General features: G+C 65.8%; 62 protein-coding genes, 3 tRNA genes and 1 pseudogene (2 of these 66 only partly in view). 24 read left to right on the forward strand and 42 right to left on the reverse strand.

Translation table 11 applies throughout. From position 1 onward, the window contains the following. The 8 genes and pseudogenes from CFB34_RS15545 to CFB34_RS39200 all read right to left on the reverse strand — a co-directional run. Positions 1-70, reverse strand: partial view of a sugar ABC transporter substrate-binding protein gene (locus tag CFB34_RS15545; RefSeq protein ID WP_089440027.1) — the 5' portion only. The gene continues 881 nt to the left of window position 1, outside the view; only the first 70 of its 951 coding nucleotides appear in the window; it begins with the start codon at positions 68-70; the stop codon falls past the left edge of the window. A 275-nt stretch (positions 71-345) separates the two neighbouring features. Next, the gene (locus CFB34_RS15550; protein WP_089440026.1) at positions 346-732 is read right to left on the reverse strand and encodes a DUF805 domain-containing protein; all 387 of its coding nucleotides are present in this window, start codon (positions 730-732) and stop codon (positions 346-348) included. A gap of 510 nt (positions 733-1,242) precedes the next feature. Further along, positions 1,243-2,169: a CysB family HTH-type transcriptional regulator gene (locus CFB34_RS15555; protein ID WP_006484201.1), complete on the reverse strand. Its 927-nt coding sequence runs from the start codon at positions 2,167-2,169 to the stop codon at positions 1,243-1,245. A 75-nt stretch (positions 2,170-2,244) separates the two neighbouring features. Further along, a complete protein-coding gene (locus CFB34_RS15560; protein ID WP_039358749.1) occupies positions 2,245-3,306 on the reverse strand; it encodes a sulfate ABC transporter ATP-binding protein in 1,062 nt (353 codons plus the stop codon). A gap of 13 nt (positions 3,307-3,319) precedes the next feature. After that, the gene (gene cysW / locus CFB34_RS15565; RefSeq protein ID WP_089440025.1) at positions 3,320-4,264 is read right to left on the reverse strand and encodes a sulfate ABC transporter permease subunit CysW; all 945 of its coding nucleotides are present in this window, start codon (positions 4,262-4,264) and stop codon (positions 3,320-3,322) included. Beyond that, entirely contained in the window at positions 4,261-5,154 is an 894-nt protein-coding gene (gene cysT, locus CFB34_RS15570; RefSeq protein ID WP_089440024.1) for a sulfate ABC transporter permease subunit CysT, read from the reverse strand. The genes cysW and cysT overlap by 4 nt, the downstream gene beginning before the upstream one ends. Before the next feature lie 123 nt (positions 5,155-5,277). Beyond that, entirely contained in the window at positions 5,278-6,315 is a 1,038-nt protein-coding gene (locus CFB34_RS15575; protein WP_089440023.1) for a sulfate ABC transporter substrate-binding protein, read from the reverse strand. A gap of 183 nt (positions 6,316-6,498) precedes the next feature. Beyond that, positions 6,499-6,609, reverse strand: a pseudogene (locus tag CFB34_RS39200) (sodium:proton symporter); the annotation flags it as partial. On the opposite strand from CFB34_RS39200, the gene lexA reads away from it, so the two are divergent. The 3 genes from lexA to CFB34_RS15590 are packed head-to-tail and all read left to right on the forward strand — an operon-like array spanning position 6,580 to position 8,325. Further along, entirely contained in the window at positions 6,580-7,227 is a 648-nt protein-coding gene (gene lexA / locus CFB34_RS15580) for a transcriptional repressor LexA (RefSeq protein WP_009689103.1), read from the forward strand. The pseudogene CFB34_RS39200 and the gene lexA overlap by 30 nt on opposite strands. A gap of 26 nt (positions 7,228-7,253) precedes the next feature. Further along, complete coding sequence (locus tag CFB34_RS15585; protein ID WP_006476078.1) at positions 7,254-7,589, forward strand: hypothetical protein; 336 nt, start codon at positions 7,254-7,256, stop codon at positions 7,587-7,589. 28 nt (positions 7,590-7,617) lie between these two features. Then, positions 7,618-8,325: a DUF2939 domain-containing protein gene (locus CFB34_RS15590; RefSeq protein WP_089440022.1), complete on the forward strand. Its 708-nt coding sequence runs from the start codon at positions 7,618-7,620 to the stop codon at positions 8,323-8,325. A 97-nt stretch (positions 8,326-8,422) separates the two neighbouring features. On the opposite strand, the gene CFB34_RS15595 is transcribed toward CFB34_RS15590, so the two are convergent. Next, the gene (locus CFB34_RS15595; protein ID WP_089440021.1) at positions 8,423-8,920 is read right to left on the reverse strand and encodes a universal stress protein; all 498 of its coding nucleotides are present in this window, start codon (positions 8,918-8,920) and stop codon (positions 8,423-8,425) included. 340 nt (positions 8,921-9,260) lie between these two features. Here CFB34_RS15595 and nodI point away from each other — a divergent pair, with 340 nt between their 5' ends. Together nodI and CFB34_RS15605 are read left to right on the forward strand one after the other, a co-directional pair. Then, positions 9,261-10,175 (forward strand): nodulation factor ABC transporter ATP-binding protein NodI, encoded by a 915-nt coding sequence (nodI, locus tag CFB34_RS15600; protein ID WP_089440020.1) that lies wholly within the window; start codon positions 9,261-9,263, stop codon positions 10,173-10,175. A gap of 6 nt (positions 10,176-10,181) precedes the next feature. Continuing rightward, positions 10,182-11,015, forward strand: coding sequence for an ABC transporter permease (locus CFB34_RS15605; RefSeq protein WP_089440019.1), 834 nt, complete (start codon positions 10,182-10,184; stop codon positions 11,013-11,015). A 36-nt stretch (positions 11,016-11,051) separates the two neighbouring features. Here CFB34_RS15605 and CFB34_RS15610 read toward each other — a convergent pair whose 3' ends face one another. The 4 genes from CFB34_RS15610 to CFB34_RS15625 all read right to left on the reverse strand — a co-directional run bounded on the left by CFB34_RS15610 (position 11,052) and on the right by CFB34_RS15625 (position 14,775). Then, positions 11,052-11,474, reverse strand: a complete 423-nt coding sequence (locus CFB34_RS15610; RefSeq protein WP_021157006.1) for a hypothetical protein — start codon at positions 11,472-11,474, stop codon at positions 11,052-11,054. Between the two features lie 100 nt (positions 11,475-11,574). After that, positions 11,575-12,633, reverse strand: coding sequence for a permease (locus CFB34_RS15615; protein ID WP_089440018.1), 1,059 nt, complete (start codon positions 12,631-12,633; stop codon positions 11,575-11,577). Beyond that, positions 12,630-13,757, reverse strand: a complete 1,128-nt coding sequence (gene mnmH, locus CFB34_RS15620; protein WP_089440017.1) for a tRNA 2-selenouridine(34) synthase MnmH — start codon at positions 13,755-13,757, stop codon at positions 12,630-12,632. Before mnmH ends, CFB34_RS15615 begins: the two co-directional genes overlap by 4 nt. Before the next feature lie 64 nt (positions 13,758-13,821). Then, a complete protein-coding gene (locus tag CFB34_RS15625) occupies positions 13,822-14,775 on the reverse strand; it encodes a LysR family transcriptional regulator (protein WP_089440016.1) in 954 nt (317 codons plus the stop codon). Positions 14,776-14,940: 165 nt separating this feature from the next. Between CFB34_RS15625 and CFB34_RS15630 the strand changes: the two genes are divergently transcribed. Together CFB34_RS15630 and CFB34_RS15635 are read left to right on the forward strand one after the other, a co-directional pair. Next, a complete protein-coding gene (locus CFB34_RS15630) occupies positions 14,941-16,362 on the forward strand; it encodes a M20 family metallopeptidase (protein WP_089440015.1) in 1,422 nt (473 codons plus the stop codon). Positions 16,363-16,397: 35 nt separating this feature from the next. Beyond that, positions 16,398-17,684 (forward strand): MFS transporter, encoded by a 1,287-nt coding sequence (locus CFB34_RS15635; RefSeq protein WP_089440014.1) that lies wholly within the window; start codon positions 16,398-16,400, stop codon positions 17,682-17,684. Between the two features lie 84 nt (positions 17,685-17,768). On the opposite strand, the gene CFB34_RS15640 is transcribed toward CFB34_RS15635, so the two are convergent. Next, a complete protein-coding gene (locus tag CFB34_RS15640; protein ID WP_089440013.1) occupies positions 17,769-18,821 on the reverse strand; it encodes an NADP(H)-dependent aldo-keto reductase in 1,053 nt (350 codons plus the stop codon). Positions 18,822-18,968: 147 nt separating this feature from the next. Continuing rightward, positions 18,969-19,406 carry a PaaI family thioesterase gene (locus CFB34_RS15645; protein ID WP_069247883.1) on the reverse strand — a complete coding sequence of 146 codons (438 nt, stop codon included), beginning with the start codon at positions 19,404-19,406 and terminating at the stop codon, positions 18,969-18,971. A 178-nt stretch (positions 19,407-19,584) separates the two neighbouring features. On the opposite strand from CFB34_RS15645, the gene CFB34_RS15650 reads away from it, so the two are divergent. Beyond that, on the forward strand, positions 19,585-20,073 hold the full coding sequence (locus tag CFB34_RS15650; RefSeq protein ID WP_089440012.1) for a helix-turn-helix domain-containing protein: 489 nt from the start codon (positions 19,585-19,587) through the stop codon (positions 20,071-20,073). A gap of 338 nt (positions 20,074-20,411) precedes the next feature. Further along, positions 20,412-21,035 (forward strand): phospholipase D family protein, encoded by a 624-nt coding sequence (locus CFB34_RS15655; RefSeq protein WP_089440011.1) that lies wholly within the window; start codon positions 20,412-20,414, stop codon positions 21,033-21,035. Positions 21,036-21,141: 106 nt separating this feature from the next. Here the strand turns inward: CFB34_RS15655 and CFB34_RS15660 are convergent, their stop codons facing one another. After that, positions 21,142-21,360, reverse strand: coding sequence for a hypothetical protein (locus CFB34_RS15660; protein ID WP_089440010.1), 219 nt, complete (start codon positions 21,358-21,360; stop codon positions 21,142-21,144). A gap of 265 nt (positions 21,361-21,625) precedes the next feature. Between CFB34_RS15660 and CFB34_RS15665 the strand changes: the two genes are divergently transcribed. Next, positions 21,626-22,597 carry a sensor domain-containing diguanylate cyclase gene (locus tag CFB34_RS15665; protein WP_089440009.1) on the forward strand — a complete coding sequence of 324 codons (972 nt, stop codon included), beginning with the start codon at positions 21,626-21,628 and terminating at the stop codon, positions 22,595-22,597. A gap of 66 nt (positions 22,598-22,663) precedes the next feature. Here the strand turns inward: CFB34_RS15665 and CFB34_RS15670 are convergent, their stop codons facing one another. The 5 genes from CFB34_RS15670 to CFB34_RS15690 all read right to left on the reverse strand — a co-directional run bounded on the left by CFB34_RS15670 (position 22,664) and on the right by CFB34_RS15690 (position 25,209). Then, positions 22,664-23,137, reverse strand: a complete 474-nt coding sequence (locus CFB34_RS15670) for a VOC family protein (protein WP_089440008.1) — start codon at positions 23,135-23,137, stop codon at positions 22,664-22,666. Positions 23,138-23,298: 161 nt separating this feature from the next. Beyond that, positions 23,299-23,841 carry an aspartyl-tRNA synthetase gene (locus CFB34_RS15675; RefSeq protein WP_089440007.1) on the reverse strand — a complete coding sequence of 181 codons (543 nt, stop codon included), beginning with the start codon at positions 23,839-23,841 and terminating at the stop codon, positions 23,299-23,301. A gap of 178 nt (positions 23,842-24,019) precedes the next feature. After that, on the reverse strand, positions 24,020-24,262 hold the full coding sequence (locus CFB34_RS15680; protein WP_089440396.1) for a hypothetical protein: 243 nt from the start codon (positions 24,260-24,262) through the stop codon (positions 24,020-24,022). A 208-nt stretch (positions 24,263-24,470) separates the two neighbouring features. Beyond that, positions 24,471-24,779, reverse strand: coding sequence for a phosphatidylserine/phosphatidylglycerophosphate/cardiolipin synthase (locus tag CFB34_RS15685; RefSeq protein WP_089440395.1), 309 nt, complete (start codon positions 24,777-24,779; stop codon positions 24,471-24,473). A gap of 46 nt (positions 24,780-24,825) precedes the next feature. Further along, the gene (locus tag CFB34_RS15690; protein WP_089440006.1) at positions 24,826-25,209 is read right to left on the reverse strand and encodes a VOC family protein; all 384 of its coding nucleotides are present in this window, start codon (positions 25,207-25,209) and stop codon (positions 24,826-24,828) included. Between the two features lie 86 nt (positions 25,210-25,295). Here CFB34_RS15690 and CFB34_RS15695 point away from each other — a divergent pair, with 86 nt between their 5' ends. Further along, positions 25,296-26,039, forward strand: a complete 744-nt coding sequence (locus tag CFB34_RS15695; protein ID WP_089440005.1) for a DUF695 domain-containing protein — start codon at positions 25,296-25,298, stop codon at positions 26,037-26,039. A gap of 430 nt (positions 26,040-26,469) precedes the next feature. On the opposite strand, the gene CFB34_RS15700 is transcribed toward CFB34_RS15695, so the two are convergent. Continuing rightward, positions 26,470-27,096 (reverse strand): hypothetical protein, encoded by a 627-nt coding sequence (locus CFB34_RS15700; protein ID WP_089440004.1) that lies wholly within the window; start codon positions 27,094-27,096, stop codon positions 26,470-26,472. A gap of 209 nt (positions 27,097-27,305) precedes the next feature. Further along, a complete protein-coding gene (locus CFB34_RS15705; protein ID WP_089440003.1) occupies positions 27,306-27,707 on the reverse strand; it encodes a hypothetical protein in 402 nt (133 codons plus the stop codon). A 324-nt stretch (positions 27,708-28,031) separates the two neighbouring features. Between CFB34_RS15705 and CFB34_RS15710 the strand changes: the two genes are divergently transcribed. Then, a complete protein-coding gene (locus CFB34_RS15710; protein WP_089440002.1) occupies positions 28,032-28,496 on the forward strand; it encodes a hypothetical protein in 465 nt (154 codons plus the stop codon). Between the two features lie 75 nt (positions 28,497-28,571). Here the strand turns inward: CFB34_RS15710 and CFB34_RS15715 are convergent, their stop codons facing one another. Further along, positions 28,572-29,087, reverse strand: a complete 516-nt coding sequence (locus CFB34_RS15715) for a GNAT family N-acetyltransferase (protein ID WP_089440001.1) — start codon at positions 29,085-29,087, stop codon at positions 28,572-28,574. Between the two features lie 240 nt (positions 29,088-29,327). Then, entirely contained in the window at positions 29,328-29,735 is a 408-nt protein-coding gene (locus tag CFB34_RS15720) for a hypothetical protein (RefSeq protein ID WP_143329442.1), read from the reverse strand. Between the two features lie 2 nt (positions 29,736-29,737). Here CFB34_RS15720 and CFB34_RS15725 point away from each other — a divergent pair, with 2 nt between their 5' ends. Further along, positions 29,738-30,430 (forward strand): VUT family protein, encoded by a 693-nt coding sequence (locus tag CFB34_RS15725; protein WP_242808664.1) that lies wholly within the window; start codon positions 29,738-29,740, stop codon positions 30,428-30,430. Between the two features lie 267 nt (positions 30,431-30,697). Here the strand turns inward: CFB34_RS15725 and CFB34_RS15730 are convergent. From CFB34_RS15730 to ssuD, 8 genes are all read right to left on the reverse strand, one after another. After that, positions 30,698-30,773 (reverse strand) — tRNA-His (locus CFB34_RS15730). A 57-nt stretch (positions 30,774-30,830) separates the two neighbouring features. Further along, entirely contained in the window at positions 30,831-31,817 is a 987-nt protein-coding gene (gene dusA, locus CFB34_RS15735; RefSeq protein ID WP_071334403.1) for a tRNA dihydrouridine(20/20a) synthase DusA, read from the reverse strand. Positions 31,818-31,947: 130 nt separating this feature from the next. Then, a complete protein-coding gene (locus CFB34_RS15740) occupies positions 31,948-32,193 on the reverse strand; it encodes a hypothetical protein (protein WP_089439999.1) in 246 nt (81 codons plus the stop codon). Between the two features lie 55 nt (positions 32,194-32,248). Further along, positions 32,249-32,446: a hypothetical protein gene (locus CFB34_RS15745; RefSeq protein ID WP_027787628.1), complete on the reverse strand. Its 198-nt coding sequence runs from the start codon at positions 32,444-32,446 to the stop codon at positions 32,249-32,251. A gap of 142 nt (positions 32,447-32,588) precedes the next feature. Continuing rightward, positions 32,589-32,804, reverse strand: coding sequence for a TOBE domain-containing protein (locus CFB34_RS15750; RefSeq protein WP_006476104.1), 216 nt, complete (start codon positions 32,802-32,804; stop codon positions 32,589-32,591). A 57-nt stretch (positions 32,805-32,861) separates the two neighbouring features. Continuing rightward, positions 32,862-33,821, reverse strand: coding sequence for an ATP-binding cassette domain-containing protein (locus CFB34_RS15755; RefSeq protein WP_089439998.1), 960 nt, complete (start codon positions 33,819-33,821; stop codon positions 32,862-32,864). After that, a complete protein-coding gene (ssuC, locus tag CFB34_RS15760; RefSeq protein WP_089439997.1) occupies positions 33,818-34,630 on the reverse strand; it encodes an aliphatic sulfonate ABC transporter permease SsuC in 813 nt (270 codons plus the stop codon). Before ssuC ends, CFB34_RS15755 begins: the two co-directional genes overlap by 4 nt. Positions 34,631-34,647: 17 nt before the next feature. Next, positions 34,648-35,805, reverse strand: a complete 1,158-nt coding sequence (gene ssuD / locus CFB34_RS15765) for an FMNH2-dependent alkanesulfonate monooxygenase (protein ID WP_089439996.1) — start codon at positions 35,803-35,805, stop codon at positions 34,648-34,650. 341 nt (positions 35,806-36,146) lie between these two features. Between ssuD and CFB34_RS15770 the strand changes: the two genes are divergently transcribed. After that, on the forward strand, positions 36,147-36,575 hold the full coding sequence (locus tag CFB34_RS15770; protein ID WP_006484223.1) for a hypothetical protein: 429 nt from the start codon (positions 36,147-36,149) through the stop codon (positions 36,573-36,575). 116 nt (positions 36,576-36,691) lie between these two features. Here CFB34_RS15770 and CFB34_RS15775 read toward each other — a convergent pair whose 3' ends face one another. Genes CFB34_RS15775 through CFB34_RS15785 form a run of 3 tightly spaced genes read right to left on the reverse strand, consistent with a single transcriptional unit; the run spans position 36,692 to position 38,717 of the window. Beyond that, entirely contained in the window at positions 36,692-37,846 is a 1,155-nt protein-coding gene (locus CFB34_RS15775; protein ID WP_089439995.1) for an enoyl-CoA hydratase/isomerase family protein, read from the reverse strand. Positions 37,847-37,877: 31 nt separating this feature from the next. After that, positions 37,878-38,216 (reverse strand): multidrug efflux SMR transporter, encoded by a 339-nt coding sequence (locus CFB34_RS15780; protein ID WP_039358831.1) that lies wholly within the window; start codon positions 38,214-38,216, stop codon positions 37,878-37,880. 3 nt (positions 38,217-38,219) lie between these two features. Continuing rightward, positions 38,220-38,717 carry a heme-degrading domain-containing protein gene (locus tag CFB34_RS15785; protein WP_011351856.1) on the reverse strand — a complete coding sequence of 166 codons (498 nt, stop codon included), beginning with the start codon at positions 38,715-38,717 and terminating at the stop codon, positions 38,220-38,222. Positions 38,718-38,914: 197 nt separating this feature from the next. On the opposite strand from CFB34_RS15785, the gene CFB34_RS15790 reads away from it, so the two are divergent. The 7 genes from CFB34_RS15790 to CFB34_RS15820 all read left to right on the forward strand — a co-directional run bounded on the left by CFB34_RS15790 (position 38,915) and on the right by CFB34_RS15820 (position 44,209). After that, positions 38,915-38,991: transfer RNA gene (locus CFB34_RS15790), tRNA-Met, on the forward strand. Positions 38,992-39,177: 186 nt separating this feature from the next. Then, positions 39,178-39,723: an NUDIX hydrolase gene (locus tag CFB34_RS15795; RefSeq protein WP_089425269.1), complete on the forward strand. Its 546-nt coding sequence runs from the start codon at positions 39,178-39,180 to the stop codon at positions 39,721-39,723. Positions 39,724-39,734: 11 nt separating this feature from the next. Continuing rightward, positions 39,735-40,499 (forward strand): leucyl/phenylalanyl-tRNA--protein transferase, encoded by a 765-nt coding sequence (gene aat, locus CFB34_RS15800; protein ID WP_089439994.1) that lies wholly within the window; start codon positions 39,735-39,737, stop codon positions 40,497-40,499. Between the two features lie 33 nt (positions 40,500-40,532). Next, positions 40,533-41,381: an arginyltransferase gene (locus CFB34_RS15805; RefSeq protein ID WP_089439993.1), complete on the forward strand. Its 849-nt coding sequence runs from the start codon at positions 40,533-40,535 to the stop codon at positions 41,379-41,381. An 80-nt stretch (positions 41,382-41,461) separates the two neighbouring features. After that, positions 41,462-42,499, forward strand: coding sequence for a quinone-dependent dihydroorotate dehydrogenase (locus CFB34_RS15810; RefSeq protein WP_021161559.1), 1,038 nt, complete (start codon positions 41,462-41,464; stop codon positions 42,497-42,499). Between the two features lie 100 nt (positions 42,500-42,599). Continuing rightward, positions 42,600-43,394, forward strand: coding sequence for a cystine ABC transporter substrate-binding protein (locus tag CFB34_RS15815; RefSeq protein ID WP_039358847.1), 795 nt, complete (start codon positions 42,600-42,602; stop codon positions 43,392-43,394). 122 nt (positions 43,395-43,516) lie between these two features. Then, positions 43,517-44,209, forward strand: a complete 693-nt coding sequence (locus CFB34_RS15820) for an amino acid ABC transporter permease (RefSeq protein WP_006484207.1) — start codon at positions 43,517-43,519, stop codon at positions 44,207-44,209. A gap of 44 nt (positions 44,210-44,253) precedes the next feature. Here CFB34_RS15820 and CFB34_RS15825 read toward each other — a convergent pair whose 3' ends face one another. Continuing rightward, positions 44,254-45,240: a Gfo/Idh/MocA family oxidoreductase gene (locus CFB34_RS15825; RefSeq protein WP_089439992.1), complete on the reverse strand. Its 987-nt coding sequence runs from the start codon at positions 45,238-45,240 to the stop codon at positions 44,254-44,256. Positions 45,241-45,340: 100 nt separating this feature from the next. Continuing rightward, entirely contained in the window at positions 45,341-46,057 is a 717-nt protein-coding gene (locus CFB34_RS15830) for an FCD domain-containing protein (RefSeq protein WP_046545537.1), read from the reverse strand. 254 nt (positions 46,058-46,311) lie between these two features. On the opposite strand from CFB34_RS15830, the gene CFB34_RS15835 reads away from it, so the two are divergent. Next, positions 46,312-47,532, forward strand: coding sequence for an ISL3 family transposase (locus CFB34_RS15835; RefSeq protein ID WP_089439991.1), 1,221 nt, complete (start codon positions 46,312-46,314; stop codon positions 47,530-47,532). A gap of 117 nt (positions 47,533-47,649) precedes the next feature. Here the strand turns inward: CFB34_RS15835 and rpiA are convergent, their stop codons facing one another. The 4 genes from rpiA to rnr all read right to left on the reverse strand — a co-directional run bounded on the left by rpiA (position 47,650) and on the right by rnr (position 52,767). After that, positions 47,650-48,345, reverse strand: coding sequence for a ribose-5-phosphate isomerase RpiA (gene rpiA, locus CFB34_RS15840; protein ID WP_089439990.1), 696 nt, complete (start codon positions 48,343-48,345; stop codon positions 47,650-47,652). 91 nt (positions 48,346-48,436) lie between these two features. Further along, positions 48,437-49,309 (reverse strand): N-acetylmuramoyl-L-alanine amidase, encoded by an 873-nt coding sequence (locus CFB34_RS15845; protein ID WP_089439989.1) that lies wholly within the window; start codon positions 49,307-49,309, stop codon positions 48,437-48,439. Between the two features lie 97 nt (positions 49,310-49,406). Then, entirely contained in the window at positions 49,407-50,150 is a 744-nt protein-coding gene (gene rlmB / locus CFB34_RS15850) for a 23S rRNA (guanosine(2251)-2'-O)-methyltransferase RlmB (protein ID WP_059234599.1), read from the reverse strand. Between the two features lie 148 nt (positions 50,151-50,298). After that, on the reverse strand, positions 50,299-52,767 hold the full coding sequence (rnr, locus tag CFB34_RS15855; protein ID WP_089439988.1) for a ribonuclease R: 2,469 nt from the start codon (positions 52,765-52,767) through the stop codon (positions 50,299-50,301). A gap of 249 nt (positions 52,768-53,016) precedes the next feature. Between rnr and CFB34_RS15860 the strand changes: the two genes are divergently transcribed. Together CFB34_RS15860 and CFB34_RS15865 are read left to right on the forward strand one after the other, a co-directional pair. Beyond that, a tRNA-Leu gene (locus tag CFB34_RS15860) sits at positions 53,017-53,103 on the forward strand. Between the two features lie 207 nt (positions 53,104-53,310). Beyond that, on the forward strand, positions 53,311-53,626 hold the 5' portion of the coding sequence (locus CFB34_RS15865) for an aliphatic sulfonate ABC transporter substrate-binding protein (protein ID WP_071334395.1). The gene runs 674 nt beyond the window's last position; the window shows 316 of its 990 coding nt (coding positions 1-316); it begins with the start codon at positions 53,311-53,313; the stop codon falls past the right edge of the window.

Genomic DNA, 53,626 nt, shown 5'->3' on the forward strand with positions numbered 1-53,626 from the left:
CCGGTGCGGCGGCGACCGCGACGGCGGCGAGCGCGGCGGTCAGGAAGCGACGGCGAAAGCGAACATTCATACTCATCTCCTGGCGACTGGCCCCAAGGGCCGGACGATTATTTGACTGTTGTTTTAATGTGAGCAAACGTTTGCGCCACACTACCCGGGCAATGGCCATCGATGCTGCTGTCGGTACCACGGAATGGAAGCGAGGCAGACGGCCGACTGCCTGGCGCGCTGTCGTTTACGCGCCGCCGCCGGCGGGACGCCGGCGGAGTGAAGGCTATGCTGTACCGATTCGCGTCGGCGTGCAACCTGTCTGATCAATATTTAAGGGTTTATTCGGAGCGCGTGTCACGCCGGGCCCCGCGGCGCCGGTTCGTCTTCATCGGCCGACGGCGGCTCGCCGAAGCGGTTCGCATGCGGCGTGCCGGCGATGAAGCCGTTCATCACGAACAACGCGAGCGCGCCGACGATCGGCACGAACAGCAGCAGCATCCACCATCCCGACTTGTCGATGTCGTGCAGCCGCTTCACACCGACCGCAATCGACGACCACACCGCGACGACTGCGATGACGACGGCCACCAGCATCACCAGCGGCGGCAGATCGTCTTCCGGCGCACCGCGGGAACTCGCATCGAAAATCGCGCTGAGCACCGTGGAAACCAGCGCGTAGATCCACCACGGCAGGCGCCCGATCCGGCCTTCGAAGGAAAAGAGAAGCCATTTCAGATTCATTGTTTACCTCTTCGTCACGCGTGTTGCGTGCTGCGCGATAGGTCTGCGGGCATGCCGGAGCCGGCGATCCACGTGCGTGGTTTCTTGAAGGCGGACGGCCTGCCAGCGTTGCCTTTCGCACTTCGTTCCGGTGTTGCGCGTTGCGTCACTGGCGCGATCCGGCCGGCAAGATCGCGACCAACGGACGGCCCGAGCGCACGTCACCCGGCATTCACGCGCATTGAATCACATTTACGGGCCAATGGATCGCTCGATAGGGCAGATGGCCTAACCCGCAACGAGGCGTGCACGCGACGCTCTTGTTCTTGTCGTTGGGCCGGCAAGCGAATACATGTGGTTCGCCGCGTGCGGCGAAGAATCGGACGGAAACCGCGATGGCGGTCGATGATACGGTGAGTCGATCGACCCAGGCAGCGGCAAATCGCCTGCCACTGCCCAATACATGACAACCCGCGCCGGTATGTCGCGCCATCCGCGCCGAGCGCGCGGATGACGCACGACGCGCTGCCGTCAAACGGCTTCGCGCAACAGCCCCGCGATTTCCGCTTCGTTCAGATGCGGCGCGAACATCTCGATCAGCCGGTACGCATACGCGCGCAGGAACGCACCCTTGCGCAGCCCCACCCGCGTCGTGCTCGCTTCGAACAGATGCTGCGTATCGAGCGCGACGAGCCCCGTGTCGCGCTGCGGATCGTAGGCCATTGCCGCGACCACGCCGATCCCCATGCCGAGCTCGACATAGGTCTTGATCACGTCCGCGTCGATCGCGGTGAGCACGACGTCGGGCACGGCGCCCGCCTGCGTGAACGCCTGGTCGATGTGCGAGCGGCCCGTGAAGTCCTGGTCGTACGTGATGATCGGGTACTCGGCGATTTCCTCGAGCGTCAGGTTCTCGCGGCCGACGAGCGGATGGCCCTTCGGCACGACGACCGTGTGGTGCCACGAATAGCACGGGAACGTGACGATGTCCGGATAGCGGTCGAGCGCCTCGGTCGAGATGCCGAGATCGGCCTCGCCATTCAGGATCATCTGCGCGATCTGCTGCGGGCTGCCCTGGCGCAGCGCGAGATGCACCTTCGGGAACACGTCGGTGAACTGGCGGATCACCTTCGGCAGCGCGTAGCGCGCCTGCGTGTGCGTCGTTGCGACGACGAGATGGCCGCTGTCCTGGTCGGCGAACTGGCGCGCGACGCGGCGCAGGTTCTCGGCGTCGAGCAGCATCCGCTCGATCAGCTGGTGCACGGCCTTGCCGGGCTCCGTGAGCCCCGTCAGCCGCTTGCCGCGCCGGATGAAGATGTCGACGCCCAGCTCATCCTCGAGATCCTTGATCTGCTTCGACACGCCCGACTGCGACGTGTACAGCACGTTCGCGACTTCCGTCAGGTTCATGTTCTGGCGCACCGCTTCGCGCACGAACCGCAATTGCTGAAAATTCATGGGTATGCCTCTTAGGCTGTCGTTGTTTGATTGTCGATTCCGAGCGTATCCCGCCCCCTGCCCTGCATTTTCTCGTCAACGCGCGGGAAACACACGCACCGCGCGCGGCACCGCCGTCGCACCGTCGCCGACCTGCAGCGACAGCGCCCGCCATGCGTCGCGATCGAGTTCCGCCTCGAGCGCGCCGCCTGCACGTGCCTCGAGCTCCACGCGTACCGAGCCGCCCAGCGGGATCACGCGACGCACGTCCACCGCGATACCGTCGCGGTGCCCTTCTTCGCCGACCGGCCACAGCTGCAGGTCGTGCGGCCGCACATAAGCGTTCGCAGGGCCTGCGAAATCGGCGTCGACCTCGATCGGCGCGGCCGCCCCCTCGGCGACGAAGCCACGCCCGGCGACCGTGCCCGGCAGCCGGTTCGCCGCGCCGAGGAACTCGTAGACGAATGCGCTCTGCGGATGATCGTAGACGTCCTGCGGGCTGCCGACCTGCTCGACGTGGCCGCGGTTCAGCACGACGATGCGATCGGCGACTTCCAGCGCCTCCTCCTGGTCGTGCGTGACGAAGATCGTCGAGATGTGCAGGTCGTCGTGCAGACGACGCAGCCAGCCGCGCAGCTCCTTGCGGACCTTCGCGTCGAGCGCGCCGAACGGCTCGTCGAGCAGCAGCACCTTCGGCTCGACCGCGAGCGCGCGGGCGAGCGCGATACGCTGGCGCTGGCCGCCCGACAGCTCGGACGGATAGCGCTGCGCGAGCCAGTCGAGCTGCACGAGCTTCAGCAGTTCGTGCACCTTCTCGCGGATCGCGGCTTCCGACGGCCGCTCGCGGCGCGGCTTCACCCGCAGCCCGAACGCGACGTTCTCGAACACGGTCATGTGGCGGAACAGCGCGTAGTGCTGGAACACGAAGCCGACCTGGCGGTCGCGTGCGCCGACCGATGCCACGTCGAGCCCCTGCAGCACGACCTGGCCCGCATCCGCGTGCTCGAGGCCCGCGATCACGCGCAGCAGCGTGGTCTTGCCGCAGCCGGACGGCCCGAGCAGCGCGACCAGCTCGCCGGGCGGGAAGTCGAGCGATACGTTGTCGAGCGCCGTGAAATCGCCGAAGCGCTTCTGAAGGTTACGGACGGTGATACCCATTCTGGTTGCCTCTTTACGATTTCGACGAAACGGCGCCGACGGGGCCGGCATGTGCGGGAACGGTGTCGTGCGCGTCGGCCAGTTCGGCCGCAAGATGACGCTCGGCGATCAGCTTCAGCGCGAGCGTGACGAGCGCGAGCAGCGCCAGCACCGACGCCACCGCGAACGCCGCCGCGAAGTTGTATTCGTTGTACAGGATCTCCACGTGCAGCGGCATCGTGTCGGTCACGCCGCGGATGTGGCCGGACACGACCGACACCGCGCCGAACTCGCCCATCGCGCGCGCATTGCACAGGATCACGCCGTACAGCAGGCCCCACCTCACGTTCGGCAGCGTCACGCGGCGGAAGATCTGCCAGCCCGACGCGCCGAGCACGCGCGCGGCTTCTTCCTCGTCGGTGCCTTGCGCCTGCATCAGCGGAATCAGCTCGCGCGCGACGAACGGGAACGTGACGAAGATCGTCGCGAGCACGATGCCCGGCACCGCGAAGATGATCTGCACGTCGTGATCCTGCAGCCACGGCCCGAACCAGCCCTGCGCGCCGAACAGCAGCACGTACACGAGGCCCGAGATCACCGGCGACACCGAGAACGGCAGGTCGATCAGCGTCGTCAGCAGCGCCTTGCCGCGGAATTCGAACTTCGCGATCGCCCACGATGCGCACACGCCGAACACGAGGTTCAGCGGCACCGCGATCACGGCGACGGTCAGTGTCAGCTTGATCGCCGACCACGCATCGGGATCGGCCAGCGATTCGAAATAGAAGCCGACGCCCTTGCGCAGCGCCTCGACGAACACCGCCGCGAGCGGCACGACGAGGAAAAACGCGAGGAACGCCAGCGCGATGCCCGTGAGCAGCCAGCGCACGACGCGCGACTCGCTGACGGGGTCGAGCCGCTTCGTGGCACGCGCGGCCGGCGACGGGGTTTTCAGCACGACGGTGGCCTCCTGGCTCATTGCTGGCCTCCTGCGGCGGCGGCGGTGACGGCGGCGGGCGCCGGACCGCTCGCGCCCTTGCTCGTACGGCGCTGCAGATACCACTGCAGCGTGTTGATCAGCAGCAGCATCAGGAACGACACGACGAGCATCACGACTGCCAGCGCGGTCGCGCCCGCGTAGTCGTACTGCTCGAGCTTCGTGATGATGAGCAGCGACGTGATCTCGGATTTCATCGGCACGTTGCCGGCGATGAAGATCACCGAGCCGTATTCGCCGAGGGCGCGTGCGAACGCGAGCGCGAAACCGGTGAGGAGCGCCGGCAGCACGGCCGGCAGCACGACGCGGCGGAACGTCAGCCAGCGCGACGCGCCGAGGCACGCGGCGGCCTCTTCCTGCTCGCGCTCGAAATCCTCGAGCACCGGCTGCACCGTGCGCACGACGAACGGCAGCCCGATGAAGGTCAGCGCGACCAGCACGCCGGCCGGCGTGAACGCGATCTTGATGCCGAGCGGCGCGAGATACTGGCCGACCCAGCCGTTGGTCGCGTAAACGGCCGCGAGCGAAATGCCGGCGACCGACGTCGGGAGGGCAAACGGCAAGTCGACGACCGCATCGACGAGGCGCTTGAACGGGAACGTGTAGCGCACCAGAACCCACGCGACGAGAAAGCCGAACACGGCGTTGATCAGCGCGCCGCCGAGCGCGGCCGAGAACGTCAGCCGGTACGACGCGAGCACGCGCGGCGACGTGACGGCGGTGACGAACTGGTCCCACGACAGCGTCGCGGTCTTCAGGAACGTGGCGGCGAGCGGTATCAGCACCACGAGGCTCAAATAGGCCACCGTGATGCCTAGCGTCACGCCGAAACCGGGCAGCGCGCTCGGCTTGCGAAAGGTGTACGTCGTCATCGGATGCTCTTGCTGGGTCGATGCTGCTCATGGGTCCGACGCAAACGCCGGCGCAGTGAATCGCGCCGGCGGCCCCGTCGGGGATGCGGCGCGCTATCGTGGCGCGCCGCCGTTGTTATGGCGTTACTGCGGCTTGTAGATCGAATCGAACACGCCGCCGTCCGCGAAATGCGTCTTCTGCGCATTCGTCCAGCCGCCGAAGGTATCGTCGACCGTGTACAGCTTCAGCTTCGGGAACTGCTTCGTCAGCTCCGCCGGCACGTTCTTCGAACGCGGCCGGTAGTAGTTGCGTGCCGCGATCTCCTGGCCCTGCGGGCTGTACAGGAAGTTCAGGTACGCCTCGGCCAGCTTGCGCGTGCCCTTCTTGTCGACCACCTTGTCGACCACCGCGACGGGCGGCTCGGCCAGGATGCTCACCGACGGCACGACGATCTCGAACTTGTCGGTGCCGAATTCCTTGACCGACAGGAATGCCTCGTTTTCCCATGCGATCAGCACGTCGCCGATCCCGCGCTGCACGAAGCTCGTCGTCGCGCCGCGCGCGCCCGAATCGAGCACGCCGGCGTTCTTGTAGAGCTTCGTGATGAATTCCTTCGCCGTCTGCTCGTTGCCGCCCGGCTTGTGCAGCGCGTACGCCCACGCGGCCAGGTAGTTCCAGCGCGCGCCGCCCGACGTCTTCGGGTTCGGCGTGACGATCGAGATGCCCGGCTTGGTTAGGTCGTCCCAGTCCTTGATCCCCTTCGGATTGCCCTTGCGCACCAGGAACACGATCGTCGACGTGTACGGCGACGCGTTGTCGGGCAGGCGCTTCTGCCAGTCCTTGTTGACGAGCCCCTTGTTCGCGAGCGCATCGATGTCGTACGCGAGCGCCAGCGTGACGACGTCCGCCTGCAGGCCGTCGAGCACCGAGCGCGCCTGCGCCCCCGAGCCGCCGTGCGACTGCTTGAAGTTGACGGTCTCGCCCGTCTTCGCCTTCCACTCCTTGCCAAACGCCTGGTTGAAGTCCTGATACAGCTCGCGCGTCGGGTCGTACGACACGTTCAGGAAGGTCGTATCGGCCTGTGCGTGCGTCGCGACGCCCAGCGCCGCCGCCGCGCCCAGCGCGAGTGTTGCGATCAGGCGGCCCACTCCGCCCACCAGCCCCGTATTGCGCTTGCCCATCCTTGGTTCTCCAGTGTTGTCGGTATTGCGATGTCGGGCCAGTCTAACGAACGGGTTACATGATTAAAAATAATCGTTCCTTATTTTTTAATACTCAAAAGTGCTAACGCAGACGGGATGGACGGTTGCGGCGGATGAATCGACGTCCGGGCGTCGTGAAATCGCGTCGGAACCGGCGTGATCGCGTCGAACCTCAAGTAACACTTGAAATTCGCGGACTACTGTATAAAAATACAGCTCACTGTCTATCCATACAGTTGAGCCATGACCAAACTCACCGCCCGTCAGCAGCAAGTGTTCGACTTGATCCGTCGCGCGATCGAGCGCTCCGGATTCCCGCCCACCCGTGCCGAGATCGCGGCCGAACTGGGCTTCAGCTCGCCGAATGCGGCCGAGGAGCACCTGCGCGCACTGGCGCGCAAGGGTGTGATCGAGCTGGCCGCCGGCGCGTCGCGCGGCATCCGCCTGCTCGGCATCGACGATGCCCCGCACCAGTTCACGCTGCCGCACGCCGGCCTGATGCAACTGTCGCTGCCGCTCGTCGGCCGCGTCGCGGCCGGTAGCCCCATCCTTGCGCAGGAGCACATCTCGCAGCATTACGCGTGCGATCCCGCGCTGTTCTCCAGCAAGCCCGACTACCTGCTGAAAGTGCGCGGCCTGTCGATGCGCGACGCCGGCATCCTCGACGGCGACCTCCTCGCCGTGCAGAAGCGCACGGAAGCAAAGGACGGCCAGATCATCGTCGCGCGTCTCGGCGACGACGTCACGGTCAAGCGCCTGATGCGCCGGCCGGGCGGTCTCGAGCTGATCGCGGAGAACCCGGATTACGAAAACATCTTCGTCAAGGCCGGCAGCGCGGAATTCGCGCTGGAAGGCATCGCCGTCGGGCTGATTCGCTCGGGCGAACTCTGACATTCCGTCTCGCTGAGGAGAACATCATGGAACGCCTTGCCCGTCTGCTGCCTTTCCGTCAATTCGGCCGCCTGCGTCACCTGCGCGGCCGCACGCCCTGCGCTCCGCTGTCCGCAGCGGCGCCTGTGCAAGAAGAAGTCGCAGTCGAACGGCAGGCGTCCCTGCTGCCGTCGGCGCTCCCCGCTTTCGCGCGGGTATCGCTGAACGCCGGCCTGAATCACGCCGAACCCGCGCGCCGTGCACCGGTGCGCGTTTATCACGGCCGGTCGCGCCTGATCATGGTCGGCACGATCGATGCCGTGTGCCGGATGATCGATCGCTGCATTGCAGAGGAACGATCGGCCACGCCAGGCGGTCTCTGATTGCGGACATCCCCGCACCGGAGGCAACGTGACCGGATCTTCGGGCCGCGCATGGCGGCTCAAGCCCCTTCTGATCGTCGTGCTGGCCGTCGCCATCGTTGTGGCGATCGGCTATGCGTACGCATCGCCGTACGTCGCGCTCGGTCGCCTGAAATCGGCGATCGATGCGCGCGATGCGCAGGCCATCAGTGAATATGTCGATTTCCCGTCGCTGCGCATCAGCCTGAAGCAGCAGGTCACTGAAGAGTTGATGCGCCGAATCGACGCGGTGAAGAAGAACAATCCGTTCGCGGTGCTCGGTGCGCTGATCGGATCCGCACTGATCGGCCCGCTGGTCGATGCGTACGCGACCCCGGAAGGCGTGGCCGCACTGATGAGCGGATTGCCACCACGCGGCAATCCAGGTGAGCGTCCACCCGAATGGTCGAATCTGCCGCCCGGTAGCAATGCGCCGGCGGCACCATCGGCCAATCCGGCTCCTCCCGCGAGCGCAGCCGCTCCGGGTAGCAACGCGGCCGCTACCGCTGCGTCATCGCCACCCGCCGCTGCCGCACCGGCCAGCCCGGTCGATGCAACGCCTGCGCCGCACCCGCAGCAAACCAGCGCCGGGTACCGGAATATCGATGAATTCGTCGTGACCTACCAGCGCAGTGCCGACGGCACGCGCTATGCGGCGATATTCCACCGCTTCGGCCTGTTCTCGTGGAAGTTGTCCGCGATCGACCTGCACGCTTAACCGGCCTTGAGTGGCCGCGGTCAGCGCCCGCCCCGCGGACGTGACACGACGCCCGACCGACGCGATTCGCCGGTCAGGCAGTCATCGAATCATTGGATCATTTGCCGTTCGCCGTGGCCGCTTCACGCTCCCGCGCGATTTCTTCCTTCTGCTCCTGCGCCGACGAACACGCCACCAGAATGCTGCAGTTCACGCGATCGAGCAGTTGCGTGTTGCCCGACCCCATCCACCATCTGGACAACCCGCTACGGCACCGATGGCCGACGACGACGAGGTCGACCTTCAGCTCCCTTGCGAGATTCGCGATTTCGTCGATCGGATAGCCGAACGCGAAATGGCCTTCGGCCTGCACGCCGCGCTCGCGCAGCCAGTTCACCCCTTCCTGCAGGATTTCACGCGCGGTTTCCTCGAACCGGCCGCACGCGACGTCGGTCAGCAAACCCGCGCTCTGTGCAATGCTCGAGCGCATGTCGACCACCGACAGCAAATGCGTCTCGGCCTTGAGGTCCATCGCGAGATTGGCGCCGCAACGCAGTGCCTTGCGTCCTTCGAGCGTGCCGTCGTAACACAGCAAAATCTTGTTGTAGCTAGCCATGAAACCTCCCTATCGCAACAACGAGCCTACGCATTCATCATGGTGCGCCGCAATTCAGGACGCAAGGGATGGAAAACGCTGATTCGCCCCGCTCGGCTCGTGCGCGATGATGCAGTGCACGATCGGTGCGTACCGGCATCGCACCGTGCAGGCATGCCCTGAAGAGACGCAATCGATGCACTAGAATGGCCCGTTCGTACTCCAGCGGGCCATCAGGCGCCGGCGTCGTGCGCTTCGGTCATGCCCGTGTGACACGCAGTCGTCCGATCGGTTCGTCAACCGGCCACGCATCCGGCAACAGCGGAACACTTCCGCGCCGGCCTACAACGACAACATGCCCATGTCCGTTGCACCGATCGATTTCCGGAACGTCGAAAAGCGCTATGGCGACAAGCTCGTCGTCAACGGCCTGTCCTTCACCGTCCAGGCCGGCGAATGCTACGGCCTGCTCGGGCCGAACGGCGCCGGCAAGACCACCACGCTGAAAATGCTGCTCGGCCTCACGCATCCCGATGCAGGCGCCATTTCGCTCTGCGGCGAACCGGTTCCATCGCGTGCACGGCATGCGCGCCAGCGCGTCGGCGTCGTCCCGCAGTTCGACAATCTCGACCCCGACTTCACCGTGCGCGAGAACCTGCTCGTCTTCAGCCGCTACTTCGGCATGTCGACGCAGGCCGCGCACGCGCTCGTGAAACCGCTGCTCGAATTCGCGAAGCTCGAGAACAAGGCCGATGCGAAGGTCGGCGAGCTGTCGGGCGGCATGAAGCGCCGCCTGACGCTCGCCCGCGCGCTCGTCAACGATCCCGATGTGCTGGTGCTCGACGAGCCGACGACGGGCCTCGACCCGCAGGCGCGTCACCTCATGTGGGAGCGGCTGCGCTCGCTGCTCGCCCGCGGCAAGACGATCCTGATCACCACGCACTTCATGGAAGAAGCCGAGCGCCTGTGCGACCGCCTGTGCGTGATCGAGGAAGGCCGCAAGATCGCCGAAGGCGCGCCGCACGCGCTGATCGAATCGGAGATCGGCTGCGACGTGATCGAGATCTACGGGCCCGATCCGGCCACGCTGCGTGACGAGCTGTCGGCGTTCGCGAAGCGCACCGAGATCAGCGGCGAGACGCTGTTCTGCTACGTGAGCGATCCGGAACCGCTCAGTGCGCGACTCAAGGGGCGCACGGGGTTGCGCTATCTGCATCGCCCGGCCAATCTTGAAGATGTGTTCCTGCGGCTCACGGGCCGCGAAATGCAGGACTGATCGATCATGGACGTCCGCAACTATTCGACCGCCGCACCGTCGGCACCGCCGCGCGTGTCGCGCTTTGCGATCGCGATGCCCGCGAACGCGACCAACTGGATCGCCGTCTGGCGGCGCAACTATCTCGTCTGGCGCAAGCTCGCGCTCGCGTCGATGTTCGGCAATCTTGCCGATCCGATGATCTATCTGTTCGGGCTGGGGTTCGGGCTCGGGCTGATGCTCGGCCATGTCGACGGCGTGTCGTATATCGCGTTCCTCGCGGCCGGCACGGTCGGGTCGAGCGTGATGATGTCCGCGAGCTTCGAGTCGATGTATTCGGGGTTCTCGCGCATGCACGTGCAGCGCACGTGGGAAGCGATCATGCATACGCCGCTCGCGCTCGGCGACATCGTGCTCGGGGAAATTATCTGGGGAGCCAGCAAGGCGATGCTGTCGGGGGCCGCGATCATGCTCGTCGCGGGGGCGCTCGGCTATGCGCGGTTTCCGTCGATGCTCGCGGCGCTGCCCGTGATCGCGCTCGCGGGCCTCGCGTTTGCCAGCATCGCGATGATCGTCACGGCGCTCGCGCCGTCCTACGATTTCTTCATGTTTTATCAGACGCTCGTGCTGACGCCGATGCTGCTGCTGTCGGGCGTGTTCTTCCCGATCACGCAGTTGCCGCCGATCGCGCAGCATGCGGCGCAGGCGCTGCCGCTCGCGAATGCCGTCGAGTTGATCCGGCCCGCGATGCTCGGCCGGCCGGCAACCGACGTCGCGTTGCATGTCGTGGTGCTTACCGGTTACGCGGTCGGCGGATTCCTGCTGTCCGCGTGGCTGTTCCGGCGGCGGATGATGCGCTGACGGCCGGCGCACGAGCGCCGGCCTTCTGCGACGACCTTACTCGTCGTCGTCGCTCCACGGGATCTCGACGTCGGTCAGGAACGCGACGGTCGCGAGCGGGCCGCCTTCCTGGCGGCCGAGCTTGCCGTCCGCGCGATGCCATTCGACGCGAAACTGCGTGCCCGGATCGTCGGCCAGCAGATACACCGTGCGCAGCTCTTCCTTGTCGGCTTCGTCCACCGGGCCGTCGAACGACACCAGCATCTTCTGCGGCCACAAGCCGTTGACCGGATCGTAAATGCGGTCGCCTTGCGGAATGTCGATGCTGGCCTCGACGCCGATCGTTGCGGAGGCCTCGATGATCATCGTGCCGAGTGCGTTCAGCACGGCAGTCGCCCGCGCGGAATTGGCCTGGCGGATCGCGAGATCGCCGCGCGTCAGCGCCTTTTCGAGTCGAGGATGGATCTTCGGTTGGGTCATGCGTTTTCCTGTTTGCTTCTTGTAAATGGCGCCGCACGCGTGAAACGGCGGCGCCGGATGAATACGCGATTGCGCGCGTTTGGCGCGCCGCTTGCGCGCGTCAGAACCCGAGCGCGACCGCGAGCAGCCCGCTCGCGATCCCGAACACGACGACGAGCGTCGCGACGATCGCCAGCATGTACGGCTTGAACGAACGCGCGAGCATCGCGAGCGACGGCACGCTGATCGGCGGCAACGTCATCAGCAGCGCGGCGGCCGGGCCGACGCCCATGCCGAGCGACAGCATTGCCTGGATGATCGGCACCTCGCCGGCCGTCGGGATCACGAACAGCATGCCCGCGACCGCGAATGCAATGATCCAGCCGAGATGATTGCCGATGTCCGGGCCGATATGCGGGAACAGCCACGCGCGCGCGGCGCCGAGCAGCAGCACGAGCACGATGTATTCGGGCACGAGTCGCACGGCCATGCGCGCGAGCAGCTTCATCCAGCGAACGAACGGATTGCCGGCCGCTGCCTGCTCGGCCGCCAGCGCGGCGAGCTGCGCATCGTCGATGCTGCGGTCTTCGGGGCGTGCGATGCGGTTCAGCAGATAGCCGATCCCGAACACCATCGCGATGCCGAGCACGAGGCGCAGCGCACTCCAGTGCCAGCCGAGCACGAAGCCCATGAAGACCAGTGCCGCCGGGTTCAGCACCGTGTTGCCGAGCCAGAACGCGACCGCGCCGCCCGGCGATGCATGGCGCGCACGCAGCCCCGCGACGACCGGCGCCGCACAGCACGTGCACATCATGCCGGGCAGCGACAGCAGACCGCCCGCGGCGACGCTGCCGAAGCCGGTGCGGCCGAGCACGCGCGCGACCCAATGCGCGGGCAGCAGCGCCTGCACGGCCGAACCGAGCAGCAGGCCCAGCACCATTGCCTGCCAGATCGCCTTGCCGTACGCCCACGCGTAGTCGAGCGCGGCCTTCAGCGACGGCTCGGGCGCCGCCGCCGACGTGCCCATCAGGATCGACTGGCCGATAGAATGATGCTCGGCGGCGACGAACGCCTTGTTGTAGTACGGGAACCATTTCACATAGAACAGGCCCGCGACCGCGATCAGCAGGAAGGTCATCCAGCCGAGGGCCGGACTGGGTTGGGTGCGTGTGGTCGTCATCGTGTGGTCGTCGATTGGTTTTGATCAGTTTCGAATGTCGCGCCTGCAGCAAACGCGGCCGATGCGGGTAGCCCGGCCCGTGCGAGCTGGGCCAGCAGCGCACGCGCCTGCTCGCGCCCATCGGCGGCGTTGGGCCGGAACGTGAACGTCAGCGCCCGGTTCGGCTTGTTGTACGTCGCGCGATAGGTGCGCGCATAGGCGGGATCGTAATGCTTGTCGATCAGCTCGGTGAACAGTTCGGCCCGTGCGTCCGCGTCGATCAGCGCCTTCCAGTGCGTCACCTGCTCACGGCTGTGCAGGCCGATCAGCCGATGGAGCTGCGCCTTGAACGCATCCGGTTCGTCGAACAGGTGCGCGTAATCGTCGAGGAGGAATGCGATGCGCTCGTCGTGCGCCGCGTCGACATGCACCCACGGCCCCGCGTGAAACGCTTCGATCAACGCGATCGGCAATTGCACGAGCCCGATCCTGCGGCTTTCCGATTCGACGAACACCGGCCATTCGGGGTCGAAACGTCCAAGCGTTTCGACGAGCCCGGAATCGAATCCCTTCTGCGCCGGCTGCGACTTGCCCGGCAGCGCACCAAGCAGCGAACCGCGATGGCACGCGAGCGCCTCGAGATCGAGCGTCTGCGCGCCCACGTCGCGCAGTGCGTTCAGCAGGCGCGTCTTGCCGCAGCCCGTATGGCCGACGAGCGCGATGTAGCGAAAGCGCGTCGGCAGCGAGTCGAGCGTCGCGCATACCGACTGGCGGTACGCTTTGTAGCCGCCGTCGAGCTGGCGCGCCTTCCAGCCGATCAGGTTGAACCAGGTCGTCATCGAGCCCGAGCGCTTGCCGCCGCGCCAGCAGTAGATCAGCGGCCGCCAGTTGCGTGGACGGTCGGCGAAGGTCGTGTCGAGATGGCGCGCGATGTTGCGCGCGACGATGGCCGCGCCGACCCGCGTCGCCTCGTACGGCGACACCTGGCGGTACATCGTCCCGACGAGCACGCGCTCCTCGTTGCTGAGCACGGGTGCGTTCAGCGCGCCGGGAATATGGTCCTCGGCGAACTCGAGCGGCGTGCGCACGTCGATGATCTCGTCGAACTCGCCGGCGCGATCGAGGGTGACAATCAGGTTCTTCAATTTGGCGTCGAACAGGGGCGATGCGGCTCGATGAGCCGCATGGGCACGGAAGGCGGATTGACGATTATCTCACGGGCCGGCCTCTCGGGCCGCGCGCGGCAGTCGGCGGCGCCGACGCGGCCTGCATCGCGTCGATCAGATGATCGCGGAACGCGCGAACCGACGCGGGCAGATCGCGCCCCGCCATCGTCTGCACCTGGATGCTGCGCTCGCGCAGCTGCGGGTTCGTCACGGGCACGACGACGAAGCCGTCCGCGGCGCAGCGATCACGCACCGACAGCAGCCCCGTGAACATCACCGCGCCCGTGCGCCGCGCGTAACCGTACATCGCCGCCGTGTTGTTGCTCGTCAGTTCGGGCTCGAGCAGCAGCCCGTCGAGCGCGCACGCGATGTCGATCAACTGGCGCACCGTCGTGCCGGCCTCGGGCAGCACGTGCGGGTGACGGGCGACATCGGCGAGCGACACGGCCTCCCGCGTCGCGAGCGGATGGTCGTGCCGCACCAGCGCGAAGATCGGCGCGCGCTCGGAGTGGTCGACGCGCACGCCCTTCTCCGGCGCGAGGCTGAAGCTCAACGCGATGTCCACGTCGCCATCGCGCACACGCCGCGTCGCGTCCGCCGGCGACACCACCCATACGGAGAAATCGACACCCGGATGGCGCGCCTTGAAGCTGGCGAGCGTGCCGGGCAGGAAGTCGATCGCGAACCCTTCCGAGCACGCGATCTTCAGCAGGCTGCCGTGCAGCGCATCGAGCCCGCCGATGTCCTTCATCACGTGCTCGGCCTCCAGCAGGCTGCGCTGCGCGAACGCCAGCAGCCGCTCGCCGGCCTCCGACAACGCCATCCCGCGCGGCCGGCGCTCGAACAGCGGTGCGCCGAGCTCGCTCTCCAGTTTCGCGATCTGGCGGCTGATCGCCGATACGGCCACGTGCAGCCGCGCGGACGCGTCGCTGATCGAACCGGTGCGCGCCACTTCGACGAAATACCGCAATGCCAGGCCATGCAGGAAAGCCGCCATCGTTCTGTCTCCGCCCGGCTGCCGGCCGTGCCGCTTTGCCTTTTCGGCAACGAAAGGTTCGAAATTCGATCATTGTGACAAAAAAAACGGCTTCCTAGAATCGATCGCACTTCACGCTGCGTGCCCGATCCGGCGCGTGCAGGAACCCGTCAGAGGAGACCCGACTTGAGCCGTACCGCCGCCATCCAGCACGCGCTGAACCAGTTCGAATCCGGTGCGTTCTTCACGACCCTGAGCCGCCGCGTCGGCCTGCGCACCGAAAGCCAGGACAGCGGCAACGAAGCCGCGCTACGCGCCTACCTGACCGACGAGATCGCCCCCGAGGCCGCGCGCCTCGGCTTCACGTCGCGGATCGTCGACAATCCCGTCGACGGCGGCGGCCCGTTCCTGGTCGCGTCGCGCCACGAAGACGACACGCTGCCGACCGTGCTGATCTACGGCCACGGCGACGTCGTGCGCGGCTACGACGCGCAATGGCGCGCGCCGTTGTCGCCGTGGACGCTGACGGCCGACGGCGACCGCTGGTACGGCCGCGGCAGCGCCGACAACAAGGGCCAGCACACCATCAACCTGGCCGCGCTGGCGAGCGTGCTCGACGCGCGCGGCGGCCGGCTCGGCTTCAACGCGAAGCTGCTGATCGAGATGGGCGAGGAAACGGGTTCGCCGGGCCTCGACGCACTGTGCCGCCAGGAGCGCGACGCGCTCGCGGCCGACGTGCTGATCGCCTCCGACGGCCCGCGCATCGCCGCCGCGCGCCCGACGGTATTCCTCGGCTCGCGTGGTTCGGTCAATTTCAAGCTGAGCCTGCGCGCCCGCGACGGCGCCCATCACTCCGGCAACTGGGGCGGGCTGTTGCGCAATCCGGCGATCGTGCTCGCGCATGCGCTCGCGAGCCTCGTCGACGCGCGCGGCACGATTCGCGTCGCGGGGCTGCGTCCGCCGCCGATCCCGGCCGCCGTGCGCGATGCGCTCGCCGATCTTTCCGTCGGCGGCGGCCCCGGCGATCCGGCGCTCGACGCCGACTGGGGCGAGCCCGGCCTCACCGCGCCCGAGCGCGTGTTCGGCTGGAACACGTTCGAGATCCTCGCGTTCAAGGCCGGCAACCCCGAGCACCCCGTCAATGCGATCCCGCCCGCCGCGTACGCGCACTGCCAGTTGCGCTTCGTCGTCGGCACCGACTGGGAAGCGCTGCACGCGCATCTGCGCACGCACCTCGATGCGCACGGCTTCGCCGACATCGAGATCGACGTCGAGCGCGGCGCACCGGCGACGCGCGTGCCGCCGGACGATCCGTGGGTGCGCTGGGCCGTCGCGTCGCTCGCGCGGACCACCGGCAAGAAGCCCGCGATCCTGCCGAATCTCGGCGGCACGCTGCCGAACGAAGTGTTCGCCGACACGCTCGGGCTGCCGACGCTGTGGGTGCCGCACTCGTACCCGGCGTGCTCGCAGCACGCACCGGACGAGCACCTGCTCGCGAGCGTCGTCAGCGAGGGGCTGCAGATGATGGCCGGCCTCTTCTGGGATCTCGGCGACGACGCGCCGACCGCTCGCCGCACCGCGCCCGCCGCGGCCGGCGCCGCCCTGTAACGCGCTTCGCCCTTCTCACGGGACGTGCAAACACGATGAATACGACCACCCTCACTTCGCAGGAAGCCGCCCGCCCCAGCGCCGCGAAGATCCGGCGCATCATCTTCGCGGCGTCGATCGGCAACGCGCTCGAATGGTTCGACCTGATCGTCTACGGCTTCTTCGCGGTGACGATCGCCAAGCTGTTCTTCCCCGCCACCAGCGAAGCAACGTCGCTGATGCTGACGCTCGGCACGTTCGGGCTGTCCTACCTGATCCGGCCGATCGGCGGCTTCATCCTCGGCGCCTATGCGGATCGCGCGGGCCGCAAGGCGTCGCTGCTGCTGTCGATCGCGATGATGATGGCCGGCACGCTGCTGATCGCGCTGATGCCGACCTACGCGTCGATCGGCCTGCTCGCGCCGCTCGGAATCATGCTGTCGCGGCTGATGCAGGGCTTTTCCGCGGGCGGCGAATTCGCGAGTTCGACCGCGTTCCTCGTCGAGCACGCGCCGCAGCGGCGCGGTTTCATGTCGAGCTGGCAGTTCGCGAGCCAGGGCCTCGCGACGCTGCTCGCATCGGGCTTCGGCGCGTTGCTGACCGCCACGCTGACGACCGCGCAACTCGAAAGCTGGGGCTGGCGCGTGCCGTTCCTGTTCGGGCTCGCGATCGGCCCGGTCGGGCTGTATATCCGCCGCTACGTCGACGAAGGCGTCGAGTTCAAGACGCAGGCACGCTCGGCAGCGCCGGTGCGCGAGCTGTTCGCGGAACACAAGGTGCGGGTGCTGCTGTCGATCGGCGCGCTCGTGATCTCGACCGCGATCAACTACATGATCCTGTACATGCCGACTTACGCGATCAAGCAACTCGGGCTGCCCGCATCGACTGGCTTCGCGGCCACGCTCGCGACCGGCTTCGTGCTCACGCTCGTCACACCGGTCGTCGGCCACCTGTCCGATCGTACCGGGCGGATCCGCATGATGGCGGTCGCGGCGGTCCTGATGCTCGTCACCGTGTACCCGACGTTCGCGTGGCTCACGCGTCACGCGTCGTTCGCGACGATGCTCGCTGCCCTGGTCTGGATCGGTGCGCTGAAGGCGATGTACTGCGGCGCGCTGCCGGCGCTGATGGCCGAGCTGTTCCCGTCGCAAACCCGCGCAACGGGGCTCGCGGTCAGCTACAACACGGGGGTCACGCTGTTCGGCGGCTTCGCGCCGTTCGTCATCACCTGGCTGATCAGCGCGACCGGCAACCGGCTGTCGCCGGCGCTCTATCTGATGGGGTGCGCGCTGCTGAGCCTCGCCGCGCTGTTCGTCGCGCGCACGCGGCTCAAGATGCGCTAACGGAACAACCGACGGCGCGACGATGCGCCGCCGGTGCGGCCCGTCGCGGCATCGCTGCCGTGCGGGCCGGACGCCGCCTTCAGGTCAAGGCGCCGGGTTCGGCTGCAGTTCGTGCAGCGCGTCGATCTCAGCGAGGATCTCGTCGGACAGCTTCACGTCGACGCTGCCGATGTTCTCCTTCAACTGCTTGAGCGACGTCGCCCCGATCAGGTTGCTGCGCGTGAACGGCCGGCTGTTGACGAACGCCAGCGCGAGCTGCGCGGGCGACAGCCCGTGACGGCGCGCGAGCGCGACATAGCGCGACGTCGCCTCGACGGCCTGCGGCTTGCTGTAGCGCTGGAAGCGTTCGAACAACGTGATGCGGGCGCCAGCCGGACGCGCACCGTTCTCGTACTTGCCGGACAGCCAGCCGAACGCGAGCGGCGAATACGCGAGCAAGCCGACGCCATCGCGATGCGTGAATTCCGACAGCCCGTTCTCGAACGTGCGGTTCAGCAGGCTGTACGGATTCTGGATGCTCGCGATGCGCGGCAGCCCGAGCTTCTCGGCCGCGCGCAGGAACTGCGCGACGCCCCACGGCGTTTCGTTCGACACGCCGATCGCACGCACCTTGCCGGCCTTCACGAATTCCGCGAGCACGCCGAGGGTTTCCTCGATCGGCACCGTATAAGCATCGTCGACCCACGGATAGGCGGGACGGCCGAACGTCGTCGTGCTGCGATCGGGCCAGTGCAGCTGGTAGAGATCGACGTAGTCGGTCTGCAGGCGCTTGAGGCTGCCGTCGAGCGCTTCGGTCAGGTTCTTGCGGTCGAACTGGTTGCCTTCGCCGCGGATATGGCGCGGATTGTGCGGCTGCCGCGCCGGCCCGGCGATTTTCGTCGCGAGCACGATGCGATCGCGCTGTGCGCGATGCTGCGCGAGCCAGGTGCCGATGTACGCCTCGGTGCGCCCCTGCGTGTCGGGTTTCGGCGGTACCGGATACATCTCCGCGGTATCGATCAGCGTGACGCCCTGCCCGATCGCGTAATCGATCTGCTCGTGCGCATCACGCTCCGAATTCTGCTCGCCCCACGTCATCGTGCCCAGGCCGATCAGGCTCACCTCGATGCCCGAATCGCCAAGTGTGCGGTATTCCATGCTGTTCCTGTCGCGTCGGTGGAAAGCAGGAACGCTATCACATTGAAGCGACTGCTTCAGACAGGCTCCGGCTACGCTTACAGGCGGCCTTCGGCGCCGGCAACGAGGTTCACGCGCCGGCCCGGACGATGGCGCCGCCGCCCGCCGTCACTGCGGCCGCTGGATGAAACAGGTCGCCGACGCATGCGCGACGATCTTGTCGTCCGCGGTCTTCAGCGTGCCCTCCGCGACGCCCAGCGAACGTGACAGGTGGATCACGCGCCCTTCCGCGACCAGGTCGACGTCGCGCGGCACGGGCCGCAGCATCTTCACATGCAGGTCGACCGTGCCGTAGCCGACACCCGCATCCAGCATCGAATGCACCGCGCACCCGGTGACCGAATCGAGCACCGTCGCGGCGAACCCGCCGTGCACGCCGCCGAGCGGATTCAGGTGCCGGTCGTCTGCCCGCGCCGAAAACTTCACATAACCGAGCTCGACGTCGAGCGGACGCATCGGGATCGTCTCGGAAATCGACGCGAGCGGCGCATCGCCCGATACCGCCGCGCGCAACAGATCGAGACCAGACAGGGAAAGCGGGTTCATCGGGTTGTCTCCGGGTTGAAAGCGCGTCGCCGCGCGAGTAAGTTCTAAATTGGAACTCATTATTGACAACGACGGCGGCCGTTGTCAACGTGGCCGGGCCCGTTACAACCGAAGGCGGGTTCTATAATCGAACCCGCTGTTTCGCTGAACCGCCGCCAAGGATGCAAGAGACTCGACGATGAAATGGGATGACATCGGCACGCTGAACTGTTCAGTCGCGCGTACGCTCGCCGTGCTCGGCGACCGCTGGACCATGCTGATCCTCCGCAACGCGTTCCTCGGCTGCCGCCGCTTCGACGCGTTCCAGACCCAGCTTGGCCTCACGCGTCATGTGCTGGCCGAGCGGCTCGCGCGACTCGTCGACGAAGGCGTGCTGGTCAAGCGCGCGTATCAAGAGCGGCCGCCGCGGTTCGAATACCGGCTGACCGACAAGGGCCTCGACCTCTACCCGACCCTGCTCGCACTGACGGCGTGGGGCGACCGCTGGAAAGACGACGGCCAGGGGCCGCCGGTGCAGTTGCGTCACCGCACGTGCGGCCATCTGATGCATGCGGTCACCGTATGCTCCGCGTGCGGCGAGCCGCTCGACGCGCGCGACGTGCAGCCGGAGCGTGGCCCCGGTTGGATAGCAGCCGAGGCAGCCGGGGCGCCCGCGGCCGAGGATTGATGCTGCGTCGTGCATTCATGAGTGAACGCGTAGCGCACACGGATCGTTAGTCGCACTCACACTGCTGTTGCGTGCCGCATCATGCCCAACCGGCCGCGCGCGCATGGCTTATACGCTGCCATTCCACCACCATCGCACGCGCAATCGCGCGCTGCTATCGCCTGCATCCGTCGATCAACCCGATCACGCACTCGGATCCTGTACAACGCAACTTTGCATCACCGCCCCTGCGATCACGGTCATCGCGATGCGTCGTCCCGTCTCATCCACACGTGACCAGGCCGCCACGTCTGCGTTACACTCACGGCCCGCTGTCTCGAAATTGTTCGCTGTCCAAGATGTTGTCGCGCAATCGCCTCGCCGCTGCCTGTCTCGCCGCCTCCCTGCTCGCCACTCCGTACGCCGCCTTCGGCAAGACGCAAAGTGAATCGCTGCTCCAGCAGGCGATCGACTTGGTGTCGCGTTGGCTGCCGGCCCCCACTCACGAAGCGCCCGCGACCCAGGTCGTCGAATCGGCGTTTTCGCCCGATGGCGGTGCCGAAGCGCTCGTGCTGAAAGCGATCGGCGCCGCGCGCAGCTCGATCCGCGTCGCCGCCTATTCGTTCACGTCGCCGCCCGTCACGCGCGCACTGCTCGCGGCGAAGCGACGCGGCGTGAATGTCGCGGTGGTCGTCGACGACAAGGGCAATCGCGCCAAGAGCAGCAAGCAGGCGCTGAACCTGCTCGTCAACGCGGGTATCCCGACGCGCACGATCGACGCCTATGCGATCCATCACGACAAGTACCTCGTGATCGACGCCGAGCACGTCGAAACGGGCTCGTTCAACTACAGCGCATCGGCAGCCAGCCGCAATTCCGAGAACGTCGTCGTGGTGTGGAACAACCCGCAACTCGCGTCGCGTTATCTCACGCACTGGCAAAGCCGCTTCGACCAGGGCACGCCGTACCACTCCAGCTACTGAGGCAGGCCGCGCGGCGCGCGCCCCGTGTTCGATCCGCCGTGGTACTGATGATCGGCGAGCGTGGCGCGAAGCTCAATTCAGCCGAATGGCCAGCGCGCCGCCGCACTCAATGGATGTCGGGCGCCCGCCCGGTCGCCGCACCGGCCTGCGTCGTCGGCGCACAGCGATTCGCCTGTCCGCTCGCGCCGCTTGCCGACGACGGCGGCAAGCCGCCGGGCAGCGCGCTGCTCACGCAAACGACGCCGAATGCCAGCGTGTTCTGAACCATCGGATAAAGAAGATACAGCGCAAACGCGAGATAGCCCGCGTACAGAAATCGAACCATGGTGTGGTGGGAGGCGATGAACGAATGGACTCGCCCTGTTTACGGCACTGCGCCGGGGTACCTTGAGGTATCGCGCCGCCGATTGCGCATCTCGGCGAAACGCGGCCCCATGGCGCCTGCTTCTCACCCGATCTGCATCGATTCGTGCCGGGCCGAAACCACCGGTCGGCGGATTGGCAACGTGGCGATGCGCGGAACAATGCGCGATACTGTCCGACATACGATCCCGTAACCGGCCTCGCAGCCGGAACAAAAGACAAGGCCCATGCAAATCGCCCCGAAACCGGCTGACGAGGCGGCCCGGCTCGATACGCTTCATTCGCTCTCGATCCTCGACACGCCGCCCGAAGAGCGCTTCGATCGCCTGACGCGTCTTGCACGCAGGCTGTTCGACGTACCGATCGCCCTCGTCAGCCTCGTCGACGACGATCGCCAGTGGTTCAAGAGCCATGCCGGGCTCGACGTCACGCAAACGTCGCGCGACGTGTCGTTCTGCGCCCATGCGCTGCACGAGGGCCATACGATGGTGATCCAGGATGCGCTGAACGACAATCGCTTCCACGACAACCCGCTCGTCACCGGCGCGCCCGGCATCCGCTTCTACGCCGGTCGGCCGATCACGGCACCGAACGGCGCACCCATCGGCACGCTGTGCCTGATCGACACGCGGCCGCGCTCGCTCGAACCCGACGAGCTCGCGCTGCTCGGCGATCTCGCCCACATGACCGAGCGCGAGATCGCCGCACTGCATTTCGCGACCACCGACGAGCTCACGCAACTGACCAACCGGCGCGGCTTCGAGATTCTCGCCCGCCACGTGCTGAGCCTGTGCGATCGCCTCGACCGTCACGCGGTGCTGCTGTTCTTCGACCTGAACGATTTCAAGTCGATCAACGACCGCTTTGGCCACGCCGAAGGCGACCACGCGCTCAAGGCCTTCGCCGACACGCTGACGGGCGCGCTGCGCGACAGCGACGTGATCGCCCGGCTTGGCGGCGACGAATTCGTCGTGCTGCTGAGCGCCACCGATCCGGCCGACGTGGCCGAGCCGGTCGAACGCGTGACGCGGGCGCTCGCGCTGCGCAACGCGGCCGACGCACGCGGCTATGACATCCGGTTCAGCGTCGGGCATGTCGACTACGATCCCGCGCACCATCGCGACGTGGCCGACCTGCTCGCCTCGGCCGATCAACGGATGTACGAGCACAAGCAACGCGGCAAGTCGACCGGCGCGTAAGCGCGGACGGAACGGGCGCAGGCACGCGCCGCCGCCCCGTTGCTCAATTGGTGTTGCGTGGTTGCGTCAGCTTCCGCACGGCGGCGCGCTGGCCATGGCCTGCGCGATCTGCTCGGGCGTCAGGTCGCGCTGATGCGTCGCGAGCGACCAGCGATGGCCGAACGGATCCTCGACCTGTCCGTAGCGATCGCCCCAGAACATGTCGGCCGCCGGAATCGTGACCGTCGCGCCGGCCGCGACCGCCTTCGCGATCGCCGCGTCGGTGTCCGGCACGTACAGGTGCAGGCAGACCGGCGTGCCTTTCAGTGCCTTCGGCCCGAGCGCGCCGTGCTCGGGCATTTCATCCACCAGCATCAGTGTCGAATCGCCAATCACGAGGCACGCGTGCGCGAGCCGGCCGTCGGGCATCGCCAGGCGAAACTGTTCGCTCGCATTGAACGCACGCTTGTAAAAGTCGATGGCTGCGGTTGCGCCGGCGCAGATCAGGTGCGGCGTCAGCGTGCGCATCCCTTCCGGGATCGGTTTGACGGACGTGGACATGGGTGTCGCTCCTTCGGGCGGTTGTCGTATCGGAATCGGGACGGACGCGCGATGCGCACGCCTCCGATGCTACGACGGACGAACCCGGCGGAAATCGACACGGCGGCCGACATTTTTTTGTTTTCCCGGTATCGGCGCACATGGGTTCCCCGCATCGGGCGTCATCGGCCCGTCAGGTCGGCCTCGTTGTCCGGTACGCCGAACTGCCGGCGGCATGCCTCCAGCAATCCGGCCACCGCGTCGAGCGGCAGATCGGCAAACCGGGCGATCGGCAGCATCACCCCACCCGGTACCTTGTTGCGCGATGAAAGCGCCGAGAACTGGTAGCCGATGTAGCGATTTCCGGCAACGCTGATGATCCGGAATTCGGTGACGTCACGCCATCGCGTGACGGGTTGCTCGCGCAAAGCCCCGACCAGCCTGAAGCCCGTCTCGTCGACATGCAGCGCCATCCTGCGCCGCGACGACACGAAGAAGGCGGCCCCCGCCAGCGCCAGCAACACGGCCAGTACCGCCACGGGCCAAAGCGCCGGCGCGGCCGCGTAACCGCACAGGCTCGCCACGGCCAGCACCGCGCACGCGATCGCCCTTCCTTTCAGGCTCCGGCCGTCGACCGCCAGCATCACCGGCAACGGGCCGACGACGGTTCCCGCATCGGGATCGACATGCCGGCCGGAATCGGTGGTTTCGCTTTCGTCGTTCATCGCGCAATCGCTCACATCGACGACAACCCGCTCATCGAGGCCGGGTATCCGATCGACGCGCCGAGACAGGCGGCCCGTCGCCGGAAAACGGTCGGGATCGGTGAAGGTAAGTATCGACGCACGACAACGCGCCTTCGTCCGCGTGGAACGGGCCACGCTCCGTCGGCATCGGTCATGTTCAGTTGCACACCTTGACGGTACCGTTGGTCGTGCATTGACCAATGGCCCAGTGGCTCTGCCCTGCCAGATGAGGTGCCTGGCCGACGCCACGGATAGGCTCGGACGGCGACGATGCCGGCACGGCCGCGGCAGCCGACGCGGTGTCGGGCGACGGTAACGGAGGCGGCTCGGGCGCGGTCTGGCAAGCCGACAGCGCCAGACAAAGCGCGGATGCCGACAGGGCGAGGAGCGGTCTGGACATGGTCTCGTACGCGTTTGCGATATTCGCTTCCGGTAAAACGGGCTCGCTCAAGATCACGTGCCCCGTCAGACCGTTCGGCGCAACCGCCAATGCAGCATGACAGTCATCCAATACTACTCCTCGCGATCGACGTCGCGCGAGCGGCCGTTCGGCCAGGTGCCACCCTCCATGCGGCGGCACCCGTTATCGCTGACGCATGCCGCGCCGGTCAGATTTGCGGCAGGTCGCGCAAAGTGCGCGACTCGTTCGTTGCATCGATGTCGAGTTCGATGCCTTCCGATGCATCGCGATACAGCACGCGCTTCAGCCGGGGCCCGATCGCGGTGGCGTCCGCTGCCGAGAAGATTGCGCGGACATCGTTACCGGACGCGAGCGCACGCGCCACATCTGCCACCGGTGCTTCGCTGGGCGTCGCCGCCCACGACCGGTCAGCCGGATTCACGGCCGCCCAGCGCACGTGCGTCACGCGCGCGCTGAGCGGATCGATTCGCACGCCATTCACCGCAAACATCGACATCGGCATCTCCTTCGAATTTTTTGCGGCCCGCCGCACCGATACACGATCACGGACGGCCCCAGATCTCGCAGACGTTTCCCGCCGGATCGGCCACGGAAATCGCGATCGTGCCGTCGCCGTAGTCCCACTCGTTCAGGATACTGACGCGACACGACTCAAGTCGCGCGACGGCTTCCGACACGTGCGCGACTTCGATCGCCAACGCAATGCCATGGCCAGTCGGACGAAACTCAGGATACGGAAACTTGCCACCGCTACCCGTATGGATGGTCAGCGTCGCCCCGTCCAAGACAAAGCGATGCCACGGATTCCCCGCAGCCGACACGCCTTCGGCATGCACGGGCAGCGCGAGCGCCAACCGATAGAAATCCACCACCGCCCGGAAGCGATCGTCTTCGACCGGCACCAGAATGCCCAGACTCGCGATCATGCGCGCTTCTCCGGCCCACGTGATTTTCGATGATACATTGGGACGCTTTACAACCGTCAACAGACAATCGTGCACGGGAGAAACACATGACCGACGCCTGGGGAACCTTCCCTGCCAGAATGGGCGACCATCAGGCTTTCATCAGCTTCAACCACAGCTTTGCGGAAATCGCCGAAGGCGATCCGCGTACGTCGCTGCTCAGCGTGCGCGTCCCCTTTGCGCATCCGACACCGGAGGGCCTGCCGACCGGCGACGAATTCACCGACCTCGCGACGATCGAGGATCTGCTCGACGCCACGATCACAGCGAAAGGGGGCGTGCAGGTTGGCCGCATCACCGTCGACGGCCATCGGGATTTCCTCTTCTACGTGCCGTTCGACCAAGAGGCAGCGGCGGAGATCGTCGACGCGCTGGCCGATCAGACGACTTACGCCCTGCAGTACGCGCATCAGGACGATCCGGACAAGGAAGCGTACTGGCAGACGCTCTACCCGACCGATGACGACTGGCTGATCATGCGCGACATGCGCGTGCTGGACGAATTGCGCAAGAAAGGCGACGCCAGCGACGTAAGTCGGCGCGTGATGCACTGGGCGTACTTCCCCGACCCGAGCGACGCGCATCAGTTCGCGGACTGGGCCGAATCGAAAGGCTATCCGGTCGAATCGGTGGCGCCCACCGAGGACGGCAAGTCGGCGGTCCGGTTTTCACATGAAGGCACCATGGCGCTGGCCGACATCACGCGCCATACGATCGCGATCAACCACGAAGTGCGTGCACTCGGAGGGGATTACGACGGATGGGAAACCAGCGTGGAACAGGCTGGCTGAGCGGGTCGACCTGCCCACTGTGCGACACGTGATGCAACGCATCCAGCGCAAAAAATATCCCGGCGGCATGCTTGCGCGCCGCCGGGACCAAGGCATCACCGGCCGAAACCGGCGATGGGCCTGAGGGTTCGCTCAGGCACGAGGAAAGCGATTCGTGCGGATCAGGCGAACGGATGCCGGGGTGCGCAATCGATGCGCTCACGCCGCCCGCCGGACGCCCGTCCGGTTCCGTCGACGCAGCCTCCCCGCGTCGGACGGGCAAAAAGCCCCCGCTCCTGCGCGAGCGAGCGGGGAAACGGTTGACCGGGCCGGGGAAGAACGGTCAACCGGCCAAATTGTGAGCGTGGGCCGCGCAACGATCTGTGCGGCAACTCACCATTTGGTGACAATGCCGCAGCAATTGGTTCGCTCGCGTGCCGCGCGGATCGCGTCACGGTCCGAGCGCAACGCCCGCGACCGGCGCGAGCACCACCACGATGACGGGTGACAGCACCACGGCCCCGATCATCATCACGCCGTCGGCTGCGAGCGTGACAGGCGTCGCTAGCACGCGCACGGCCTTGCCCGCCGTCGTGATGCGGTCGGTGACCGGGATCTTGTACGCATGCGCAAACGACGACCACGTCTTGCGTTGCGCAAAACCATCGGCGAGATAGCGCGATCCGGCCAGTTCACCCTTCATCCCGAGATCCCAGTCTCCGAGCTTCGTGAAGCCGTCCTCCAGCGCACGATTCCAATCCTCATTGGTCATGTCATCGCGATGGAGCCGCAGCGAGAAATCGCCCGAAATCTTGCTGCCCTGCGCGACGAACCCAGATAGCGACGCCTCGATCGATTTCCGGTAAGGCGATGCCAGCACCGCGCCGAGATGCTCCGGCATCTCGAAGATGTAGTGATATTTCTTGCCGAGCACGACGAATTTCTTGCCGTCCTCGCTGACGAGGAATCGGTCGACTGTCTCTTCGTAATGGCCGTCTTCGAACAGCATTGCAGTGCAGCCTGTCAGGCCGGCAGCGACAACGATCACGCCCGCCGTCAGCAGCGTTCTTCTTTTCATTTCTGGAGTTTTATTTTGTTTTAATTCAATCGGATATTTTCAGCCCGAACCCAGTTTCCGGTAAGTCGCAGGCGTTGTCAAAGCAGGTTTATTCTATTTTTCCGATCGACACGATTGGGGCTTCATTTTCCGGTACCGACTTTTTCGAAACCGTATTTTTCGAACACCGGGACGCGCGTCATGACAACCGGGTTTCGTCATCGTGACGGTCAGCTGAAAAGCCATTCTGCGACCCGCTCTATCCAGTCGAGGTCGCCAGCGATATCGATGACGGTTTCGCCGACGATTTCGGCAGTCGATGTGGTCGATACGCCCGTCGCCACCGCCCCGGCAGCAACCGCATTCGCATTCGCGTTCGCCATTTCGACCGGCGCGCCCGAGCGCGGATCGGCCAGTCGCTCCAGCCAGTCGACGATGTTAGCGCGCGCATCCTCTTCATCAGCGAAATCATGTCGCTCGAGAAAGCGATCGAACACGATCCACGCAAGCGTCTTGCTTCGCGAATCGGATTCGAGATGCCAGTCGACAACGCCTGTCCGACCGGACGCCCTGATTTCGAGCATCGCGGTGAAACAGTAATCGAGGTACTCGATTTCAAGTTTCGACGACATGGTTTTCTCCGGTCAATCTGCCAGTGCCGTACTTACGATGAGCCGCGCATCCTGTTCCTCGACACTGTATGAATCTTCGATGAAATTCGCGCGGCGCATCATGTCCTCGGGCAGTATCGAGATATTCTCGTGACCTGTCGATATCGATCGCCGACACATGAGCGCAATCGATTTGCCCACCATTCTCCTCCGCGCTTTTGCTGGCGGCTCAGATTCTGCCGCGAATCGCTCCGATTTCCTCTTTCGGGTATTGTCCTGCCTCGCCGCCGCAATCGCGCTGCTAAACTGGAATCAATAAGGCCGCTCGCGGCATCAGAGGAAACAATGGCACTCGCCCACGCACACGAAAATGGCGTAGAAGTCTGGGTTATCCAGCTTCCCGGGCACACACCCTATGCCTACACGCACCTCAAGCGGGTATTCTCGTCTGACGATACGCGCCATCGGGTCGTGACGATCGACCTGCCGAAACTGCTGGAATGTGCCGACCGCGACACGACGGACTACGTGCTCCCGTCCGTTCTGTACTGGGCCCCTGGAAAAGCCGCGGGCATTCGCGAATTCCTCGATCCTGAACAGGACAGGATTGCGGACATGCCATACATCACGTTTCGCGAGACGCGAACGCGAACGCTGCTCGGCATCCCCGGCCTGTCGAAGGTCGGCGTCGCGTCGTTCCGCAACGGCCAGCATCGCGCACGCTATCTGGCCTATGCAGGCGCAACGACCCTGCCCGTCGAGGTGCACGAGACGGAAGCCGATTTGCTCGTGCGGTACTGCGGCGAGTAGCGACGGAGCCCGTTCGGCCTTCGCCCGGCGACGGCCGCACATCGTGCGACCGTTCGCTCGAATGTCGCCAGGCCGCTACGCCTGTATCGCATAGATCCGGTCGGTGACCACCGTCTGGCCGATGCGGCTCGTCTCGATACCCGCGAGTTGCCATCCGTTGTGTTCATAGAAACCGATTGCGCGTACGTTGTCCTCCAGCACCTTCAGGTGGACCTTGTGCGCGCCAATCGTGCGCGCCCAGACACGAACGGCGTCGATCATGCGCTTGCCCGTGCCGCTTCCGTGATGCGAAGGATGGACGTGCAGGCAGTCGAGCAACACGCCCAGCACCGGGTCGACAGGACGCTCGGCACTGACGAAACCCACGGGCTCGCCATCCGCGTCGGCGATCAGCACGAGACCCCACTCTTTTTCATTGCGATCGAGATAGTGCCGCCATCGGTTTGCGTGCTCCGTCGGGACCTCGTCGGCCAGATAGGGAGCCGGCAGGATGTGGCTGTATGCGGTTTGCCAGCTCAGCGTGTGCAGGCGAGCGATGTGGTGTGCGTCTTGCGCTGTCGCGGCACGCAGCGTGGCCCGGGTTGCCGGCATCGGTGGTCACTCCTTCAGCTTGTTCTCTTGATCGGTACGTCTCGCCGCAAAATGTACCGCGCGTTGCGGTATGCAACCCTCAACGACGCTGCGCTCGAACGATACCGTGTCGGCGAGTCCCGGGACGACGAAATCAAGGCATCGCACTCCGCACATTATCGTCGCGTACCTTGCATGCACGGTCGCCATCCGCTGGCTCGTGACGTTCGCCGGAGCTCGTCCTGGTCGCGGCTGACGCGATCACGTCAGCGCCTGCCCGCCGGACGTCGCCGCAACGCATTGCCCGCGCAACGGAATGCAGGCAAAAAAAATCCCGACACCATCATCGGTCGCCGGGATCGAACGGCCCTGCAAAGCATGCGGGCACGAGGAAGGCGACACATTACACCAATGTAAGACTGTTGCGCGCCCTCGGTTCACGCCAACTCCCTGTCCCATTCCGCCATTCATGCGGCAAAGCGCGGCCAGGAACGAAAAAAGCCTGCTCACGCGGAACGCGAGCAGGCAAGAAAACGGATCAGCATTCGAGGCACGAGGGCTGTCCATGGAAGATAACGGCACGGGGCGCGAGAACCTTAGCTGGGACAGGAAACTTCGAAACATCATGGCGACGGGATACGACCATCCCATCTCGCGTCGAAGATCCATGGATGAAAACCGGCGGCGCAGTGACGATAATCTGTCGCTCGCAACTCCGGCTGTTCGCCAATCGCGCAGTTCCACCCGGCTTGCTCGTAGCGAAGCAGCACTCCGTTCAATCGGCCATGTATGGCAAACTTCGGCTCCGAATCGGCGCAGCGCGCACTCTTCACTGCAGTGAAATCATGTACGTCTTGATCTATATCGCAGCAGTCGCTGTCGCGAACCTGATGGTCGCTCATTTCGGACCCGCTGCTACACCGATCATCGCGTTCTTTCTGATCGGACTCGATCTCGCGATTCGAGACCGTCTTCACCTGGACTGGCGCGGCCGCGCACTTTGGTCAAGGATGCTTGCGTTGATCGCAGCGGCCGGCGTCGTCAGTTACGCGCTCAATCCGGCTGCCAAGGAAATCGCCGTCGCGTCTCTCGTAGCGTTCGGTTCGGCAGCCGTCGCGAGTGCAATCGTGTTTCAACTCGCACGTCGTTTTCCGATACTGGCGCGCGCCAACGGAGCGAACGTCGCGGGTGCGGCTGTCGACTCCATCGTCTTTCCGCTTATTGCGTTCGGGGCAGTGTTTCCGACGATCGCCGCATTGCAGTTCGTTGCAAAGGTGGCGGGAGGCGCGTTGTGGTCGTGGGTGGTTTTTCGAAACACTCGACCGGGTCAGGCGGGGATCGCGAGTAATGTGGCCGATCGTTAAGCACGGGTTGCGCATATAGCGGCGTTGTTCGTTGCCGAGGTCGCCGCTTCTGTTCGTCCGGACGTTTCTCGTCTCGACCAAGTTCACGATCACGGAACAAATACCGGAGTGTCGTGTTATTGGTCGGCTGCGTGGACGGCATAACCATCGAATGAAGATCGTAAAGCGACGAGGTCTGTCATTCCGAATTTTGGAATTCCAAAACAAAAACGGCACTGTCTTTTAGGACAGTGCCGTTTTAACAACTTGATACCGCTTGGAATTCTGTGGGGTGGCTGATGGGACTCGAACCCACGACGACAGGAATCACAATCCTGGACTCTACCAACTGAGCTACAGCCACCACTGTTACTGCTTTTTGTTCTTCGCTGCTTTTGTGTTTCAGCAGCGAAGAACAAGATTATACGAACACTTTTGAATCTTGCAAAGCTTTTTTTTCAAAAACTTCTTCGGCCTCGTTCAGATGCGCGCGCGCCTCGTCGAACACGGCCAGATCGGCTCGCGCGAGCTTCTTGTTGTCGGACAGCACACGACGCCAGCCGCGTGCGCCGGGCATGCCGCGATACAGTCCGAGCGCGTGCCGCACGATCGCGCCGAGGTAGGTTCCGCGCTTCAGTTCGGCCGCGCAGTATTCGATCAGCTTCGCCTCGGCCTCTTCGCGCGTCGGCACCGCCGCGGTCGACCCGTAGAAGCGCGTATCCACCTCGGCGAGCACGTACGGGTTGTGATACGCCTCACGGCCAAGCATCACGCCATCGACATGCTCGAGATGCTGCGCTACCTCGTCGAGGGTCGTGATACCGCCGTTGATGACGATCTCGAGCGACGGAAAATCGCGCTTCAGCTGATACGCATAGTCGTACTTGAGCGGCGGGATCTCACGATTCTCCTTCGGCGACAGCCCCTTCAGGATCGCATTGCGCGCATGCACGACGAACGTTTCGCAGCCAGCCTCGGCCACCGTACCGACGAAGTCGCGCACGAACGCGTAGTCCTCGACCGCATCGACCCCGATCCGGTGCTTGACCGTGACCGGCACCGACACCGCATCGCGCATCGCCTTCACGCAGTCGGCAACGAGTTGCGGCTCGTTCATCAGGCACGCGCCGAACGCACCGCGCTGCACGCGCTCGGACGGGCATCCGCAATTCAGGTTGATTTCGTCATAGCCCCACTGCTCGCCGAGCTTCGCCGCGCGCGCGAGATCGTCCCGCTCGCTGCCGCCCAGTTGCAGCGCGACCGGCGATTCGTTCGGCGTGAACGCGAGATGCCGCTGGGCATCGCCGAACAGCAGCGCGCCCGTCGTGATCATCTCCGTATACAGCCACGTGTCGCGCGTCAGCGTACGGTGGAACGAGCGGCAATGCCGGTCGGTCCAGTCGAGCATGGGCGCGACGGATACGCGGCGGGGAGGAAGTGAAGACGGTACGGACATGGATTTCGGGCAACAGGCCTGGCGGCGCGGAAACAACCCGGTATTTTACCGCAACACGGGCCGTGCCTGCCCGGCACGCGTGCTACCCCTCGCACAGCTCAGCATCGACCGCCCGCCGGGCCTCGTCGAGCACGCGCTCGATCACGCGCCGTTCGGTCAGCAGCATCCCGTCGACCTTGACGAGCCGCCAGTCGATCCGCACCGCATCGCCCTGCAGCACGCGGTAATGCGCATGCTCGCCGTCCCAGACCTGCTCGGTCTTCACCTCGATCTCGAAGCCGCGGTACGGCTCGCTGAAATCGCCGAGGTCGCTGCCTCTCGGTTCCATCGCACGCTCCGTGGCGACGCAGCGCCAGGCCGCCCTGGCGGCCGGCGCCGTGCGCTCAATCGTATTCGTCGGATAAAAAGGATTTGCCATCGGCCGTCAGGTCGACCCGGTCGGCCGCCGCCTGGTAGATCAGCCCCTCGTTCAGCAACGCGTAGACGACGTCGTCGAACGCAGCGGGAACCGGCCGGCTTTCACCGAACTGGTCGATCCATTTCAGCGCCTCGATGGCTTCGGGGGAAAGGATGGGGGTCATGCGTTGGCCTCCGGCATCGGTGTCGCTCCATCCTAGCACTTCGTCCGGACGTCGAATACCAAGGCAAACGCGCTGCGCCAATGCCAAGCGGCGCCAACGGGCAGGTTGCCCGCGGCGCCGCGCCGGTGCAGCACACGCGGGCTCAGAGGCGCGCGATCGAGACTTCGGTCGATTTCACGAGCGCGACGACTTCCGCGCCCACCTTCAGTTCGAGTTCGTCAACCGAACGGGTCGTGATCACCGACGTGACGATGCCGAACGGCGTCTCGACGTCGACCTCGGACACCACCGATCCGCGAATGATCTCCTTGACCTTGCCCTTGAACTGGTTACGTACGTTGATTGCAGTGATGCTCATCAGGTTGATCGCTCCGAAGAAAAAGATCTCAGAACGGGCGGCCGCTGCCGCCCGGATTTAAACGGCCCAGCGGATCTGCCCGACCGGTCGAACGTTGTCTGCTTCATGCGGTGCGTCGTGGTCGGCCGCACCGGGCCCGCCGGCGAGCACGCGTTTCAGCACGCGATCCTCGAGTGCCGCAAACGCGGCCGACGCGCGGGCGCGCGGCCGGTCGAGCGGCACCGGCTGATCCAGCGCCACCCGCCCCTGCTCGATGAGCAGGATGCGGTCGCCGAGCGCGACGGCCTCCTGCACGTCGTGCGTGACGAGGAGCGCAGTGAATCGATGCTCGCGCCACAACCGCTCGATCAGCGCGTGCATCTCGATGCGGGTCAGCGCGTCGAGCGCGCCGAGCGGCTCGTCGAGCAACAGCAGTTGGGGCCGGTGCACGAGCGCACGGGCCAGGGCGACACGCTGCCGCTGGCCACCCGACAGTTGCGCGGGCCAGTCGTTCGCGCGTTCCAGCAGGCCGACTTCATCGAGCACAGCGCGTGCCTGGTCGCGCGCGCCGCGTCCGAGGCCCAGCATCACGTTCTGCAGCACGGTCTTCCATGGCAGCAGGCGCGCATCCTGGTACATGATCCGCGTATCGAGTTCGCCGCCGCCCTCGCCGCGCGTTTCGAGCGTGCCGCTGCTCGGCTGCTCGAGTCCCGCGACGAGACGCAGCAGCGTCGATTTCCCGCAACCGCTGCGCCCGACGATCGCGACGAAGCTGCCGCGCGCGATGCCGAGCTCGACGTTGTCGAGCACCGTGCGTGCCCCGAAGCGCTTGCTGACACCCGATAGTGTCACGGCATCGTCGGGGGCCGGGCTTCCCGGCCGTCGCCGCGCGAGCGGAACGACGGATGCGCCGGCGTCACGTTCGAGAACCGCTGCGTCCCGCGCATCGCCGTCCGTGACACGCGCCTGCGCCAGTTCGGCCTCGAGGTCTGCGCCGGCAAGCGGGCCGTAGGCGGCCGCCGAAGTCGTCGCATTCATGCCTTTGCTCCTGATTGATAAGCGGGGTGCCAGCGCAGCGTCACGCGCTCGAGCCATTTCGCCAGCACGTCGGCCAGCTTGCCAAGCACCGCGTACAGCAGGATGCCGACCACCACCACGTCGGTTTGCAGGAATTCACGTGCATTCATCGTCATGTAGCCGATGCCCGACTGCGCGGAGATCGTTTCCGCGACGATCAGCATCACCCACATCAGCCCGAGCGCAAAGCGCACGCCGACGAGGATCGACGGCAACGCACCAGGCAGGATCACGTCGCGGTACAGCGCAAAGCCGCGTACGCCGTAGCTCTTCGCCATCTCGATCAGGTTTGCATCGACCGAGCGGATCCCGTGATACGTGTTGATGTAGACCGGGAAGAACACCCCGAGCGCGACGAGGAACAGCTTCGCCTTCTCGTCGATGCCGAACCACAGGATCACGAGCGGAATCATCGCGAGCGCCGGGATGTTGCGGATCATCTGGATCGTCGAATCGAGCGCGACCTCGGCCGCCTTCGACAAGCCGGTCGCGAGCCCCAGCGCGAGGCCGACGCCGCCGCCGATCGCGAAACCGAACAGCGCGCGCCACGTGCTCACCTTCACGTTCGCCCACATTTCACCCGACGTCACGAGCGACCAGGCCGCTCGCACGACCGCCACGGGTTCGGGCAGCACGCGGGTCGACAGCCAGCCGATGCGCGCGCCGACTTCCCATGCCGCCAGCAGCGCGAGCGGCACGAGCCACGGCGCGACGCCGCGCCATGCGCGGGCGGCCACGGCCGCGGCCGTCGTCGACGTTTTCGTTGTCATCGCAGGCCTCCTGTCGCTCAGCTCTGGGCCGCTTTCGGCAGATAGCTGTTGCCGACGATCTCGCCGAACGGGCCCGACAGCGGGCCGGTCGCCTTCGCCACGCCGTTGCCCTTGATCAGCGGGAATACGAGTTCCGCGAAACGGTACGACTCCTCCAGGTGCGGATAGCCGGACAGGATGAACGTCTCGATGCCGAGATCCGCGTATTCGCGCATGCGCTCGGCGACCTGCTCCGGGTTGCCGACGAGTGCGGTGCCCGCGCCGCCGCGCACGAGGCCGACGCCGGCCCACAGGTTCGGATACACCTCGAGCGCCTCGCGGCCGCCGCGCTTGCCGCCGTGCAGCGCGGCCATCCGGCGCTGGCCTTCCGAATCCATGTTCGCGAACGCCTTCTGCGCGCGTGCGATGGTTTCGTCGTCGAGGCGGCTGATCAGGCGCTCGGCGTCGCGCCATGCTTCGTCCTCGGTCTCGCGCACGATCACGTGCAGACGAATGCCGAACTTGATCTTGCGGCCGCGCGCCTCGGCGCGGGCGCGAATATCGGCGATCTTCTTCGCGACGGCCTCGGGCGGCTCGCCCCAGGTCAGGTAGGTGTCGATGTGATCGGCCGCGATCTCGTGCGCGGCCGGCGACGAGCCGCCGAACCACAGCGGCGGATGCGGACGCTGCACGGGCGGATACAGTGCCTTGCCGCCCTTCGACTGCAGATGCTTGCCGATGTAGTCGAACCCGCCGTTGTCGTGCGACGCGGACAGCAGCCCGCGCCAGATGTTCAGGAAGTCGTCGGTGATTTCATAGCGCGTGTCGTGATCCGCGAACAGGCCGTCGCCTTCGAGCTCGGCGGCATCGCCACCTGTCACGACGTTGATCAGCAGGCGGCCGCCCGACAGGCGGTCGAACGTCGCGGCCATCCGCGCCGACAGCCCCGGCGACGCGATGCCGGGACGGATCGCGACCAGGAATTTCAGGCGCTGCGTCGCCGGGATGAGGCTCGACGCAACGACCCACGCATCCTCGCAGGAACGGCCGGTCGGCAGCAGCACGCCCTCGTAGCCGAGCGTATCGGCCGCCACCGCGACCTGCTTGAAGTAATCGTAATCCGCGGCGCGCGCGCCTTCGGCCGTACCGAGGTAGCGGCTGTCGCCGTGCGTGGGGATAAACCAGAACACATTCATCTGCTGCTCCTGCTTGACTGTCCTTGCCGGAATTTGAAAAAGACACCGCCCTGCTCGCGTCGCGGATGCGCGGCGCATGCATGGTGTGCGTTCGAATCGGGATGGCTCGCCGGTCAGGCCGTGCAGCGGGCGAGGACGCGATTGCACGGCTGTTTCTGGGAAATCAGTCTAGGGATCGGTGCAGGGCTTTGGAACGATTTTTTTGAGCTTAGGTTTTCCGCTTTCGTGATTAGCACGACGCTGGAGCGAATATCGCGGCGGGCGGGCCCTATAATGGCGCACCTATCCGAATAACTCCGCGCGGACGGCCCCGGCCGTGCGCGCCTGCGGTGCACTCATCGATGCAGAAAGTCATCCTGCCATTCCTGTCCGGCTTCCTGGCCGCCCTGTTCTTCCGCGAAGCCACGCTCGCCCTCCTTCATACGGCCGACCTGATCGCCGCAACCGGCTTCTCCACGCAGCCGTTCGCGCCGCTCGGCATTCCTGAATTTGTCGCGAATGCGCTGATCAGCGCGTGCTGCGCGATCCCGATGGCGTGGCTGCTGCGCGTCTCGCCGGAGCGCGAGGCCTCGTGGATCGGCGCGCTGGTGTTCGGCGGCATCGTGCTGACGGCCGCCCGCGTGTTCGCGATCGATCCGCTGCGCGGCATCTGGCCGTCGGGCAACATGATGCCCGTGCTCGCGGCCGGCTTCGCGGCGAACGCGGTATGGGGCTTCGGCGCCCTCGTGTTCATGCGCGCGTTCATGTCGGACGACGCAGGCGACGAATAACGCGGCGGCAAGCGCTGCGCCCTTCGCCACCCACCGGTCGGCACCCATGAAAAAGGCCGCCTGCTCGTGCAGGCGGCCTTGTCGTTTCCAGCGCGCTTCGGTCAGTCCGACCGATGTCAGTCCTGCAGCTTCCGCAGCGGATGCGTGTCCGGCATCCACGGGCTGTCGAACATCGCGAGCACGTCCGCGCGATCGATATCGGCGGACGACTTGAAACGCCAGGCCGGCTGGTGGTCCTTGTCGACGATCAGCGCGCGCACGCCTTCGATCACGTCGCCGCGCGCGAACGTCGAGCGCGTGAGATCGAGATCGCGTCGCAGGCAATCGGCCATCGTTGCGCCGCGTGCACGTTCGACGACTTCCAGCGAGACGGCCATCGACAGCGGCGACAACTGTTCGCGCATCGCGTGGCTCGCCTTCTCGACCCATCCGTCGACAGCGGCGCAGTCCTGCTCGGCGTCGAGCGACGCGAGGATCGCACCGATGTCCGGCTGCGCGAAATGCCGGTCGATTCCGGCACGCGCGTCGGCCAGCGCCGACGTGTCGGGCGTCGGCACGACCTTGTGCGCGGCCGCCGCGTCGGCCACGCACGCGACCGCCTGCTCGCCGCTGGCGATGCGCGCGCTGCGCAGCGTGTCGAGCAGCGCCGGCACTGCGGCATCGGGCAGATAGACGTCGGCGAGCTGCGCGTACAGCGCGCCGGCCGCGTCGAGCGTCGCGCCGGTCACGGCGAGATAGCGGCCGAGCGCGCCGGGCGTGCGCGCGAGGAACCAGCTCATCCCGACGTCCGGGAACAGGCCGATACGGGTTTCAGGCATCGCCATCTTCGTCGAGTCGGTCACGACCCGCAGGCCGCCCGTATGCCGCGCCGCCTGCGAAATCCCCATGCCGCCGCCCATCACGACACCGTGCATCAGCGCGATATAAGGCTTCGGGTAAGTGAAGATCGTGTGGTTGAGCGTGTATTCCTCGATGAAGAACGTGTCGACCGCATCGCGGTCGCCTCGCTGCCACGCATCGTGGAAGAAGCGCACGTCGCCGCCCGCGCAGAACGCGCGCGGATGCGGGCTGTGCACGACGACCGCGACGACCTCCGGATCGTCGCGCCACGCGTCGAGCGCCTGCTGCATCAGCCGGATCATGCCGACCGACAGCGCGTTCAGCGCCTTCGGCCGGTTCAGTTCGAGAAAGCCGATGCGGTTCGCGACAGTCGCGCGCACGTCGGGCTGAGCGGATTCGGCGGAAACGGCAGCGGAAGTGGAATCGGTCATGAGGGTCATCCGGCAAATGGCAGTCGCACGCTCAGTGCGCCTGCATCTTCGAGAACAGGTTCAGCACCACGACGCCGGCGATGATCAGGCCGAGGCCGATCACGGCCGGCAAGTCCGGCACCTGGCGATAGAGCAGCATCGCAACGAGCGTGATCAGCACGATGCCCGCGCCCGACCAGACGGCATAGATGATGCCGACGGGCATCGTGCGCAACGTGATCGACAGGCAGTAGAACGCGATGCCATAACCGGCCACGACCAGCAACGACGGCCAGAGGCGCGTGAAGCCGTCCGCCGCGCGCAACGCCGACGTGCCGATCACTTCCGCGACGATCGCGATCGCGAGCCATGCGTAACCGGGAAGCTGCATCGCTCAGCTCCTCGCGAGGGCCAGCACGGCGTAGTCGTGGCCGAGCTCGGCACAGAGCGCCTCGACGACGAATTCGTGGTCCGCGCGCTGCGGCAGCCCCGACGCGGTGATCGAGCCGATCACGCCGGCACCGGCGACGGTCAGCGGGAACGAGCCGCCATGCGGCGAATATTCGGCGATCGGCAGCCCGTGCTTGTCGGCGAGCGTCGCGCCGGCCTGCTGCATGCGCAGGCCGATCGCGTACGAGCTGCGGCGGAAATGGGCGACGACGTTGCGCTTGCGGCGTACCCAGTCGGCATTGTCGGGCGTGGCGCCAGCGAGCGCCGCGTAAAACAGCGGCTGGCCGAACGTGACGATGTCGATCGCGATCGCATGGCCGCGCGACGTCGCGAGCGCGTGCATCCGGTTGCCGAGCGCCCACGCGCGGGCCGGGTCGAAATGGGGAAATACGAGCGCCTGTTCCTGCGCGCCGATCGATTGCAGATCGTGAGCGATGTCCATGAATCCGTCGATACAGTAATGAGAGTCGCAACAGCGCCGAAACGATCGCGCATGGCCCCGCTGCCGAAGAAACGAAACAAACCGCTCGATTCTAGCGCACGCACCCGCCGTACCGGCCCCACAAGCAGCGACAAGAAATTGTCAGAAAACGCTTGCACGCATTCGGGTTACTCCTTATAATTCATTTCTTCGACGGACGCGGGGTGGAGCAGTCTGGCAGCTCGTCGGGCTCATAACCCGAAGGTCGTAGGTTCAAATCCTACCCCCGCAACCAACCGTCCAGAATTACGCAAAAAGCCCGGCTCCGCGCCGGGCTTTTTGTTTTTCCGCGCCCGGGCGCCGCGCCCTCTTCGCGTACACCTACCCTCCGCTTCGCACCCCATGCCGTGCGCACGCGCAGGCGTTCAAGAATGCCGCGCCCCGGTGATACACTCGCATCACCTCGTCCCTTCCACTCGACATGAAATTCTGCTCCGTCTGCGGTCACGAAGTCATCGCGCGCATTCCTCCGGGCGACAACCGCGAGCGCTTCATCTGCGATCACTGCGGCACGATCCACTACCAGAATCCGCGCAACGTCGTCGGCACGGTTCCGGTCTGGGGCGACCAGATCCTGCTGTGCCGCCGCGCGATCGAACCGCGCTACGGATTCTGGACGCTACCCGCGGGCTTCATGGAAATGGGCGAGACGACGGCCGAAGCCGCCGCACGCGAAACGCTCGAGGAAGCCGGCGCGCGCGTCGAGGTGCAGAACCTGTTCACGCTGCTCAATGTGCCGCACGTGCACCAGGTCCACCTGTTCTACCTCGCGCGGCTCACCGATCCGGCGTTCGAGGCCGGCGAGGAAAGCCTCGAAGTGAAGCTGTTCGACGAAGCCGACATCCCGTGGGACGAAATCGCGTTCCCGACCGTCAGCCAGACCCTGCGGTTCTTCTTCGCCGATCGCGCCGCGGGCGACTACGGCGTGCACACCGGCGATATCTTCCGCTCGCTGCGCAACGGCTGAGCCCCCGCCCCATGGTCCCCTGGCTCGGCCCGGACGATCCGTTTCCGCCCATCGAACGCGCGCTCGGTCCCGCGACCGGCGCGCCCGGGCTGCTCGCCGCGAGCGCCGACCTGCTACCCTCGCGCCTCATCGACGCGTACCTGCGCGGCATCTTCCCGTGGTACTCGGACGGCCAGCCCGTGCTGTGGTGGAGCCCCGATCCGCGCATGATCCTCGTGCCGGCCGAATTCAAGGTATCGCCCTCGCTGCGCAAGACACTGAAGCGCGTGCTGCGCGAGCCCGAATGGGAAGTGCGGGTCGACCACGACTTTCCGGGCGTGATGCGCGCGTGCGCGCAGGCGCCGCGCCGTGGGCAGCGCGGCACGTGGATCACGGCCGAAATCATCGACGCATACACGTCGCTCTACCGCTCCGGCAACGCACACAGCATCGAGACGTGGCACGACGGGCGGCGCGTCGGGGGCCTGTACGGCGTATCGTTCGGGCGGATGTTTTTCGGCGAGTCGATGTACGCGGACGCGACCGATGCGTCGAAAATCGCGCTGGCCACGCTCGTCGCGCACCTTCGCGAGCAGGGGCTGGAAATGATAGACTGCCAACAGAATACGTCGCATCTAGCGTCGCTCGGCGGCCGAGAGATCGCACGCAAGGCCTTTGTCGCTCACGTGCGCAGCGCGGTAGCCGAACCGCCGATTCCGTGGCAGTTCGACAAGCGCGTGCTCGCCGCGCTGACGGGCCGCGCCGAAACGGCGGCCCCCTCCGGAATCGAGCGCTAGCGCGGCACTCCCTCCCTGCAACGAGAGCTGCCCATGACTCACCCGACTGAGCTGCCGCTTTCACCGCTTTCGGCGCTGCAATTCTATGCAACGGCGCCCTATCCGTGCAGCTATCTGGACGGCCGCGTCGCGCGCTCGCAAGTCGCGACGCCGAGCCACCTGATCAACTCCGACATCTACACCGAGCTCGTGAAGGCCGGCTTCCGGCGCTCGGGCGTCTTCACGTATCGTCCGTACTGCGACGGCTGCCGTGCCTGCGTGCCGGTGCGCGTCCCCGTCGCCGCGTTCGCGCCGTCGCGTACGCAGCGCCGGATGTGGAAGCGCCATCGCACGCTCGTCGCGACGGTTTCGCCGCTGCACTACGACGAAGAACACTACGCGCTCTACATGCGCTACCAGTCCGCGCGCCACGCGGGCGGCGGCATGGATCGCGACAGCCGCGACCAGTACGAGCAATTCCTGCTGCAGAGCCGGATCAACTCGCGCCTCGTCGAATTCCGCGACCTCGACGCCCCGGGCGGCGAGCCCGGGAAGCTGCGCATGGTCAGCATGATCGACATCCTCGGCGACGGGCTGTCGTCCGTCTACACGTTCTTCGAGCCCGACGACCGGCACACGAGCTACGGCACCTACAACATCCTGTGGCAGATCGAGCAGGCGAAGAGCCTCGGCCTGCCCTACGTGTACCTCGGCTACTGGATCCGCGAGAGCCCGAAGATGGCCTACAAGGCGAACTTCCACCCGCTCGAAGGTCTGATCGACGGCCGCTGGAAGATACTCGATCCGGAACGGATCGACCTGCCGCCCGTCGATGCGGCGCTGGCCCGTGCGCCGTTGCCGGGCGGGCATTCCGGCTCGGGCTGTCGCGCGCAGCGGGGGTGACGAAGCGAAGCGCGCCCCTGCCGCCCAACTCCCGGTAAAATAGCGGGTTGTCATTCATTCCGGCTGTCCGCCCAATTCCCGTGTTCAGTTCCCTCTATCCGCTGGCCCGCGCATCCCTGTTCAAAATGGATGCGGAAGACGCTCACCACCTCACGCTGCGCGCGCTCGGCGCGGCCGGCCGCACGGGCCTTGCCTGCGCGCTGTCGGCCCGCGTGCCTGACGCGCCGCGCACCGTGATGGGGCTCACGTTCCGCAACCCGGTCGGTCTCGCGGCCGGCCTCGACAAGGACGGCGCGGCCATCGACGGCCTCGCGGCGCTCGGCTTCGGCTTCATCGAGGTCGGGACGGTCACGCCGCGCCCGCAGCCCGGCAACCCGCGCCCGCGCATGTTCCGCCTGCCGCAGGCCGAAGCACTGATCAACCGGATGGGCTTCAACAACCACGGCGTCGACCAGTTCGTGAAGAACGTCCAGGCGGCCCGCTATCGCGGCATCCTCGGCCTGAACATCGGCAAGAACGCCGATACGCCGATCGAGCGCGCCGCCGAGGACTACCTGTACTGCCTCGAACGCGTGTACCCGTTCGCGAGCTACGTGACGATCAACATCTCGTCGCCGAACACCAAGAACCTGCGCCAGCTGCAAGGCGCGGGCGAACTCGACGCGCTGCTCGCGGCGCTGAAGGACAAGCAGCAGCGCCTCGCCGACCTGCATGGCAAGCTCGTGCCGCTCGCGCTGAAGATCGCGCCCGATCTCGACGACGAACAGGTCAAGGAAATCGGCGACACGCTGCTGCGCCACAAGATCGAGGCGGTCATCGCCACCAACACGACGCTGTCGCGCGCGGCTGTCCAGGGCCTGCCGCATGCGGACGAAGCCGGCGGCCTGTCCGGCCGCCCGGTGTTCGACGCGTCGAACGAAGTGATCCGCAAGCTGCACGCCGAAGTCGGCAGCGAAGTGCCGATCATCGGCGTCGGCGGCATTTTCTCGGGCGAGGATGCCCGGGCGAAGCTCGCGGCCGGCGCGGCGCTGGTGCAGCTCTATACGGGGTTCATCTACCGCGGTCCCGCGCTCGTCGCGGAATGCGTGAAGGCCGTCGCCCGCGAACGCACCGCGTAATATAGGCATAAACAAACGATATTTAAAAGTCGATTGCATTTTTGCTATGATCGACCCCGTTATCAGAATCAATGACCCGGACAGGGCAAGGAAACACACGATGAAGATTGCGCTGCTGAAGAAGCTGCTGGTTGCCGGCCTGATCGGCACGTCGTTCGCCGCTGCCACCGCGCATGCGGCCGACCTCCTCGACCAGGTGAAACAACGCGGCACGCTGCGGGTCGGCCTGGAAGGCACGTTCCCGCCGTTCAACTCGAAGAACCCGCAAGGCGAACTCGTCGGCTTCGACGTGGACATCGCGAAGGCCGTGGCCGCGAAGCTCGGCGTGAAGGCCGAATTCGTGACGACCGAATGGAGCGGCATCATCGCGGGCCTGCAGGCCGGCAAGTTCGACGTGATCGCCAACCAGGTCGGCATCACCGACAAGCGCAAGGAAACGCTCGACTTCTCGCCGGCGTACACGTACTCGTCCGCGCAGCTGATCCAGCGCAAGGACGACACGCGTGACTTCAAGTCGCTGGAAGACCTGAAGGGCAAGAAGCTCGGCGTCGCGCTCGGCACGAACTACATGGACATGGCGAAGTCGGTGCCGGGCATCGACGTGAAGACGTACCCGGGCGCGCCCGAGTACCTGCGCGATCTCGCGGCCGGCCGTCTCGATGCGGCGCTCAACGACCGCCTGATGCTCGCGTACCTGACGAAGAACTCGCAACTGCCGCTGCGCCCGGGCGCGAACGTCGGTTCGGCGAACCCGTCGGGCATCCCGTTCAAGAAGGGCAACCCGAAGTTCCAGAAGGCGATCGACGACGCGATGGCGCAACTCGAGGCCGACGGCACCTTCACGAAGATCTCGGACAAGTGGTTCGGCATCGACGTGACGAAGCCGATCAAGTAAGCACGCCTGCATTTCCCGCCTGACGGCGGGCCGGAAAGGGCGGCATCCGTCACGATGCCGCCCTTTGTTTTATGCGTCCGGTTTATGATTGCGCTTTCGCGCACGCATTCGATTCGTATTCCATGTCGACAACGTCCCTGCTCGTCCAATCGCTGCCGGTGCTCGCCCAGGGCGCCGTTCTGACCGTCAAGTTCGCCGTGCTGTCGATGGTGTTCGGCCTGCTTGGCGCCGTCGTGCTCGCGATGATGGGCATCCGGCAAAGCGAAGCGCTCGACGGTTTCGAACGCATCTGGGTCAACGCGCTCGCGTGGCTGGCACGCGCGTACGTGAGCCTGATGCGCGGCACGCCGCTGCTCGTGCAGATCTTCGTCATCTATTACGGGCTGCCGAGCCTCGGGATCTCGCTCGACCCGACGCCCGCCGGCGTCATCGCGCTGTCCGCGAACGTCGCGGCCTACATGTCGGAAAGCATGCGCGGCGCGATCAACGGGATCGCGCGCGGCCAATGGCTCGCCGCGTACAGCCTCGGGTTGTCGTGGGGGCAGACGCTGCGCTACGTGATCGGCCCGCAGGCGCTGCGCATCGCGGTGCCCAGCCTGTCGAACAGCCTGATCAGCCTGATCAAGGACACGTCGCTCGTGTCCGTGATTACCGTGACCGAACTGCTGCGCAGCGCGCAGGAAGTAATCGCGGCAACCTATCAGCCGCTGCCGCTTTATCTCGCCGCGGCGGCCGTGTACTGGATCCTGTGCCAGATCCTCGAATGGGTGCAGCGCTGGTACGAAAAGCGCCTGTCGCTGCCGTCGCGGCACTGAGCGCACGCCGCGCGCCGGGCCGCTCGCGCGTGCCCGGCTCCCGCTTACTCGCCCGAATAACGCACGCCGAGCGCCGCGCGCGCGGCGTCGGTCATCGCGATCATCTGCCGCGAGTGATCATGCGTCATGATCGGGCTTTCGGTCTTGCCCGCGCGCAGCAGGTCGCAGAAATGCGCGGTCTCGTAGTTCAGCCCGCCGCCGTCGACCGGTGCGTCGAGTTCGACGGTGCGCCCGTCCGCATAGCGAATCGTCGCACGCGCGGGGTTCCACCATTTCTCGTGAATCGTCACGTGGCCGCCGGCCGCGGCGATCAGCGCGTCGCCGCGCCCCATCACGTCGAGCCCGCAAAAGAGCTGCGCGATCCCGCCGTTCGCATGCACGCTGTTCAGGCTTGCGAACAGGTCGACACCCGTTGCCCCGACGCGGCCGAGCGTCTGCACGTCGCGCGCGGCGCCGAGCCAGTCGACCGCGAGAAACGCCTCGTAGATCCCGATATCGAGCAGCGCGCCGCCCGCGCGATCGAGATGATAGACGGCATGGTCGTCCGGCACCGATGACGACGCGCATCCTGCCCGCACGAGCCGGATCTCGCCGATCGGATCGTCGTGCAGATGCGCACGTAACTGACGGTACAGCGGGAAGAACGGCGGCTTCATCGCCTCCATGAAAAGCCGCCCGGCGTCGCGTGCCGCACGCAGCACGGTGTCGAGCTGCGCCGCGTTCAGCGTCGCGGGCTTTTCGCACAGCACGGCCTTGCCGGCAGCCAGCGCGGCCAGCGTGTACTGCGCGTGACTGTCATGGAGCGTCGCGATGTAGACCGCGTCGATATCGCTCGCGAGAAGTGCGTCGAGGCTTGTAGCAGGCGTACCGCCGTACGCTTCGCAAAAGTCTGCCGCGGCATCGGCGCGGCGGGCCCAGGCACCGGCGAGCGTGGCGCCCGGCACGTGCGCGAGGCTTTGCGCGAAACGGCGCGCGATGCTGCCTGCGCCAACGATGCCGAAGCGCACCGTGCGTTGGTCGTTGTCGTTCATCCTGATCTTCCGTGTCGGTCGTATGACGATGGCCGGCACGCTGCCGGCCGGCCGTCATGATAAACGGCCCGCGGCACACGGATGAGCGACTCGCGCAGCGTCAGGCGCGCATGGGCACGTCGACGGAGAAATCGCGCGAGATCTCGTCGGCGCTGAAATCGATCAGCGCGAGCGAAGCGGCTTCGGCTTCGCGCGGGTCGCGCCGCTCGATCGCGTCGACCACCCGTGCATGCGCCTTCACGACGATGTCGTGCGCACCTTCCTTTTGCACGACACGCGGATTCACGAGACGCACCGCACCGCGCACGATCGCCGCCATCTGCTGGAAGAACTGGTTGCCGCTCGCCTGCACGATCCGCGTATGCAGCAACTCGTCCGCCGTGTCGTAGCCGGGGTCGCCCGGCTGCAGCACCTTGAACGCATCGAACGCTTCGCGGATGCCTGCGATGTCGGCAGCCGTCGCACGTACCGCCGCCTGCGCGGTCGCGCGCGGTTCGATCAGCATCCGGAATTCGATGACGTCGCGCATGAACTGCGGATCGGGTTTCGCCCGGAATCGCCAGCTCACCACGTCTTCGTCGATCATCCGCCAGTCGCGCATCGGCCGCACGCGCGTGCCGACTTTCGGACGCACGTCGAGCATGTCGCGTGCAAGCAACATCGATAGCGCTTCCCGCATCACGGTGCGACTCACATCGAACTCTTTCGACAGCACGTCCTGCGGCGGCAAGATGCCGCCGTACTTGTCCTCGACGATTCCCGAGACAAGCCCATCCATCACTTTCGCGACCAGTGACCGGTCTTTGCCCTGCTCCATGACACCTCCCCGTGCGTCGATTTGCGAACACCTGCTCCGCAGTTCCGCCGGCCCTGGTTACGACTGTTCTTATGATCTATAAGTTGATGAGTTCGAGGATATTTCGCTATCTGGTAAACACCTGACAGGGTTATCCCTCTTTTTGACCGGGTGATTTATACGGCTAAAAATAAGGTTCATCGCGGGAAACCGTGGAGCGTTTGAGGGGGATTGCGTAACCTGACGCCTGACTTTAAGGACGTCAGGAGGAGCAATTGCTCGATCGCAAGGCACTTCAGGCACTGGGCAGCTGGACGGGCTATCGGTTAGAGCGGGTGGAATGGCCGGAAGGAGAAGGCTGTACGCTGTCGCTGCATTTGAAGCCGGTCAGCAAGGTGATGTACTGCGAGCAATGCGGTGCACGGTGCCATCAAATCCACGAGACGACGGTTCGCCGCGTGCGCGATCTGCCGTTGTTCGAGTACCGGGTGGTGCTGCACGTCCCCCGCCGCCGGGTCTGGTGCGAACGCTGCGGCGGTCCGCGACTGGAGAAGCTGGTGTGGCTGGGCCGTTACCAGCGAGTGACGGAGCGATTTGCCAAGGCCTGCGAGAAACTGCTGCAAGCGGCCAGCGTACAGGCAGTGGCGGCTTTCTACGATCTGGGCTGGCACACGGTCAAATCGATCGACAAGATGCGCTTGCAAGCGCGTGTGGCTGAGCCGGACTGGTCGACGATCCGCTATCTGGCGATGGACGAGTTTGCACTCCATAAAGGCCATAGGTATGCCACGGTGGTGGTCGATCCGATCGGCCGGCAGGTGCTCTGGATTGGATCGGGACGCTCACGCGAGACGGCCCGCGCCTTCTTCGAGCAGCTTCCTGAGGGTGTCGCCGAGCGCATCGAAGCAGTCGCGATCGACATGACCACGGCCTACGAGTTGGAAATCAAGGCGCAGTGTCCGCAGGCCGAGGTGGTCTACGACCTGTTCCACGTCGTGGCCAAGTACGGGCGCGAGGTGATCGATCGGGTACGTGTGGATCAGGCCAATCAGTTACGCCATGACCGGCCGGCCCGCAAGGTATTGAAATCCAGTCGCTGGCTGCTGCTGCGCAACCGCCACAACCTGAAGCCCGAGCAGTCCGTGCATCTGAAGGAACTGCTGGCAGCGAATCAGCCCTTGTTGTGCGTCTACGTGCTACGCGACGAACTCAAACGGCTCTGGTTCTACCGAAAGCCTGCCTGGGCGGAAAAGGCCTGGGAACACTGGATCGAGCAGGCCCGGCAAAGCGGGATTGCCGCGCTGCAACTGTTCGCGCAGCGCCTACAGGGTTACTGGCACGGAATCCTCGCCCGCTGCCGCCATCCGCTCAATACCAGCGTCGTCGAAGGCATCAACAACACCATCAAGGTCATCAAACGTCGGGCCTACGGGTATCGCGACGAGGAATACTTCTTCCTCAAGATCCGCGCCGCGTTCCCCGGTAATCCGCGATGAACCAAAAATAAGGCCCGGGAAGCGCATTGCGCCTACCGGGCCCCGATTTCCACAAGATTTAAACATTCAGTCCATTACGACACGCGACACATCATTACGGACTGCTTGTCATATCTTTCAATTAGCCGAATAAACGATCGTTTCAACGCCGTTTTCCGTGCCGAGCAAGCACAGGTTCGCGCCGCGCTCGGCGAACAGGCCGACCGTCACGACGCCCGGCCATGCGTTCACCTGCGCTTCGAAACCGCGCGGATCGGCGATCTGCAGGCCCTTCACGTCGATGATCTCGTTGCCGTTGTCGGTGATGTACGGCGCGCCGTCCTTCGTCACGCGCAGCACCGGCACGCCGCCGAGCGCGGTCACGCGCCGGCCGATCGCCGTGCGCGCCATCGGCACGACTTCGATCGGCAGCGGGAACGCACCGAGCACCGGCACGCGCTTGCTGGCGTCCGCGATGCAGACGAACGTATCGGCCACCGATGCGACGATCTTCTCGCGCGTCAGCGCGCCGCCGCCGCCCTTGATCATCGCGCCGCTCGCGTCGATCTCGTCGGCGCCGTCGACGTACACCTGCAGCGAGTCGACCTCGTTCAGGTCGAACACGTTGATGCCGTGCGACTTCAGGCGTTCGGTCGTGGCGACGGAGCTCGACACGGCGCCGCGATAGCGCGCCTTGACAACGGCGAGCGCGTCGATGAAGCAGTTGGCGGTCGAGCCGGTGCCGACGCCGATCACGGCGCCTTCCGGCACGTTCTGGATCACGTAATCAGCGGCGGCCTGGCCGACGAGGCGTTTGAGTTCGTCTTGAGTCATGGAGTGGTAATGCTGCGGGATTGCGGAAAACCGCCAGTTTACCGGACTCGGATGACGGCCCGGGTTTTTCGGCGTGCCGGGCGCGACGGATTCAGGGCGCGCCCGCCGCGGGCGCATTGTCCGCCGGTTGCGTGCCGGGAAAGTACTTGTCGAGCAACGCCTGCGCGATCGCGTCGGTTTCGGCGTCCGGGTTGCCTGCATAGTCGGACGGCCTGAAATGCATCTGGAACGCGGCGAACACGCGGTGCGTGCGTGCGTCGAGCACGCCATCGGTGGCCACGTCGTAACCGTAGCGCGCGAGCTTGAGCTGCAGTTCGCGCACGTCGACCGGCGCATGCGGATCGCGACCGCCGAGCCGCGCGGCCACGGTCGCCTCGTCCGGCCACGCACCGACGCCGGCCTCGGCCAGCGCATGCCACGGAAACAACGGCCCCGGATCGATCTTGCGTTGCGGCGCGATGTCGCTGTGCCCGACCACACGCGTCGGCGGAATCCCGTAGCGCGCGACGATGTCCTTCGACAGCCGAGTCAGCGCCGCGACCTGTTCGGGCGGATAGGGTTGCCAGGTGCGGTTTTGCGGATCGAGCGGCCCGCGGTTCACGTTCTCGATACCGATCGACACCGCATTCAGCTCGGTCGTGCCCTGCCACTCGCTGACGCCCGCGTGCCAGGCGCGCTCCGATTCCGGAACGAGCTGGTAGACGACCGGCATCCCGCGCTCGATGCGCGGCTGCGGCGGGATGACGTAATGCACGCTGACCGAATCGCCCGTCAGCGTGCGCAGCGATTTCGCCTCGTCGCTTTCGGTGTAATGCATCACGAGAAAGCGGATCCGCGAATCGGCGCCGCGCGCGTGCAGGCTCGTGTCGGCGTAGTAGGTACCACGTTCGACGAGCGACGGCGACGTGCAGGCAGCCAGCAGGCACAGCACGGCGCAGGATGCGCCAGCGCGAAACAGGGTCATCGGTCGCGAGCTCCGGAGAGCCGCGTGCCGCATCGGATCGCGGCACGCGTCGTTCGGGTCATTCGAGGCCCGCGCAGGGCGCGCGGGGCGGGCTGCGTCAGCCCTTCACGCGCCGCTGGCGCACGGCTTCGTACAGGCATACGCCGCTGGCAACCGACACGTTCAGGCTTTCCACGCTGCCGGCCATTGGAATGCTCATCACCTCGTCGCAGGTGTCGCGCGTCAGCCGGCGCATGCCTTCGCCTTCCGCGCCCATCACGAGCGCGACGGGGCCGTCGAGCTTCGTTTCGTAGAGCGTCGCCGATGCCTCGTCCGACGTGCCGATGATCCACACGCCGGCCTCCTTCAGCTCGCGCAGCGCACGGGCAAGGTTCGTCACCGTGATGTACGGCACCGTATCCGCCGCACCGCTCGCTACCTTGGCCGCGGTGGCGTTCAGGCCGACCGCACGGTCGCGCGGCGCGATCACTGCGTGCGCGCCGGCCGAATCGGCAACACGCAGGCACGCGCCGAGGTTGTGCGGATCGGTGACACCGTCGAGCACCAGCAGCAGCGCCGGGCCCTGGATGCCGTCGAGCAGCTCGGACAGGTTCTGCGCGAGCGGGACGTCCTCGACACGCGCGACGACACCCTGGTGACGCTCGGTATGCGCGAGGCCCCACAGGCGCGTTTCGTCGGCCGCGATCAGCCGCACGCCCGCTTCCTTCGCGGTGTGCAGGAAGTCCTGCATGCGGCGGTCGCGGCGCGTCTGGTCGTACAGCACCTCCGCAACCGTCGATGCATCGTGCCGCAAACGTGCGGTCACCGCATGAAAACCGTAAAGAACCTTCAGACGTGACATGACTGGAACAACCTTCGATCAAACGTGCGGCCGCGCGACGCGCGCAGCCGCGATCCATGGAAAAGGAAAGCGCCGCGTTGCCGGTTGATGACCGGTCACGCGGCGTCTCTCGATACTGCAGGGCGGGCGCGGGCGCCGCCCCGAACGCTCAATACTTCTTGCGGGCGCGCGTCTTCTTCGCGGCCGGCTTCGCCGCCGCACCGCCACCGCTGCTACCCTTCTTGCGCGCGGCGCGCGCTTCCTTCACCGCGACGCTCGGCGCACTCGCGGCCTTCTTGCGGCGCGGCACGGGATCCTCCACCTGCGGCAGCGTGCGTACGCGCGGGCCATTGCCGCGGTCGACACCGCCGCCAGCGGACGCCGGCGCGGGCGACGGACGCGGCGCCTTCACCGGCGTATCGCGCACGAGGCGGAAGTCGATCTTGCGTGCATCGAGATCGACGCGGCTCACCTGCACGCGCACGCGATCCGACAGGCGATAGCGGATGCCCGTGCGTTCACCGCGCAGCTCGTTCTTGATCTCGTCGTACTGGAAGTAGTCGGAGCCGAGTTCCGTGACGTGCACAAGCCCTTCGATGAACAGCGTGTCGAGCTGCACGAAGATGCCGAACGACGTGACGCCGTTCACCATCCCGCCGTACTCCTCGCCGAGCTTGTCGCGCATGAAGTAGCACTTGAGCCAGGCCTCGACGTCGCGCGATGCTTCATCCGCGCGGCGCTCGTTCGCCGAGCAGTGCAGGCCGAGCTCTTCCCAGATCGCCGTGTTCGAACGCGAGCGGCCGCGCGATTCGTCGTCGGCCTGCTGCATCGCGCGGGCGCGCGGCGACAGCGCGGTGTTCAGCTCGAAGCCTTCCGGCGCCTTCGGCACGTATTTCTTGCCCGACAGGATCGCGTAGATCGCGCGGTGCGTGAGCAAGTCCGGATAACGGCGGATCGGGCTCGTGAAGTGCGCGTACGCCTCGTAGGCCAGGCCGAAGTGACCGATGTTGTCCGGGCTGTAGACGGCCTGCTGCATCGAGCGCAGCAGCATCGGCTGCAGCATCTGCGCATCGGGCCGGTCGCGGATCTGCGCCATCAGCGCCGCGTAGTCGCTCGCATGCGGCTTGTCGCCGCCGCCGAGCGACAGGCCCATGCCGCGCAGGAACGCACGCAGGTTCTCGAGCTTCTCCGGCGTCGGCCCCGCGTGCACGCGGTACAGGCCCGGATGCTTGTTGCGCTTCAGGAAATCGGCCGCGCAGACGTTCGCGGCCAGCATGCATTCCTCGATCAGCTTGTGCGCATCGTTACGCTGGCGCGGCACGATCTGCTCGATCTTGCCCTGCGAGTTGCAGACGATGTAGGTCTCGGTCGTGTCGAAGTCGATCGCACCACGCTTCTGCCGAGCGGCGAACAGCGACTTGTAGACGCCGTACAGGTCCTGCAGGTGCGGCAGAAGATCCGCGCGGCGCGCGGCCTCCGGCCCCTTCGTGTTCGACAGCACGGCGGCGACTTCGGTGTACGTCAGGCGCGCCGCCGAATGGATGACGGCCGGATAGAACTGGTACGCCTTGATCTCGCCGCGCGCGGTGATCACCATGTCGCACGCGAGCACGCAGCGGTCGACCTGCGGATTCAGCGAGCACAGGCCGTTCGACAGCTTCTCCGGCAGCATCGGAATTACGCGGCGCGGGAAGTAGACCGACGTGCTGCGCTCGAGCGCGTCGGCATCGAGCCCGCTGCCCGGCTGTACGTAGTGCGACACGTCGGCGATCGCGACGATCAGCCGGTAGCCGTCGCCGCGGCCGACCTTGACCGGCTCGCAGTAGACGGCGTCGTCGAAGTCGCGGGCGTCCTCGCCGTCGATCGTCACGAGCGGCACGTCGCGCAGGTCGACGCGGAAACGCAGGTCGGTCGGGCGCACCTTGTCCGGCAGCGCGGCGGCTTCGTCGAGCGCCGGCTGGCTGAACTCGTGCGGCACGCCGTACTTGCGCACCGCGATTTCGATTTCCATGCCCGGATCGTCGATGTCGCCGAGCACCTCGACGACACGGCCGAGCGGCTGCGAATGGCGGCTCGGGAAATCGGTCAGCTCGACGACGACGACCTGCCCGACCTTCGCCTTCTTCACGTTCTGCGTGATCAGGATGTCGTGGCCGATGCGCTTGTCTTCCGGTGCGACGATCAGCGCGCCGTTCTCGTTGAGCAGGCGGCCGATCACGCGCTTGTTCGCGCGCTCGGTGACTTCGACGACGTGCCCTTCCGGGCGGCCGCGGCGATCGTAGCCGACGATCCGCGCGAGCACGCGATCGTTGTGCATCACCTTCTGCATTTCGCCGTTCGGCAAGAACAGGTCGTCCTGGCCGTCGTCACGGATCACGAACCCGTAGCCGTCGCGATGCCCCTGCACGCGCCCGGCGACGAAGTTCGACGGATGGGTCAACTGGTAATGGCCGCGCTTGTCGAGGCGGATCTGGCCGTCGCGTTCCATCGCGGCGACACGCCGGAAGAACCCCTCGCGCTCCTGACGCTTGATCGACAGTGCTTCCGCGATGTCGTTGGCGGCCAGCGGCGCGTCGCTCGTACGCAGCACGCCGAGAATTTCTTCACGGCTCGGAATGGGGTACGGATATTTGCTCAAGGGTTTGTCGATGGTTGTTCTCGTTGCGTTGATTGATGGTGCACGGCATCAACATAGAGGTGTCCGTCAGACAGTTCTATATTGACGGCGGCGGGTCATTCTATCACCCGCCTGTGTCACCAAAAGACCGGAATGCCGCCGGCAGGCGCGGCGGAGCCCGGTTTGCGATGCATCGTAAAAAAGTGTTGACACGAATAATTGGGGCGCTATAATTTCCCTTCTTTGCAGCAAGCAGCTACTGCAAAACGTGCCCAGGTGGCGGAATTGGTAGACGCACTAGGTTCAGGTCCTAGCGGTGGCAACATCGTGGAGGTTCGAGTCCTCTCCTGGGCACCATCTGTTTTATAAAAAGGTCGGCTTTTAGCCGGCCTTTTTTCATTTTCAGCGCCGCGCATCGCGGCGCCGGCCGTCGGCCCTTATGTCGGCCATTCCCCCTTATGTCGGCCATTCCGATCGATAGCAGAATTAATCGTTTATCAATCGCCCTCCCCGTTGCTACGTTAGCCGCCTTGCTTTCAACGCATCCAACGAGGAGCACCACTCATGACGTCGATGAACCGCCGCGCGTTCGCGCGCGCGATACTGGCCGCAGGCCTCTCTGTCGCGGGCGTACGGGCACACGCGGAGAACGCGCCAGCCACGCTGCGCATCGGTTACCAGAAGTCGTCGACGCTCATCACGCTGCTGAAGACGCGCGGCACGCTCGAGCAGGCGCTGACACCGCTCGGCCTGCGCGTGTCGTGGCATGAATTCGCGAGCGGATTGCCTCTGACCGAAGCGCTCAACGTGGGTGCCGTCGATTTCAGCGCCGACGTGGCCGACACGGTTCCGGTCTTCGCGCAGGCCGCACATGCGCGTT

This window comes from Burkholderia sp. HI4860 (genome assembly GCF_002223045.2).
Taxonomy (GTDB): Bacteria; Pseudomonadota; Gammaproteobacteria; order Burkholderiales; family Burkholderiaceae; genus Burkholderia.

Coding starts and splice junctions, on each gene's coding strand:
- cysW (WP_089440025.1), bottom strand. CDS start 4,264: ATGAGCCAGGAGGCCACCGTCGTGCTGAAAACCCCGTCGCCGGCCGCG.
- CFB34_RS15845 (WP_089439989.1), bottom strand. CDS start 49,309: ATGACCCTGTTTCGCGCTGGCGCATCCTGCGCCGTGCTGTGCCTGCTG.
- CFB34_RS15685 (WP_089440395.1), bottom strand. CDS start 24,779: ATGTCGATGTTTGCGGTGAATGGCGTGCGAATCGATCCGCTCAGCGCG.
- aat (WP_089439994.1), top strand. CDS start 39,735: ATGGTCCCCTGGCTCGGCCCGGACGATCCGTTTCCGCCCATCGAACGC.
- CFB34_RS15700 (WP_089440004.1), bottom strand. CDS start 27,096: ATGAAAAGAAGAACGCTGCTGACGGCGGGCGTGATCGTTGTCGCTGCC.
- CFB34_RS15775 (WP_089439995.1), bottom strand. CDS start 37,846: ATGACCGATTCCACTTCCGCTGCCGTTTCCGCCGAATCCGCTCAGCCC.
- CFB34_RS15670 (WP_089440008.1), bottom strand. CDS start 23,137: ATGTCCACGTCCGTCAAACCGATCCCGGAAGGGATGCGCACGCTGACG.
- CFB34_RS15740 (WP_089439999.1), bottom strand. CDS start 32,193: ATGGAACCGAGAGGCAGCGACCTCGGCGATTTCAGCGAGCCGTACCGC.
- CFB34_RS15585 (WP_006476078.1), top strand. CDS start 7,254: ATGGAACGCCTTGCCCGTCTGCTGCCTTTCCGTCAATTCGGCCGCCTG.
- CFB34_RS15560 (WP_039358749.1), bottom strand. CDS start 3,306: ATGGGTATCACCGTCCGTAACCTTCAGAAGCGCTTCGGCGATTTCACG.
- CFB34_RS15555 (WP_006484201.1), bottom strand. CDS start 2,169: ATGAATTTTCAGCAATTGCGGTTCGTGCGCGAAGCGGTGCGCCAGAAC.
- CFB34_RS15605 (WP_089440019.1), top strand. CDS start 10,182: ATGGACGTCCGCAACTATTCGACCGCCGCACCGTCGGCACCGCCGCGC.
- lexA (WP_009689103.1), top strand. CDS start 6,580: ATGACCAAACTCACCGCCCGTCAGCAGCAAGTGTTCGACTTGATCCGT.
- CFB34_RS15705 (WP_089440003.1), bottom strand. CDS start 27,707: ATGTCGTCGAAACTTGAAATCGAGTACCTCGATTACTGTTTCACCGCG.
- CFB34_RS15805 (WP_089439993.1), top strand. CDS start 40,533: ATGACTCACCCGACTGAGCTGCCGCTTTCACCGCTTTCGGCGCTGCAA.
- CFB34_RS15825 (WP_089439992.1), bottom strand. CDS start 45,240: ATGAACGACAACGACCAACGCACGGTGCGCTTCGGCATCGTTGGCGCA.
- CFB34_RS15615 (WP_089440018.1), bottom strand. CDS start 12,633: ATGACGACCACACGCACCCAACCCAGTCCGGCCCTCGGCTGGATGACC.
- CFB34_RS15745 (WP_027787628.1), bottom strand. CDS start 32,446: ATGACCCCCATCCTTTCCCCCGAAGCCATCGAGGCGCTGAAATGGATC.
- CFB34_RS15675 (WP_089440007.1), bottom strand. CDS start 23,841: ATGAACGACGAAAGCGAAACCACCGATTCCGGCCGGCATGTCGATCCC.
- CFB34_RS15695 (WP_089440005.1), top strand. CDS start 25,296: ATGACCGACGCCTGGGGAACCTTCCCTGCCAGAATGGGCGACCATCAG.
- CFB34_RS15755 (WP_089439998.1), bottom strand. CDS start 33,821: ATGAATGCGACGACTTCGGCGGCCGCCTACGGCCCGCTTGCCGGCGCA.
- CFB34_RS15680 (WP_089440396.1), bottom strand. CDS start 24,262: ATGTCCAGACCGCTCCTCGCCCTGTCGGCATCCGCGCTTTGTCTGGCG.
- CFB34_RS15780 (WP_039358831.1), bottom strand. CDS start 38,216: ATGCAGCTTCCCGGTTACGCATGGCTCGCGATCGCGATCGTCGCGGAA.
- CFB34_RS15640 (WP_089440013.1), bottom strand. CDS start 18,821: ATGGAATACCGCACACTTGGCGATTCGGGCATCGAGGTGAGCCTGATC.
- CFB34_RS15815 (WP_039358847.1), top strand. CDS start 42,600: ATGAAGATTGCGCTGCTGAAGAAGCTGCTGGTTGCCGGCCTGATCGGC.
- CFB34_RS15690 (WP_089440006.1), bottom strand. CDS start 25,209: ATGATCGCGAGTCTGGGCATTCTGGTGCCGGTCGAAGACGATCGCTTC.
- CFB34_RS15720 (WP_143329442.1), bottom strand. CDS start 29,735: ATGGATCTTCGACGCGAGATGGGATGGTCGTATCCCGTCGCCATGATG.
- CFB34_RS15820 (WP_006484207.1), top strand. CDS start 43,517: ATGTCGACAACGTCCCTGCTCGTCCAATCGCTGCCGGTGCTCGCCCAG.
- CFB34_RS15650 (WP_089440012.1), top strand. CDS start 19,585: ATGAAATGGGATGACATCGGCACGCTGAACTGTTCAGTCGCGCGTACG.
- dusA (WP_071334403.1), bottom strand. CDS start 31,817: ATGCTCGACTGGACCGACCGGCATTGCCGCTCGTTCCACCGTACGCTG.
- CFB34_RS15610 (WP_021157006.1), bottom strand. CDS start 11,474: ATGACCCAACCGAAGATCCATCCTCGACTCGAAAAGGCGCTGACGCGC.
- CFB34_RS15750 (WP_006476104.1), bottom strand. CDS start 32,804: ATGAGCATCACTGCAATCAACGTACGTAACCAGTTCAAGGGCAAGGTC.
- ssuC (WP_089439997.1), bottom strand. CDS start 34,630: ATGACAACGAAAACGTCGACGACGGCCGCGGCCGTGGCCGCCCGCGCA.
- CFB34_RS15770 (WP_006484223.1), top strand. CDS start 36,147: ATGCAGAAAGTCATCCTGCCATTCCTGTCCGGCTTCCTGGCCGCCCTG.
- CFB34_RS15665 (WP_089440009.1), top strand. CDS start 21,626: ATGCAAATCGCCCCGAAACCGGCTGACGAGGCGGCCCGGCTCGATACG.
- CFB34_RS15785 (WP_011351856.1), bottom strand. CDS start 38,717: ATGGACATCGCTCACGATCTGCAATCGATCGGCGCGCAGGAACAGGCG.
- CFB34_RS15645 (WP_069247883.1), bottom strand. CDS start 19,406: ATGAACCCGCTTTCCCTGTCTGGTCTCGATCTGTTGCGCGCGGCGGTA.
- CFB34_RS15625 (WP_089440016.1), bottom strand. CDS start 14,775: ATGGCGGCTTTCCTGCATGGCCTGGCATTGCGGTATTTCGTCGAAGTG.
- CFB34_RS15710 (WP_089440002.1), top strand. CDS start 28,032: ATGGCACTCGCCCACGCACACGAAAATGGCGTAGAAGTCTGGGTTATC.
- rlmB (WP_059234599.1), bottom strand. CDS start 50,150: ATGTCACGTCTGAAGGTTCTTTACGGTTTTCATGCGGTGACCGCACGT.
- nodI (WP_089440020.1), top strand. CDS start 9,261: ATGTCCGTTGCACCGATCGATTTCCGGAACGTCGAAAAGCGCTATGGC.
- CFB34_RS15725 (WP_242808664.1), top strand. CDS start 29,738: ATGAAAACCGGCGGCGCAGTGACGATAATCTGTCGCTCGCAACTCCGG.
- rpiA (WP_089439990.1), bottom strand. CDS start 48,345: ATGACTCAAGACGAACTCAAACGCCTCGTCGGCCAGGCCGCCGCTGAT.
- CFB34_RS15830 (WP_046545537.1), bottom strand. CDS start 46,057: ATGGAGCAGGGCAAAGACCGGTCACTGGTCGCGAAAGTGATGGATGGG.
- CFB34_RS15635 (WP_089440014.1), top strand. CDS start 16,398: ATGAATACGACCACCCTCACTTCGCAGGAAGCCGCCCGCCCCAGCGCC.
- CFB34_RS15575 (WP_089440023.1), bottom strand. CDS start 6,315: ATGGGCAAGCGCAATACGGGGCTGGTGGGCGGAGTGGGCCGCCTGATC.
- CFB34_RS15660 (WP_089440010.1), bottom strand. CDS start 21,360: ATGGTTCGATTTCTGTACGCGGGCTATCTCGCGTTTGCGCTGTATCTT.
- cysT (WP_089440024.1), bottom strand. CDS start 5,154: ATGACGACGTACACCTTTCGCAAGCCGAGCGCGCTGCCCGGTTTCGGC.
- CFB34_RS15655 (WP_089440011.1), top strand. CDS start 20,412: ATGTTGTCGCGCAATCGCCTCGCCGCTGCCTGTCTCGCCGCCTCCCTG.
- ssuD (WP_089439996.1), bottom strand. CDS start 35,805: ATGAATGTGTTCTGGTTTATCCCCACGCACGGCGACAGCCGCTACCTC.
- CFB34_RS15550 (WP_089440026.1), bottom strand. CDS start 732: ATGAATCTGAAATGGCTTCTCTTTTCCTTCGAAGGCCGGATCGGGCGC.
- CFB34_RS15795 (WP_089425269.1), top strand. CDS start 39,178: ATGAAATTCTGCTCCGTCTGCGGTCACGAAGTCATCGCGCGCATTCCT.
- CFB34_RS15595 (WP_089440021.1), bottom strand. CDS start 8,920: ATGGCTAGCTACAACAAGATTTTGCTGTGTTACGACGGCACGCTCGAA.
- CFB34_RS15715 (WP_089440001.1), bottom strand. CDS start 29,087: ATGCCGGCAACCCGGGCCACGCTGCGTGCCGCGACAGCGCAAGACGCA.